The sequence below is a fragment of the Trueperella bialowiezensis genome (assembly GCF_900637955.1).
GTDB lineage: Bacteria > Actinomycetota > Actinomycetes > Actinomycetales > Actinomycetaceae > Trueperella > Trueperella bialowiezensis.
This window is the reverse complement of record NZ_LR134476.1, coordinates 115,343-173,013: the sequence shown is the minus strand read 5'-3', so window position 1 is coordinate 173,013 and position 57,671 is coordinate 115,343. Positions and strand designations below refer to the sequence as shown.

The 57,671-nt window shown below is 59.0% G+C and carries 50 protein-coding genes and 1 riboswitch (2 of these 51 running past the window's edge); of the genes, 44 read left to right on the top strand and 6 right to left on the bottom strand.

Translation table 11 applies throughout. The features are described from left to right. From EL234_RS00800 to EL234_RS00750, 11 genes are all read left to right on the top strand, one after another. A protein-coding gene (locus EL234_RS00800; RefSeq protein WP_126415685.1) for a PrsW family intramembrane metalloprotease crosses the window boundary here: on the top strand, positions 1 to 62 show its 3' portion. 1,087 nt of this gene lie to the left of the window's left edge; only the last 62 of its 1,149 coding nucleotides appear in the window; its start codon lies off the left edge, out of view; its stop codon occupies positions 60 to 62. Between the two features lie 41 nt (positions 63 to 103). After that, complete coding sequence (locus EL234_RS00795; protein ID WP_126415684.1) at positions 104 to 643, top strand: NUDIX hydrolase; 540 nt, start codon at positions 104 to 106, stop codon at positions 641 to 643. A 38-nt stretch (positions 644 to 681) separates the two neighbouring features. After that, positions 682 to 1,443 (top strand): YebC/PmpR family DNA-binding transcriptional regulator, encoded by a 762-nt coding sequence (locus tag EL234_RS00790; protein WP_126415683.1) that lies wholly within the window; start codon positions 682 to 684, stop codon positions 1,441 to 1,443. After that, positions 1,443 to 2,075: a crossover junction endodeoxyribonuclease RuvC gene (ruvC, locus tag EL234_RS00785; protein WP_126415682.1), complete on the top strand. Its 633-nt coding sequence runs from the start codon at positions 1,443 to 1,445 to the stop codon at positions 2,073 to 2,075. The genes EL234_RS00790 and ruvC overlap by 1 nt, the downstream gene beginning before the upstream one ends. An 83-nt stretch (positions 2,076 to 2,158) precedes the next feature. After that, entirely contained in the window at positions 2,159 to 2,746 is a 588-nt protein-coding gene (gene ruvA, locus EL234_RS00780) for a Holliday junction branch migration protein RuvA (RefSeq protein ID WP_126415681.1), read from the top strand. A gap of 2 nt (positions 2,747 to 2,748) precedes the next feature. Next, positions 2,749 to 3,759 carry a Holliday junction branch migration DNA helicase RuvB gene (gene ruvB / locus EL234_RS00775; protein ID WP_126415680.1) on the top strand — a complete coding sequence of 337 codons (1,011 nt, stop codon included), beginning with the start codon at positions 2,749 to 2,751 and terminating at the stop codon, positions 3,757 to 3,759. Positions 3,760 to 3,848: 89 nt separating this feature from the next. Beyond that, entirely contained in the window at positions 3,849 to 4,220 is a 372-nt protein-coding gene (locus EL234_RS00770) for a preprotein translocase subunit YajC (RefSeq protein ID WP_164712261.1), read from the top strand. A gap of 26 nt (positions 4,221 to 4,246) precedes the next feature. Continuing rightward, positions 4,247 to 6,160: a protein translocase subunit SecD gene (gene secD / locus EL234_RS00765; RefSeq protein ID WP_241969028.1), complete on the top strand. Its 1,914-nt coding sequence runs from the start codon at positions 4,247 to 4,249 to the stop codon at positions 6,158 to 6,160. Beyond that, positions 6,160 to 7,263 (top strand): protein translocase subunit SecF, encoded by a 1,104-nt coding sequence (gene secF, locus EL234_RS00760; protein WP_126415678.1) that lies wholly within the window; start codon positions 6,160 to 6,162, stop codon positions 7,261 to 7,263. Before secD ends, secF begins: the two co-directional genes overlap by 1 nt. Next, positions 7,260 to 7,814, top strand: coding sequence for an adenine phosphoribosyltransferase (locus tag EL234_RS00755; protein WP_126415677.1), 555 nt, complete (start codon positions 7,260 to 7,262; stop codon positions 7,812 to 7,814). Before secF ends, EL234_RS00755 begins: the two co-directional genes overlap by 4 nt. Positions 7,815 to 7,860: 46 nt before the next feature. Then, the gene (locus EL234_RS00750) at positions 7,861 to 10,164 is read left to right on the top strand and encodes a RelA/SpoT family protein (RefSeq protein ID WP_241969026.1); all 2,304 of its coding nucleotides are present in this window, start codon (positions 7,861 to 7,863) and stop codon (positions 10,162 to 10,164) included. Here the strand turns inward: EL234_RS00750 and EL234_RS00745 are convergent. Together EL234_RS00745 and EL234_RS00740 are read right to left on the bottom strand one after the other, a co-directional pair. Continuing rightward, a complete protein-coding gene (locus EL234_RS00745) occupies positions 10,112 to 10,615 on the bottom strand; it encodes a hypothetical protein (protein ID WP_126415676.1) in 504 nt (167 codons plus the stop codon). The genes EL234_RS00750 and EL234_RS00745 overlap by 53 nt on opposite strands. A gap of 73 nt (positions 10,616 to 10,688) precedes the next feature. After that, entirely contained in the window at positions 10,689 to 12,071 is a 1,383-nt protein-coding gene (locus EL234_RS00740; RefSeq protein WP_126415675.1) for a DUF349 domain-containing protein, read from the bottom strand. A gap of 167 nt (positions 12,072 to 12,238) precedes the next feature. On the opposite strand from EL234_RS00740, the gene EL234_RS00735 reads away from it, so the two are divergent. Genes EL234_RS00735 through EL234_RS00720 form a run of 4 tightly spaced genes read left to right on the top strand, consistent with a single transcriptional unit; the run spans position 12,239 to position 17,648 of the window. Continuing rightward, positions 12,239 to 12,964, top strand: a complete 726-nt coding sequence (locus tag EL234_RS00735) for an MBL fold metallo-hydrolase (RefSeq protein ID WP_126417194.1) — start codon at positions 12,239 to 12,241, stop codon at positions 12,962 to 12,964. Positions 12,965 to 13,019: 55 nt separating this feature from the next. After that, a complete protein-coding gene (hisS, locus tag EL234_RS00730) occupies positions 13,020 to 14,345 on the top strand; it encodes a histidine--tRNA ligase (protein WP_126415674.1) in 1,326 nt (441 codons plus the stop codon). Continuing rightward, the gene (locus EL234_RS00725) at positions 14,338 to 16,077 is read left to right on the top strand and encodes a dynamin family protein (protein ID WP_164712259.1); all 1,740 of its coding nucleotides are present in this window, start codon (positions 14,338 to 14,340) and stop codon (positions 16,075 to 16,077) included. Before hisS ends, EL234_RS00725 begins: the two co-directional genes overlap by 8 nt. Further along, positions 16,074 to 17,648, top strand: coding sequence for a GTPase (locus EL234_RS00720; RefSeq protein WP_126415672.1), 1,575 nt, complete (start codon positions 16,074 to 16,076; stop codon positions 17,646 to 17,648). The genes EL234_RS00725 and EL234_RS00720 overlap by 4 nt, the downstream gene beginning before the upstream one ends. Positions 17,649 to 17,672: 24 nt before the next feature. Here EL234_RS00720 and EL234_RS00715 read toward each other — a convergent pair whose 3' ends face one another. Both EL234_RS00715 and EL234_RS00710 read right to left on the bottom strand, forming a co-directional pair. After that, positions 17,673 to 19,445, bottom strand: coding sequence for a DEAD/DEAH box helicase (locus EL234_RS00715; RefSeq protein WP_126415671.1), 1,773 nt, complete (start codon positions 19,443 to 19,445; stop codon positions 17,673 to 17,675). 110 nt (positions 19,446 to 19,555) lie between these two features. Continuing rightward, positions 19,556 to 20,956: an MFS transporter gene (locus tag EL234_RS00710; protein WP_126415670.1), complete on the bottom strand. Its 1,401-nt coding sequence runs from the start codon at positions 20,954 to 20,956 to the stop codon at positions 19,556 to 19,558. A gap of 154 nt (positions 20,957 to 21,110) precedes the next feature. On the opposite strand from EL234_RS00710, the gene aspS reads away from it, so the two are divergent. Genes aspS through EL234_RS00695 form a run of 3 tightly spaced genes read left to right on the top strand, consistent with a single transcriptional unit; the run spans position 21,111 to position 24,838 of the window. Continuing rightward, on the top strand, positions 21,111 to 22,913 hold the full coding sequence (gene aspS / locus EL234_RS00705) for an aspartate--tRNA ligase (RefSeq protein ID WP_197718446.1): 1,803 nt from the start codon (positions 21,111 to 21,113) through the stop codon (positions 22,911 to 22,913). Beyond that, the gene (locus EL234_RS00700; RefSeq protein ID WP_126415669.1) at positions 22,914 to 23,672 is read left to right on the top strand and encodes a GNAT family N-acetyltransferase; all 759 of its coding nucleotides are present in this window, start codon (positions 22,914 to 22,916) and stop codon (positions 23,670 to 23,672) included. Beyond that, positions 23,669 to 24,838, top strand: coding sequence for a hypothetical protein (locus EL234_RS00695; protein ID WP_126415668.1), 1,170 nt, complete (start codon positions 23,669 to 23,671; stop codon positions 24,836 to 24,838). The genes EL234_RS00700 and EL234_RS00695 overlap by 4 nt, the downstream gene beginning before the upstream one ends. Here EL234_RS00695 and EL234_RS00690 read toward each other — a convergent pair. Continuing rightward, positions 24,835 to 27,192 (bottom strand): MMPL family transporter, encoded by a 2,358-nt coding sequence (locus EL234_RS00690; protein ID WP_126415667.1) that lies wholly within the window; start codon positions 27,190 to 27,192, stop codon positions 24,835 to 24,837. The genes EL234_RS00695 and EL234_RS00690 overlap by 4 nt on opposite strands. A 150-nt stretch (positions 27,193 to 27,342) precedes the next feature. On the opposite strand from EL234_RS00690, the gene EL234_RS00685 reads away from it, so the two are divergent. From EL234_RS00685 to mihF, 16 genes are all read left to right on the top strand, one after another. After that, positions 27,343 to 28,677, top strand: a complete 1,335-nt coding sequence (locus EL234_RS00685) for a replication-associated recombination protein A (protein WP_126415666.1) — start codon at positions 27,343 to 27,345, stop codon at positions 28,675 to 28,677. A gap of 132 nt (positions 28,678 to 28,809) precedes the next feature. Continuing rightward, positions 28,810 to 29,430, top strand: a complete 621-nt coding sequence (rpsD, locus tag EL234_RS00680; RefSeq protein ID WP_126415665.1) for a 30S ribosomal protein S4 — start codon at positions 28,810 to 28,812, stop codon at positions 29,428 to 29,430. Between the two features lie 66 nt (positions 29,431 to 29,496). Continuing rightward, positions 29,497 to 29,928 (top strand): DUF948 domain-containing protein, encoded by a 432-nt coding sequence (locus EL234_RS00675; protein WP_126415664.1) that lies wholly within the window; start codon positions 29,497 to 29,499, stop codon positions 29,926 to 29,928. Positions 29,929 to 29,968: 40 nt separating this feature from the next. Beyond that, a complete protein-coding gene (alaS, locus tag EL234_RS00670; protein ID WP_126415663.1) occupies positions 29,969 to 32,635 on the top strand; it encodes an alanine--tRNA ligase in 2,667 nt (888 codons plus the stop codon). Then, complete coding sequence (gene ruvX, locus EL234_RS00665; protein WP_126415662.1) at positions 32,632 to 33,120, top strand: Holliday junction resolvase RuvX; 489 nt, start codon at positions 32,632 to 32,634, stop codon at positions 33,118 to 33,120. Before alaS ends, ruvX begins: the two co-directional genes overlap by 4 nt. Position 33,121: 1 nt before the next feature. Beyond that, on the top strand, positions 33,122 to 34,270 hold the full coding sequence (gene mltG, locus EL234_RS00660) for an endolytic transglycosylase MltG (protein WP_164712257.1): 1,149 nt from the start codon (positions 33,122 to 33,124) through the stop codon (positions 34,268 to 34,270). Between the two features lie 77 nt (positions 34,271 to 34,347). Continuing rightward, positions 34,348 to 34,974, top strand: a complete 627-nt coding sequence (locus EL234_RS00655; protein WP_126415660.1) for a hypothetical protein — start codon at positions 34,348 to 34,350, stop codon at positions 34,972 to 34,974. A 50-nt stretch (positions 34,975 to 35,024) separates the two neighbouring features. After that, the gene (locus EL234_RS00650; protein WP_126415659.1) at positions 35,025 to 35,588 is read left to right on the top strand and encodes a hypothetical protein; all 564 of its coding nucleotides are present in this window, start codon (positions 35,025 to 35,027) and stop codon (positions 35,586 to 35,588) included. A 37-nt stretch (positions 35,589 to 35,625) separates the two neighbouring features. Further along, a complete protein-coding gene (gene aroC / locus EL234_RS00645) occupies positions 35,626 to 36,840 on the top strand; it encodes a chorismate synthase (protein ID WP_126415658.1) in 1,215 nt (404 codons plus the stop codon). Continuing rightward, complete coding sequence (gene aroB / locus EL234_RS00640; protein ID WP_126415657.1) at positions 36,841 to 38,406, top strand: 3-dehydroquinate synthase; 1,566 nt, start codon at positions 36,841 to 36,843, stop codon at positions 38,404 to 38,406. Beyond that, positions 38,403 to 38,948 (top strand): shikimate kinase, encoded by a 546-nt coding sequence (locus EL234_RS00635; RefSeq protein WP_126415656.1) that lies wholly within the window; start codon positions 38,403 to 38,405, stop codon positions 38,946 to 38,948. Before aroB ends, EL234_RS00635 begins: the two co-directional genes overlap by 4 nt. A gap of 124 nt (positions 38,949 to 39,072) precedes the next feature. Then, positions 39,073 to 40,908, top strand: a complete 1,836-nt coding sequence (locus EL234_RS00630) for a heavy metal translocating P-type ATPase (protein WP_197718445.1) — start codon at positions 39,073 to 39,075, stop codon at positions 40,906 to 40,908. Positions 40,909 to 41,001: 93 nt separating this feature from the next. Beyond that, the gene (gene efp, locus EL234_RS00625) at positions 41,002 to 41,559 is read left to right on the top strand and encodes an elongation factor P (protein WP_126415654.1); all 558 of its coding nucleotides are present in this window, start codon (positions 41,002 to 41,004) and stop codon (positions 41,557 to 41,559) included. Beyond that, positions 41,559 to 42,074 (top strand): transcription antitermination protein NusB, encoded by a 516-nt coding sequence (locus EL234_RS00620; RefSeq protein WP_126415653.1) that lies wholly within the window; start codon positions 41,559 to 41,561, stop codon positions 42,072 to 42,074. The genes efp and EL234_RS00620 overlap by 1 nt, the downstream gene beginning before the upstream one ends. Before the next feature lie 8 nt (positions 42,075 to 42,082). Continuing rightward, a complete protein-coding gene (carB, locus tag EL234_RS00615) occupies positions 42,083 to 45,352 on the top strand; it encodes a carbamoyl-phosphate synthase large subunit (RefSeq protein WP_126415652.1) in 3,270 nt (1,089 codons plus the stop codon). Positions 45,353 to 45,526: 174 nt separating this feature from the next. After that, the gene (mihF, locus tag EL234_RS00610) at positions 45,527 to 45,838 is read left to right on the top strand and encodes an integration host factor, actinobacterial type (RefSeq protein ID WP_126415651.1); all 312 of its coding nucleotides are present in this window, start codon (positions 45,527 to 45,529) and stop codon (positions 45,836 to 45,838) included. 66 nt (positions 45,839 to 45,904) lie between these two features. Here mihF and EL234_RS00605 read toward each other — a convergent pair whose 3' ends face one another. Beyond that, positions 45,905 to 47,647 (bottom strand): hypothetical protein, encoded by a 1,743-nt coding sequence (locus EL234_RS00605; RefSeq protein ID WP_126415650.1) that lies wholly within the window; start codon positions 47,645 to 47,647, stop codon positions 45,905 to 45,907. 210 nt (positions 47,648 to 47,857) lie between these two features. Between EL234_RS00605 and gmk the strand changes: the two genes are divergently transcribed. From gmk to EL234_RS00555, 10 genes are all read left to right on the top strand, one after another. Continuing rightward, on the top strand, positions 47,858 to 48,412 hold the full coding sequence (gene gmk, locus EL234_RS00600) for a guanylate kinase (protein WP_126415649.1): 555 nt from the start codon (positions 47,858 to 47,860) through the stop codon (positions 48,410 to 48,412). Positions 48,413 to 48,480: 68 nt separating this feature from the next. Further along, positions 48,481 to 48,747: a DNA-directed RNA polymerase subunit omega gene (gene rpoZ / locus EL234_RS00595; protein ID WP_126415648.1), complete on the top strand. Its 267-nt coding sequence runs from the start codon at positions 48,481 to 48,483 to the stop codon at positions 48,745 to 48,747. After that, positions 48,737 to 49,954, top strand: coding sequence for a bifunctional phosphopantothenoylcysteine decarboxylase/phosphopantothenate--cysteine ligase CoaBC (gene coaBC, locus EL234_RS00590; RefSeq protein ID WP_126415647.1), 1,218 nt, complete (start codon positions 48,737 to 48,739; stop codon positions 49,952 to 49,954). Before rpoZ ends, coaBC begins: the two co-directional genes overlap by 11 nt. After that, positions 49,951 to 51,138: a methionine adenosyltransferase gene (metK, locus tag EL234_RS00585; protein ID WP_126415646.1), complete on the top strand. Its 1,188-nt coding sequence runs from the start codon at positions 49,951 to 49,953 to the stop codon at positions 51,136 to 51,138. Before coaBC ends, metK begins: the two co-directional genes overlap by 4 nt. A 30-nt stretch (positions 51,139 to 51,168) precedes the next feature. After that, complete coding sequence (locus tag EL234_RS00580; RefSeq protein ID WP_126415645.1) at positions 51,169 to 53,247, top strand: primosomal protein N' family DNA-binding protein; 2,079 nt, start codon at positions 51,169 to 51,171, stop codon at positions 53,245 to 53,247. 33 nt (positions 53,248 to 53,280) lie between these two features. After that, positions 53,281 to 54,210 carry a methionyl-tRNA formyltransferase gene (fmt, locus tag EL234_RS00575; protein ID WP_126415644.1) on the top strand — a complete coding sequence of 310 codons (930 nt, stop codon included), beginning with the start codon at positions 53,281 to 53,283 and terminating at the stop codon, positions 54,208 to 54,210. Beyond that, positions 54,203 to 55,615, top strand: a complete 1,413-nt coding sequence (locus EL234_RS00570; protein ID WP_126415643.1) for an RsmB/NOP family class I SAM-dependent RNA methyltransferase — start codon at positions 54,203 to 54,205, stop codon at positions 55,613 to 55,615. The genes fmt and EL234_RS00570 overlap by 8 nt, the downstream gene beginning before the upstream one ends. A 15-nt stretch (positions 55,616 to 55,630) precedes the next feature. Beyond that, positions 55,631 to 56,290, top strand: a complete 660-nt coding sequence (gene rpe, locus EL234_RS00565; RefSeq protein WP_126415642.1) for a ribulose-phosphate 3-epimerase — start codon at positions 55,631 to 55,633, stop codon at positions 56,288 to 56,290. A 64-nt stretch (positions 56,291 to 56,354) separates the two neighbouring features. Further along, positions 56,355 to 56,476, top strand: a riboswitch (FMN riboswitch). A gap of 54 nt (positions 56,477 to 56,530) precedes the next feature. Then, complete coding sequence (locus EL234_RS00560) at positions 56,531 to 57,298, top strand: ABC transporter permease (protein WP_126415641.1); 768 nt, start codon at positions 56,531 to 56,533, stop codon at positions 57,296 to 57,298. Continuing rightward, positions 57,295 to 57,671: the start of an ABC transporter substrate-binding protein gene (locus EL234_RS00555; protein ID WP_126415640.1), read on the top strand. It continues 637 nt past the right edge of the window; only the first 377 of its 1,014 coding nucleotides appear in the window; it begins with the start codon at positions 57,295 to 57,297; its stop codon lies beyond the right edge, outside the window. Before EL234_RS00560 ends, EL234_RS00555 begins: the two co-directional genes overlap by 4 nt.

The window sequence follows — 57,671 nt, the reverse complement described above, 5'->3', positions numbered from 1 at the left end:
CTGATGCGAACGACAAGCTTGCGCACCTTCAGTCGATTCGTTCTCGTTTTGCGCTCGTCTAGCCCGCGCCCAGATCGAGGCGCTCAACACAGAAAGACGTGCAATGGAACACGAATGGCCTCTTGACGCGGATGGTTTTCCGCACCGCCAGGCTGGCCGCTGCGTGGTGTTCAATCCGGCTGGTCAGCTGTTGTTGATTCTTGGTCACGACGTCGACGATCCGGACTATCGCTGGTGGTTCACTCCCGGTGGCGGGCTCGACGACGGGGAAAGCGCGCGAGAGGGAGCAGCTCGTGAGCTACGCGAAGAAACCGGGCTCGCCGTCGCACCCGCACGCCTGGTTGGCCCGGTACTTGATCGGCGTTCAACGTTCCGTTTTCTTCGCAAAACACGTAAGCAAGACGAACTATATTTCATTGTGCACGTGGACGACGCCGAACAGGCAGTTATCGATTCGCGTGCGGAAGCTAAGCTCACGGCGCAGGAACAGTCCCTCTTGGATGAGTTCCGCTGGTGGGATCTAGGCGAATTGGCTGCTGTCGCACATGCGGGTGAACTGGTGTTTCCCGTCGGCCTGGCGGCCATGGCAACCGTATGGCGCGATGGCTGGGACGGCACGGTTATCACGCGCGTCGAAGAATAGCGGTAGAATGACCCCCAGACCATTCGAAGGGAGATTTAGTGGCCGGACATTCTAAGTGGGCAACCACCAAGCACAAGAAAGCAGCCAACGATGCCAAGCGCGGCAAGCTGTTCGCACGCCTCGTCAAGAACATTGAGGTGGCGGCTCGTACTGGAGGTGGAGATCCCGATGGAAACCCCACGCTTTATGACGCCATTCAAAAGGCGAAGAAGCTCTCCGTTCCTAACGACAACATCAACCGGGCAGTCAAGCGTGGCAGCGGTGAGGACGGCGGAGGCGTCGATTACGAATCGATCATGTACGAAGGCTACGGCCCGGGCGGCGTTGCGATCCTCATGGAAGCGCTGACCGATAATCGCAACCGGGCCGCAACGGACGTGCGCGTGGGGTTGACCCGCAACGGCGGCACGCTCGCCGAGCCGGGATCCGTGGCCTACATGTTCGCGCGCAAGGGCGTGGTTGAAGTAGACGCCGAGGGCAATGAAGAAGACGATCTGCTCATGGCTGTTCTCGACGCCGGCGCAGAAGAGATTAACGACGAGGGCGAGGTCTTCGAAATCATCAGCGAGCCGAACGACGTCGTCGAGGTTCGTAAAGCCCTGCAAAGTGCGGGCGTGGATTACAATTCCGCCGAAGTTCAGTTCGTGCCGTCCGTCAAGGTTCAAGTGGATGCACCTACTGCACGCAAAGTGCTCGCGCTCATCGACGCGCTGGAAGATGTGGACGACATTCAGAACGTCTACACGAATCTTGATATCAGCGATGAGGTGCAAGCCGAGCTGGAGGCCGACGACTCCTAGTGCGCATCATGGGAGTCGATCCCGGGCTGACGAGGTGCGGGATTGGGATAGTCGAGGCTAGCAACGGCCGCCGGGTGCAGATGGTGGCCGTCGATGTCGCGCGAACCAAACCTGAAATGGCCCCGCACTATCGGCTGCTCCTTATTTCTGAGGCGATTGAAGAAGCGATTGCCCGGCACCAACCTGACGTGCTCGCGGTGGAACGCGTGTTTGCGCAAGAAAACGTGCGTTCTGTGACTGGTACCGCCCAGGTTGCCGGGATTGTCATGCTTGCAGCTGCCAAAGCCGGTTTACCGCTGGGTATGCATACGCCCTCGGAAGTCAAAGCGGCCGTCACCGGCAACGGGCGGGCAGAGAAAAACCAAGTCCAGCTCATGGTGCAACGCATTTTGCGGCTTGATGCTCCGCCGCGCCCGAAAGACGCCGCGGACGCTCTTGCGATTGCGATCTGCCACGCGTGGCGCGGTGGAGCCTTGCACATGGACAGTGTGGATCGGGCTCAGCACGGGGGAGCAGGTATGCTACCGCGGGCCGAGGGCGCGGATTTGACTCCCGCGCAACGAATCTGGGCCGGAGCCGAGCGGATTTCTCGCCGTCATGGGGCAGTCGAGCCGAAAGAACGCCAGAGTTGATTCGTCGGTAAGCCCGGGCGCGCCTTATGACAGCCCGCGCCAACCTTCGATAAGATCAAACGGGTGTTCGAAACGGAGGAATAATGATCGCATCTTTACGCGGGCAAGTCCTGCGCATCACCACGTCAAGCGCGGTCATCGAAGCTGGCGGGGTTGGGTACGTTTTCCTTGCGGCACCGGACACGCTCGCCAGTTTGCGAGTAGGCGAAGAAGGCTTCGTTTACGTGACGATGGTTGTCTCCCGCGAGGGGGAGCCCACGCTTTTCGGTTTTGGTGACGACGACGCGCGGGCAATCTTCGAAGTACTGAAAACCGTGACGGGTATTGGTCCGCGTTCGGCCCTGCAAATCTTATCGGCTCTCCCGCCAAATGATTTGCGGCATGCGATTGCGAGCAAGAACGAGGCGGCGCTCGTGAAAGTACCCGGAATTGGAAAGAAAACTGCGCAACGGATGGTGTTGGAACTGGACGGCAAACTCGGTGAGCCGAGCGGCGCTCCGGTCGCAACCGAATCTGCATCGGATAGCGAGGTCGTAGCGGCACTGGTCAACATGGGGTGGAAAGAACACGATGCAGCCACCGCACTGGGCGCCGCACGCCAGCAGATACCCGATGGTGGTGTGGCTGACCTGTTGCGAGCCGCGTTGCAGATTCTTGGGCAACGGAGGTAGGCGTGAGCGAATACACCAGTAGTGAAGCCTCGGAGATCGAACGGGCACAGGAGGCTGCACTTCGGCCGAAGATGCTCAGCGAGTTCGTCGGGCAAGAGGTCGTACGCGATCAGCTGTCGTTGGTGCTCGAGGCCGCTGTCGCGCGCCAGCGGCCTGCCGATCACGTGCTCCTTGCCGGCCCACCGGGCCTTGGGAAAACAACACTCGCGATGATTATCGCCGCCGAAGTTAATGGCGCGCTGAGGCTCACGTCCGGTCCGGCGATTCAACACGCTGGTGATCTTGCTGCCATTCTCTCATCTGTTCATGAAGGCGACGTGCTTTTTATTGACGAGATTCACCGCTTAGCCCGTACTGCTGAAGAAATGCTCTATCTGGCAATGGAGGATTTCCGGGTTGACGTCATGGTGGGTAAGGGGCCTGGTGCCACCTCGATTCCGCTTCCACTGCCACCGTTTACTGTGGTGGGAGCAACCACGCGTGCCGGGTTACTGCCCGCTCCGCTACGTGATCGTTTCGGGTTTACCGCTCACCTTGACTTTTATAGCGTGGAAGAGCTCGCACTCATCGTTGAACGTAACGCCATCAAACTTGATGCCGAGCTGACCACAGAGGCAGCGCACGAAATCGCTTCGCGTGCCCGGGGCACGCCGCGTATCGCGAACCGGCTTTTGCGGCGTGTCCAGGACTGGGCTCAAGTTCGTGGCAGCGGCGTCCTTGATTTGGAGGCCGCTCAGGCCGCGCTTGACGTCTTCGAGGTCGATGCTAAAGGCCTTGATCGTCTCGACCGCTCAGTATTGGAAGCACTGTGCAAACGGTTTAACGGAGGCCCGGTGGGGCTCACCACGCTCGCAGTGTCCGTGGGTGAAGAGCCGGAGACTGTGGAGACTGTTGCGGAGCCGTATCTCGTCCGGGAAGGCTTTATCGTCCGCACACCTAGGGGTCGAATGGCTACCGACGCCGCCTGGAAGCATCTTGGACTCACACCTCCGGACGCCACGCTCTTTTCGTGACTGGCTCCACGATCTGTTTTCTTTAGTACGAGCGGCTTTGTGAGTAGACTCGCTTCGTTAAGCGAAAAATGAAAGGAAGGCGGCCGAACATGGAATTCATCATCCTCCCCGTCGCCCTAGTGTTGTTGTTTTGGCTCATGAGCCGTAGCACACGCAAGATGCAACAGCAGCAGATTGAGCAGCGTAACGAGGCGCTCGTCGTGGGTAATAACGTGGTGACGCAGGCTGGTTTTCTTGGCCGGATCGTTGATATTGATGGCGACGCCGTCACGTTGGAATCGCCGTCGGGAGACGAATCGGTGTGGTTGCGTAGCTCGATCGTGACGAAGATGGATATTCCGCTCGGCGAGTCGGAGTATGTTGACGGCGATACCGACGAGGGGGAGGAACCCGAATCGGACGAGCTGACGAACGAGTCGCCGTTTATTGAGGATAAAGAAACCCCCACAGAAAACAAGTAGCGCCCAGCGCGTTGAAGGAATTTATCGTGTCACAATCGATTCACGACGGCGACAGTCAGCCCCGGCCCATTCGGCGGCTCATCGTCGTCGCTCTTATGCTTGCCGCGTTGATCGGCTCACTCGTGGTTGGAACCATGACGACGGGCAAGTCGCGGTTCACCCCTGATCTGGCACTTGATCTTGAAGGCGGTACGCAGATTATTCTCACTCCGGTCACCACTGATGGTTCGGAAGTGACGAGCCAAGATATTCGCGAGGCAATCAACATTATTCGCCAGCGTGTTGACGCCACCGGCGTGGCAGAAGCTGAAATTACGGCTCAGGGCGGCTCGAACATTATCGTCTCGTTGCCGGGGCAGCCCAGCCAGGAGACGCTTGACCTCGTGCGTACCTCAGCCGTGTTGAGGATGAGGCCCTCGCTTACGATTCTCGATCCGGGGCCGCTGACTGCCGACTCCGTGGTGAAAGCTCTCGGCGATAAAGCGCAGGGCATGGATCCGGCGCAGATGAACGATGAGGATCTCGACAAGGCTATTCGCCAGCTTGCTGATGTGAACGGCGACGGCGAGCTGGCCACAGAGCCCGCGCAAGAGCCCGCGAATCCTTCCGATCCGGCGTGGATCACGGAGCAGCTCATGTACGAGGCCTACAAGCTTGATTGCACGGTTCCCGATACCCGTTCGGCAGCCCAGACTGATAATCCGAATACGGCGATTGTGGCTTGCGATCCGGAAAGCCAAACCAAGCATCTGCTTGGCCCTGCCGAACTGGACGGCACGAATCTGGACACCGCATCGTCAGGCCCGGATGTCAACAGTCAGGGCGTGGCCACCGGCGGATGGGCTGTCAACATGTCCTTCGATGATGAGGGCGGCAAGATTTTTGCTGACGTGACCGCCAGGCTTTCCGGGCTGCAGTATCCGCAAAACGCTTTCGCTGCCGTGCTTGACGGTAAAGTAATTTCGTTTGCCACGGTTAGCTCGGTCATTCCTGGTGGGGAAGCGAAGATCTCCGGTAGTTTTAACGCGAAAGAAGCAGCTAATCTGGCGAACCAACTCAAGTTTGGTTCACTGCCGCTACAGTTCGAAGTACAGTCTGAAGAACAGATTTCAGCAACGCTCGGCTCGGAACAGCTCGTGTCCGGTCTTATCGCTGGCTTGGTCGGCATGTTGCTCATTGTGGGGTACATGATCTGGCAGTATCACGCGTTAGGTGTCATTGCTATCGGATCGATTCTGCTGTCAACCGGAATGTCATATCTGATCATTTCGTTGCTGTCGTGGACGATGGGATACCGCCTGTCGATGGCTGGCGTGCTCGGCATTATCATCTCGATTGGTGTGACCGCCGATTCGTTTATTGTCTACTTCGAGCGTATTCGTGATGAGATTCGTGACGGGCGCACCATCCCCGCAGCGGTTCGCCATGGCTGGGACCGCGCCAAGCGGACGATTATTATTTCCGACGTCGTCAACCTTGTGGCCGCCGTCGTGCTTTACCTGCTGACTGTGGGATCGGTGCGAGGATTTGCGTTCACGCTCGGAATCACGACAGTGCTCGATCTGTTCGTCGTCACGATGTTCACCTACCCGCTCATGACGCTCATTGCCAAGACAGAGTTCTTCGGAAAGGGCAAACGAGGCTCGGGCATGGATCCCATCAAACTGGAGGCCTTGCCACGCTACCGAGGCCGCGGCGTGGCCAGCCGATCGACTCCGAAGAGGTCTGCGGCAAAGAAACGTTCACTCGTGACCTCCGACGGCGTGGAACTGCACGACTACGAATTACCAGACGCACGCTTTACCGACGCCGGGGCGCCAGGTTTCCGGCAGTCGAGGCGCGAAGAAGAACTCGGTTCAGGAGAATCCCTTGCGAAAAGACGAGCTCGGGAACGCAGACAGGCGCGCAAAGCACAGGCTGCGGAAGGGGATGAGGCGTAATGTCGATGTACTCGATCGGTAACGATCTTTACACGGGCAAGCGTTCGTTCAATATTGTTGGCCGGCGCAAACTGTGGTTTTCGGTCGCCATCGTTTTCGTATTGGTGTCGATTTCTGCGTTCATCATTCGTGAACCCAATCTTGGTATCGAGTTCCGCGGAGGATCGCAGTTCACGGTGTCTGGAACTCAGATTAAGGATCACGGTCCGGCATACGACGCCGTCGCGGAAGTATCCGCCTCCGTGCCGCGAGTGTCGAATGTCGGCCAAGAAGCCGTACGCGTGCAGACCGAGGAACTGAGCGATCAAGACACGCAGGCTGTGCGTTCGGCACTTGCGGAGGCCTACCAGGTACCGGACAGCGAAGTCACGTCGACCTTTATTGGTCCGTCATGGGGGCAAGATATCCTGGCCCAAGCGCTACGCGCCATGGTGATCTTCATGGTTGCGATCTCTGTTGTACTCATGGCGTACTTTAGGTCGTGGACGATCGCCGTGGGCGCTATCGGCGCACTTCTTCACGATTTCATTGTGACTCTCGGTGTTTACTGGATCCTTGGCCTCGAAGTGACTCCGGCGACTATCATCGGTCTGCTGACGATCATGGGTTATTCGCTGTACGACACGGTGGTTGTGTTCGATAAGGTGCGCGAAAATACCGTGGAACTTACGTCGCAGCATGAGCGTACGTATGCTGAGGAAGCCAACCTCGCGATTAACCAGACGCTTATTCGCTCGATCAACACGTCCGTCACAGGTTTGCTGCCCGTGATTGCCGTGCTGGTCATCGGCGTATGGATCCTTGGTGCTGACACGCTGCGCGATCTTTCCCTTGTCATGTTCGTTGGCATGTTGCTATCGGCCATCTCCTCAATCTTCGTGGCAGCTCCTTTGGCTGTGTCGCTGGCTGAGCGTGATGAGAAGATCAAAGAGCACACCGAGGAAGTTCTCTCGCGCCGTGCCGCCCTCACTGGGAGCGATAGTGATACGGAAACCACCGCGGCTAAAGATTCCGATAGCATAGCGGTGGAGCTCGTCGCTGGCAGCCATCAGGGTCAGCGTGCGCAACCCAAACGGAAAAAGAAGAAGAGGAAAAATCGTTGAGCAATGACGCCATCTTCCCCCAAGATACGGTTGATCTCGTTAAATCACATGTTCGAGAGGTCAACGACTTCCCTGCACGCGGAGTGCTATTTCGGGATATCACCCCGCTGATTGCGGATGGGCCCGCGTTTTCTTCGCTCATTGAGATTCTGGCAGACCGGTATCGCGGCACATGTGACGCGGTGGCCGGTCTGGAATCACGCGGTTTCATCCTTGGCGCACCGCTCGCCCACGAACTCGGCGTCGGAATGTTAACGGTTCGTAAGGCTGGGCGTTTGCCAGGCCCCGTCGTCGGTGTGGATTACGATCTGGAATACGGTTCTGCGCGTATGGAGCTCCAACCGTTCACGGTTGAGGACGGGATGCGCGTTCTCGTGATCGACGACGTGCTTGCCACCGGTGGTACCGCCGGTGCGGCGTTTCAGCTGATTGAGCAAGCTGGGGGCATTCCGGCGGCGTTGTGCATTTTGCTTGAACTTAAAGATCTTGGCGGCAGAGAGTACCTTGCACAGCGTTACGACTATCCGGTGGAATCGGTTATTTCTTATTAAGTACGCCGTAACATGATTGTGGGTAGCCGTAGCGTATAATCCATACATGGATACAACCTCGCATGCCGATCCGGAGCCGCGCATTCGTTCGCGGCTGTCATGGCTTGGGCGCAGGAATGATATCCCACCACTGTTAGAGCCGCTCATGCGGGCGATTGGCGATCGTAAGGTAGATAAGGCGCGGATCGTTCGCGCATATGAAATTGCTGAGCGCTACCACAAGGGGCAGATGCGCAAATCTGGCGAGCCCTATATTACGCACCCCGTCGCCGTCGCTACTATTTTGGCGGAACTCACTGTTGACGACGACACGCTTGTAGCAGCTCTTCTTCACGACACGGTTGAAGATACCGACTACTCGCTGAAACAGCTGACGAAAGACTTCGGGGAAACCGTTGCGCTGCTCGTCGACGGCGTCACGAAGCTTGACAAGGTGGAATACGGCGAGGCGGCACAGGCTGAAACAGTGCGCAAAATGGTCATCGCCATGGCCAAAGATATCCGGGTGCTTCTCATTAAACTTTGCGATCGCTTGCACAACGCGCGCACGTGGAAATACGTCGAGCCGGGGTCGGCACGGCGGAAGGCCCGGGAGACCTTAGAGATCTATGCGCCGCTCGCACACCGGCTCGGCATGAACTCGATTAAGTGGGAGCTTGAGGATCGTTCGTTTAACCAGCTGTATCCAGCAGTGTATTCCGAGATCGAACGCATGGTTCAAGACCGGGCACCCGAACGCGAACGCTATATCGCCCAGATGAAGGTCGAACTGGAACGCGAACTTGCGAAGGCGAAGATTAAGTGCACGATCTCAGGGCGGCCGAAGCACTACTATTCGATCTACCAGAAAATGATTTTGCGCGGCCGTGATTTCGAGGATATCTACGATCTCATCGGTGTGCGCGTGTTAGTGGACGAGGTCCAGGATTGCTATACGGCACTTGGTATCGCCAATTCGCTCTATGTTCCAGTGCAGGGGCGGATCAAAGACTACATTGCATCCCCGAAGTTCAATCTCTACCAGTCGATCCACACAACTGTGCTCGGCCCGGGATCGAAAACAGTAGAGATTCAGATTCGCACGTATGACATGCACAAACGCGCCGAGTTTGGCGTGGCCGCCCACTGGCGTTATAAAGAGAATCCGAATGCGGCAAAACCCGACGAGGCCGCTCAGGCAGACACGCAGCTTGAATGGCTACGGCAATTAGTTGATTGGCAACGTGAGACTGCCGATCCGAAAGAGTTTCTTGACTCGCTACGCTACGAGATGTCAGGATCGCAGGTCTACGTGTTTACGCCCATGGGTGAGGTCATGGAACTGCCCTCGGGATCGACTCCGGTTGATTTTGCGTATGCCGTTCACACCGAGGTCGGCCATCGTACGGTGGGAGCGAAGGTTAATGACAAGCTGGTCACTCTTGATCACAGGCTTGAATCTGGTGACACGGTAGAAATCATCACCACGAAGGCCGAAGACGCCGGGCCGTCTCAAGGCTGGCAGGAATTCGTGGTCACGGGCCGTGCAAAGTCCAAGATCAGAACGTGGTTTACGAAGTCTCGCCGGGAAGAAGCGATCGAACAGGGCAAGGAGAAGCTTGCTAAAGCGATCAGGCGGAGAAACGAGCCGGTTCAGCGGCTCATGTCGCATGAGACGTTAAAGGCTGTTGCCCAAGATCTGTCACGTTCGGATGTTTCTGAATTATATGCCGCGATCGGCGAGGGCACGATTTCGGCGGAAACAGTGGTGCGCCGGCTTATTTCGTCCCAGGGCGGGCGTGCCGGGGTTGAGGAGACGATGGCGGAAGCCGTCACTCCCACACGGATTCAACATCAGCAGGTGGGTGCCACGTCGTCGGCTGTTGTCGTCTCTGACATGGAACAGACGGACGTTTTGGTGAAGCTCGCCAAGTGTTGTACGCCGGTTCCTCCTGATGAGATCGTCGGTTTCGTCACCCGCGGTAACGGGATTTCTGTGCATCGGGCTGATTGCCGAAATATGCGTTCGTTGCGCCGGGAGCCCGAACGGTTTATCGATATCGCTTGGGCTGACGACGCCGGCGGAAACGTCTTCCTCGTACAGATTCAGATCGAGGCGTTGGATCGTAAGGGCTTGTTGGCTGATATTACGAGGGCGCTTGCAGAACATGACATCAACATGCTGACCGGGTCGATGAACACGTCGAATGAGCGGGTTGCCCGCTTGAACTTCACGTTCGAGATGGCAGATCCACACCACTTGCAACAGGTGCTGCGTGAGATCCGCAAGATCGAAGGAGTGTATGACGCCTACCGGCTCACGGGTTCTGAGCCGGCGGAATCTGAGCGAAATTCGCAGGCAGCTGGTTAAGTATCGAGCGGGCTCGTAAGATTCCGGCAAGGGATAGTGCGTGGGCGCGCTCCTTAATTTTCTCTAGGCGTGCGCCCGCTCGTATGAGCACGCCCATGTAACCAATCCCGCTTTCGGGGTCTTTGATGAGGAGATCGAGGGCGGTTCGTTCCAGGCTTGTCAGCTGTTGCCCGCCGATCGTGACGACGTCGACCGGATCGGCCTTTTTCATCACGTCCACTGTGTTGGCGAGCCGGACGCTCGTGAGCCCCGTGTGAATCCAGAGTGCGGCTTCTGCCCGCACGATTTTATCCCTGTGGCGCATTGCGATAATTCCGCCGCGCATGGTGGAGGAGTGGCACAGGTCAACACCGACTAAACCGATTCCGCCAATTTCGACCATGAGCCGCTCATGGAGCAGAGCGTGCCCGGCGTTGCGCTCGGTGATGGTTGCGGGTTGGTGGACGTTCATGACCCCTAGTCGATCACGAACCGAGGTCGACCAGGCTGGTTATCCACAACGGCGGCGGATGTCCACAACAGCGTTAGTCAGCTTGTACTGCAGCCAGCCACGCCTTGCGAGCTTCAAGAGCTTCTTCGAACTCTTTGACCTTCTTCTCATCGCCTGCGGCACGAGCCTCGGCAATCTGGCCGTCAAGTTCATCGATGAGCTTTTGCAACTGGGCAGCCATGCCAGCAGAGCGCTCTTCCTTATCCGGATCCGATTGACGCCACTGCTCCGACTCAACGTTGCGGATTTCATCTTCGATCTCGCGTAGGCGCCCTTCCGTACGCTGGACGTCAGCACGCGGAACACGCCCAATGGCATCCCAACGTTCACCGATGGAACGGATTTGGGTTTTGGCATACTCGAGGTCCGTGACGGGAACAAGCTTTTCGGCCTCTTCAAGCAGGGCAAGCTTCAGATCTCGATTCGCTGCGAATTCTTCATCAACCTTCGAGTTGAACGCGTTGCGAGCCTCATAGAAGTGATTTTGCGCGGCGGAAAAGCGTGCCCACAGCGCGTCATCTTCTTTGCGGGTGGTGCGCCCGGAACGTTTCCACTCGTTCATCAACTCACGGAACTGACCAGAGGTTGCACCCCAGTCGGTCGAATCCTTGATTTCTTCTGCGCGAGCAATGAGCTGCTCTTTGACTTCCACGATCTTCTTGCGTTCGGCGTCGCGCCGGGCAAAGAACTGGCGACGATGGCGATCAAAAGTGGTACGAGCAGAGGAAAAGCGCTTCCACAGCGCGTCCTCGACCGGACGGTCGATACGGGTGGAGTGCCGCTGGGCGTACTTCCACTGGTCGAGAAGATCAATTAATTCTTGGCGCGAGTTCTTCCAATGCGTGTGCTGAGGATCTTGCGCGGCGATAGCTTCCGCAGCTTCCACGATAGCGGTGCGCTCTTCGAGAGCTAGCCGCTTAGCCTCTTCACGCTCCGCTTTGACTTCTTCTCGGCGCTTTTCAGCCGTGCCCTCGAGCGCTTCGACTCGGCGGCGTAGCGCATCCACATCACCAACAACGGCAGGTTCCACCAACTGCTCGTTGAGAGTCTTTAACGACGTGGTGATCTCGTGCGGAGAAATATAAGACACGCGCGCTTCGAGCAGACTCACCTGATTTTCGAGGTCCAAATAGCGGCGCACATAAAGACCAAGAGCATCCTTTTCATCGCCGTCCACAGCATATTGACCCACGATGCGCTCTGACTCATTACCCGATGCTCGCAACCACACGTTGCCGTCGTCGTCCACGCGCCCCCATTTGGCGGCTTCTGCCGCGGCGGCGTCGTCAATATCAGGCAAGGGCGCTGCGACGCGTGGAGCTGCCTGTTTGGGAGTCGGAGGCACGGCAGGCTGCGGTGTGGGCTGTGCCTGCTCTGTGGCGTCGGCGTTCTGGGGCTGATTGGTGGACTCGGTCATGAGTTTTCTCCTCAATAGACGGGGTTGGCCGGTGGCCACACCGTGCGCGTAACAATCGGTAGTCTACGTGGTTAGCATAACAATTTTCTTCTTATCCGGAATTTCATCCACGAAAACCGCCAAGTCGGCCCACGCCCACGTGAAGAAGATCAGGTAGCGTGGTAGACATGATCTTCTTGCGCAACTGTCAGACCTACTTAGAAGCACACACGTACATTATTGCCGACGACGAGGCGAAGGAAGCGCTCGTCGTCGATCCCGGTGCCGGCTCGCACGCCTGGGTGCCTACTGCGTTGGAATCTCGCGGTCTCACCTTGGGTGCGGTTCTCCACACCCATGGGCACGCCGATCACGTGTGGGATTCCGCCGTCGTCGCAGGTGATGCGCCCGTATACATTGCCGCACCTGACATGTATCGGATGGACAATCCTGTTGGCATGGCTCCCAACGATCCAACGCGCGATCTCGTGCTCTCACGCCTCGGATTCCAGCCTTGGACCAAACCAAAAAACTTGCACGAGATTCCTGCCGCTATGCTTACTGGTCCGTATGAGATCGTGGCCGGAATTAATATCCGTGGCATTCCAGCTCCTGGTCACACGGAAGGATCCACCGTGTTTCTCCTCGAAGGCGATCCGACGCCGGATAAAGAAGGCGCAATGATGTCTACGGGTAGGAAAGAACACATCATGCTCAGCGGCGATGTCCTGTTTAATAACGGGGTGGGACGCACCGATTTGGCTGGCGGTGATTCAGAAAAAATGGCCGCCACGCTACGCCTGCTCGTACAAATCATCAAACCTGAAACGTACGTGTTCCCGGGCCATGGCCCGGGAACCACCATGTTCAACGAGGTGCGCCACAACCTCTTCTTGCATCAGGCGATGAGCTAGCGCGTATAGGCGTGCCAATTCGGCGCAAGCACGCTAAAGGTGAAAGAATAGGCGCATGGCACGAATTTCACCTTTATCTGGCTTTCCTGAATGGCTCCCTGCTGGTCGTATGGTCGAACAGCACGTGATCGACACGCTACGCGACACCTTCGAGCTGCACGGTTTTTCGGGTATCGAAACACGCGCGGTCGAGCCTGTGGAAAGACTTTTGGCGAAAGGTGAAACGTCGAAGGAGATCTACCTGCTGCGCCGACTGCAGGATAAGAGTGGATCGGATTCAGACCTTGGCCTTCACTTCGACCTGACTGTTCCGCTCGCACGTTACGTGCTGGAAAATTCTGGGCACTTGATGTTCCCATTCCGCCGCTACCAGATTCAAAAGGTCTGGCGTGGTGAGCGCCCGCAAGATGGCCGTTTCCGCGAGTTCTTGCAGGCGGATGTCGACGTGGTGGGGCAAGACACCCTTGCGTTCCACCACGAGGTTGAACTGCCGCTTGTCATGGTGGACGCGCTGGGCAAACTGCCGATTCCGCGCGTGCGTATCAAGGCATCCAACCGTAAGGTGGCCCAGGGCTTTTATGAGGCGATCGGTATCGAGGATGTCGATGAGACGTTGCGCATCATGGATAAACTCGACAAGGTTGGGCCGAAAGCAATCACCGAGATGCTGGCTGACGGCGTTGGGGCGACTGGCGAACAAGCACGGCTTGCGCTCGAGCTGGCGAATATTTCTGGCGACGACGCCGAGGTAGCTGATCGTGTCTTGGCGCTCGGCTATCGATCCGATCTGCTAGACGAAGGTCTTAGCGAGCTGGTTGCGCTTGTTGAAGGTGCCAATGAGCTCATACCGGGATTCTTGAGTGCAGACCTGCGGATTGCTCGCGGGCTCGACTATTACACGGGCTCGGTGTATGAATCGGTTTTTGAAGGGCACGAGGATCTCGGATCGGTGTGCTCGGGTGGGCGTTACGATTCGCTTGTGTCTGATGGTAAGAAGACGTATCCGGGTGTCGGGCTGTCGATCGGCGTGTCGCGCATTATTGCGCGTGTGCTCGGGCAGGGCATGTTGACGCCGTCGCGTAGTGTTCCAACTGCTGTGCTCGTAGCGGTTAATGACGAGGGCGAACGCCGGCATGCAGAGCGTATTGCGCTCAAGCTTCGCGGCCGTGGTATCCCCACGGAAGTGTCACCAAATTCGGCGAAGTTCGGTAAGCAGATCAGGTACGCAGATCGGCGCGGTATCCCGTTTGTGTGGTTTTCTGCCGACGATGGCGAACAGGTGAAAGACATCCGTTCGGGAGACCAGGAGGCCGCGGATCCGGATACGTGGATGCCACCGGCGGAAGATGTGCGCGTGGAAATTCGAGGTAGCGATGAATGACGAGATCGCCGGCCCGAAATCTCAGGTGGCGCCCATATTGCGGCCGTTTCGCGACGCGCTTGACGCGCTGAGCTTTCCGCTGCCGCTGGGCTCGCAAGGTGAAGGTGAGCTGATTCGTCAGGATATTTTGAACCAGCTCTCGGATTACGTCATTCCGCGTTACGACAGCCTTGAAGCACCTTTGCTCGCAGTGTTTGGCGGTTCCACGGGATCTGGGAAGTCGACGCTCGTCAACTCAATTCTTGGCGAGAACGTATCGCAGGCCTCGGCGCTGCGTCCAATTACTCGCCGGCCGATTTTGGTGCATCATCCCGACGACGCACACTGGTTTACGGGCCAGCGGATCTTCCCTCATTTGGCTCGGGTCACCTCGCACAGGGAAGAAACCGGCGAGGACATCGAGACGTCGAATGAGTTAGAACTGCGTTCCTCGGATCGAGTCCCGCGCGGGCTGGCGCTGTTAGATTCACCGGACATCGATTCTGTTGTGGCAGAAAACAGGCAGTTGGCGGCTCAGTTTTTGGCCGCGGCTGACCTGTGGGTGTTTGTGACGACCGCGGCGCGCTATGCGGATGCGATTCCGTGGGCGATGCTTGACGACGCGGCGCAGCGAAACGTCGTCGTCGCAATGATTTTGAACCGTGTGCCGGCGGGGACGGGCGCGCTCATCCGCCCAGACTTGGATCGTATGTTAGCCGAGCGGGGTTTGGAACACGCTCCGCTGTTCATGCTCTCCGAGCAGGAGCTTGACGACGACGGCCACGTAACCAGCGCCGATGTCGAGCCAATTAGGGGGTGGCTTGAGGGCTTGGCCGAGGATGCAGCAGTGCGCGCGTCGGTTGCTCGGCAGACGCTTGGCGGAACGGTTGACGTACTGTTGGCAGACAGCGAGGGGGCCTTGTCGGCCTACGACGAGCAGATTGCTGCTGTTGACGCGCTGCGCTGGGATGTGACGACGGCGTTCGATTCGGCATTGGACAGCATTTCGCGTGCGGTCAGCGATGGCACGATGTTACGCGGCGAAGTACTTTCGCGTTGGCAAGACGTCGTTGGTACCGGCGAGTGGGCACGCAAGCTAGAACAGGGCGTGTCAACTCTGCGCGATAAGATCACCGGATTCTTCCGGCCCCAAGTTGACACCGCGCACGTGGACGAAGCTCTTGAAGATAGCTTGTACAGTCTGATTGTGAGTGAAGCTGACCAGGCCAACGCTGCGGTCGCTCACGCGTGGAGCCGAGGCATCGGTGGCGAACTGGCACAACAGGCCCGCAGCCGAATTTCCGATAGCGAGCAGCGCAGTGAGGCAGCCGCGCAGCTGGTACGGGACTGGCAGTCAGACCTGATTGCGATGATCCGTGCCGAAGGCGATAGCAAGCGGATGACAGCCCGGGCACTCGCTTTTGGCGTGAACGCCGTGGGAACTGCGCTGATCATTGTGGTGTTTGCATCGACGGGCGGGCTTGTCGGTGGTGAGATCGCGGTGGCAGGAGGCACAGCTGTGCTCGCTCAGCGAGTACTGGAAGCGGTCTTTGGCGTCGACGCCGTACGCAAGATGGCCGCGAGCGCACGCGAGAACCTGGCACGGCGAGTCAAAGACTTTTTGAGCGCGGATGCTGACGCGTGGCAGGCAGCGTTAGATGATGTGGGGATTAGCCGCCGGGCCCGGGAAGATTTCGCGGTCGCGCTGATGGCGTTGCGGCGTGCGAAGGATGCGGATAGGAGGGCCCGGTGAAACTTACTGAAGCGATAGGAACGCTGCATACCACGATCGAGATCGGTGAGGAACGCCTGCCTGATCTCGTGTCCCAAGCCAAGCCGGTTCTTGACAAGGCGGTTGCGCGCAGGTCAATGGCCTCCGACGTGACGATCGTTGCCCTTGCGGGGGCGACGGGCGCTGGTAAGTCGTCGTTGCTTAATGCGTTGGTTGGCCGCGAGATTGCTCGCGTGAGTCCCATCCGGCCTACGACATCTGATCCGATTGCGGTCACGAACACGAACGATTCCGACGTGTTGGATTGGCTTGATATTGCGCAGCGCCACGAGGTGGAGTTGCGGACATCAGCTCCCATGGTGCTCGTTGATCTGCCGGATATCGATTCCACGAGCTTTGCGCATCGGGATACGGCGCGGCGGCTGACGTCGATTGTTGACGTGGTCGTGTGGGTGCTGGATCCGCAAAAGTACGCTGACGCCGTCGTACACGAAGATTATTTAGCAGGATTGGCCGAGCATGCTGAGACGACGATCGTGGTACTCAACCAGGCCGATCGCCTTGATGACGAGACGCGCACTAGCGTTCTTGCGGACGCTCAACGGCTTATCTCAGAGGACGGCCTAGATGTTGAGGTCATGCCGACGTCGGCGATCACCGGGATGGGTCTGGCCCGCCTCTGGGGAATTATTGATGGTATCGCGACGGAAAAGTCAGCAGCTGCCAAGCGGCTATCGGCTGATATTCGTACGGTAGGTCGACAGATCGTCGGCGGGATTCATGCTGCAGGCGGCAAACAACCCGATCAGGCACAGGAACCCGATTTTGCGCCCGTCTCGGCTGCGTTGGCGAGCGCCGGTGGGTCCGGCGTCGTGGCTGATGCAGCCGCAACATCGTATGAGAGGCGAGCACACCAGGCTACGGGCTGGCCGGTCACACGTTGGCTAGCTGGGCGCAAAGTGGATCCGCTCAAGAGGCTACGTCTTGCCGGCGGCGAAGGTGCGAGCCAAACGAGAGTTACCGGAGTACGCGACGCCGTCGCGCCAGCGCTCATCACGGCAGCACGAGGCAAGTTGCGCACCTATGTTGACCAGTCCACGCAGCATTTGCCGAAGGAATGGGCACTTGACGCGCGGGGTGCCGCCAGCCAGAAAGCTGACCTTTTCCTTGGCCGGGTGGACCAGATTATTGCGGATGTCGACGTCGAAGCTAGGCGCCGGCCGGCGTGGTGGGTGCTGTTCAACGCGGTGCAGTGGTTGGCGCTCATCATCGCTATCGCTGGTGGTTTGTGGCTTGCCTTGCTCGGCCTCGCCGATGTTTTACACCTGCAGATTGGGCCTCCGCCCAGCGTGGGAATCTTTTCCGTACCATCCCTCATGCTGATTGGCGGACTTGTGGCCGGCTGGCTGGTGGCACTGTGCGGGCGAGCCTTAGCGAAGCGGGGTGCGCGGCGCACCGGCGAACGAGTGAACAAAAGGCTACGCGACGCGATCGACACGGCAGCTCGCGAAGACCTGCTTGCCGACATCGCCACCGAACGGGCAGATTATCAGCGTTTCTACGAGCTCGCATCAAGCCTGATCAGCAGCTAGTCAGCAGGCTTGATGCACGGTCATCTAGCGCCAATGCCGGGGCTTGCGGCCCTTGTCAAAACGTGCTTTGCGCGCCCGGCGCTCGTCGCCGAATTTACGGTCGGCACGGTATTTACGGACGGCGCGTTCGTCTGATCGGCGCGGGCCAGTATCGCGGGAAATGTTGAGCGTCCGCCCGGAGACGCGTGCCCGTGCAATACGCTTCTGGGTGCGCGAGTCGATTTCACGGTCGATTTCTACGAGAGAGAACGTGGGATAGATGTCGATGCGTCCAAGCTGCGATCCAGACAGGCCGCCCTCGTTCGTCAGCGCGCCGACGATCGCACCGGGGGAGACGCCGTCGCGCTTGCCAACTTCGACGCGGTACATCGTGCCATCTTGATCAAACGTGCGCGGCTTACCGCCGGTACGTTTGCCTCGCCGCTCGTCACGGCGCGGGCGGTCGTCGTCGAATGAGACCGTCAGATGTTCGGGCTCATCATCCGGGCTTGGTCCCGGATCGCGCACGCCAAGTGCCAACAACGAGGCAATGAGGTCTTCGGGCGAGATCGGGCTATCTGAGGCGAGTTGCTCGGTGCGAAATTCTTCGATGATCTCGCGGTACACAGATAGCCTTCCAGCTGCGTGACGTTCTTTCGCAGATTCCACAAGGCGTCGAGCCCGTAAACCGGACACCTCAGCGGGGGTCGGCAAGCTGACCTCGGTGAGTGTGGCACCAGTGATCTTTTCGATGCGGCGCAGCCGGGAGCGTTCTTTCGGTGTGACGAACGTGAGCGACGTACCTTCACGGCCGGCTCGGCCCGTGCGGCCGATTCGATGCACGTATGTTTCGGCTTCGCGCGGCACGTCGAAATTGACGACGAGGCCGATGCGTTCCACGTCGAGCCCGCGGGCTGCGACGTCGGTAGCCACAAGCACGTCAAGGGTACCGCCACGTAGACGCTCGACGAGTTTCTCTCGGTCGCGCTGCTGCACGTCACCGGACAGGGTGGCGGCCTGCACGCCGCGGGTGTTGAGCTCGATAGCGAGTTCTTCTGCGGTGGCACGGGTGCGCACGAACACGATGGCCGCGTCCGCATCCGTTGTAGCGAGCACGCGGGCGAGTGCACCGATCTTATGGCGGGAGGGAACGACGGCGTAGGTCTGCGTAATCGTGTCGATCGTCGAGGCTGGGGGAGTGACCGTGATTTCTAACGGATCGTTCATGTGGTTTTGCGCGACTGCGCGGATCTGTTTGGGCATGGTGGCCGAAAACAGGGCAGTGACGCGCTCATTGGGCAGATCCGCAGCGATCTTTTCGACGTCTTCAGCAAATCCCATACGGAGCATCTCATCGGCCTCGTCGAGCACGAAGTAGCGCACGCCGTCGAGCTGTAAAGCCCCGCGGTCGATGAGATCCATGATCCGGCCGGGCGTGCCGACGACGACCTGGGCGCCGTCGCGAATCTTGCCGATTTGCGGACCGTAAGGAGCACCGCCGTAGACGGCGACAACTCGTAGCCCCGTGGTCGAGGCTGCGAATTCGTCAATGGCGTCGGCTCCCTGTACCGCAAGTTCGCGCGTGGGTGCCAAGACGAGTGCCTGCACCTGTTCCAATTCTGGGTCGACTCGGGTGAGCATGGGGAGGGCAAACGCGGCGGTCTTACCCGTTCCGGTTTGGGCGACGCCAACGACGTCGCGCCCGTCCAACAGTGGCGGAATGGCCTGCTCTTGGATCGGGGTAGGCGTTTCGTAGCCCATCTTTGTAATGGCGGACAGAATGTTTTTGGGCAAATTGAGCCCAGCAAAAGTTGTCATAGTACCTGCAGTGTGTGACGGCGTGAGCCGCGATAGTAGAGCCCGCGCGCCGCTTAACACATCACAACACAAACGGCATGGGCCAGGCGCTCGGTGCGCCGCCGTTTAGTCTACGCGTCTAAACCACCGTTTGTGAGCGAAGCTGGGGTGACATCGCGCACCCGCTTGGAGACCGCAAGGCCAATAGCGATGATCACACACACCCCCGAAATGACGATCGCGAACGCATGATGACCAAGTGGGAGAGCTATCGAATAGACGACTCCCGCCCAGGCGACCAGCAGTGCTGAACCCATCGTGTCGGACAGCGACAGCGCAGACGACGTCATGCCATGCTGCTGCGGAGGTGTGATACCAAGTGCGTGGACAGCGAGCGCGGGATAAATGAGCCCGACGCCAAGCCCCGCGATGAGCCAGCCAAGAAGGACAAGCAGCGGGTTGATCTGTTCGAAAGCAGACACAATGGTCAACGCGGTACCTGCAAGCTGCCCGCCAATACCAAGGATCGGAATAAGTGCTCGGTGTTGCGGATTGGTGAGCTTGCCCTGTATCCACGATCCCAGCGCCCACGTGATCGACCCGCTCGTCATGACGAGGCCTGCCTGTGTGGGCGACCAACCGTGAACTTCTTTCAAAATGAGAGGCAAGAAAATTTCGACAGCCACATATGAGCCGTTGAGGATTCCGCGCAACAAAACGGTGGCCGGAAGTCCAGGCTGGCCGGTGAGCGTGCCGCGCGGTAGCAGAGGGCGAACACAGAGGAACGCGGCGGCGGTCAGCACAACTACGGCTGCAACAACCGCGATATTCGCATCCTCGCCGCGCACGCCCGATAACACCTGGATGCCGGCTACGGCGACCCCGGTCAGAGCACCAAACACAATGACACGCCGGTGCCTGCCAAACGGGCGCCGCGCGTGCAGCGCCGGAAACTTTCGGAACTGGGTAATCATTGCCGGCATAATGAGCGTGATGAGCAGTGGAACCGTGCCGAACACAAAACGCCAGTTGACATGCTCAACAAAGAAGCCAGCAACAAACGGACCGATGAGCGAGGGGACTACCCACGCGGCTGAGAACCATGCGAACAGTCGAGGTTGGCGTTCAGGGGCAACATAGTTACCCACGAATACGTAGAGCGGTACGATCATCAGCCCGCCGCCAAGGCCTTGGATGGCACGCCCGATGACGACGATCTCAATATTCGGAGCAAAGGTTGCGATGGTCAGCCCAGTGACGAACAGACCAATACCCGTGTACAGCGACGGCTTGGGCCCTTTGGAATCGCACCATGGGCCGGCGATCGCCGTCGTCATCAATTGCGTTGCTAGCGCGACGCCCGCAGCAAGCGCATACAGGTGGCGGCCATCCAAAATGTCGACGACGAAGGGCATCGCCGTGGTCACAGCAATCGTTTCGAACGCCACCAAGCTGATCAGCGTTACGGAAAGGATCGTGAGCCACTGCTCGAGGTTGCGACTAATGCGTTGTTTCTTCTGCCGACTTTTCATCACGGCAGAATACTACGATGTTGGGCACGCAACTGCGCAACAGTGTGACCTTTTAGCTAGTGCGGCGTAAAGTTGGGTGAGTGCTAGGCGCCCGTCTCGCGCACTGGTACCGCCCGCTCGTCTCGCGGGTGAACGAATAGGAAAGAAGGTCGACGTGCTTCGCACCCGTATGGCAGGCTCCCTGCGCAAAGAAGATATTGGTTCCACGGTTACCCTGACTGGTTGGGTTGATCGGCGCCGCGATCATGGAGGTATTGCTTTCATTGATTTGCGTGATGCTTCGGGAATCGCACAGGTGACGATCCGTGAGGAGGTGGCACACGAACTGCGTAGCGAGTTCGTCATCAAGGTCACCGGCACGGTCAACGAACGTCCGGAGGGCAATGCGAATCCGTCGATCCCCACGGGTGATATTGAAGTCGAGGCTGCCGACGTCGAGGTGCTCAATCCGGCTGCTGCGCTACCGTTCCAAGTCTCAGATCATGCTGAAGATTCGGGTTCGGTTAACGAAGAGGTGCGCCTGAAGTATCGCTACCTTGATCTACGCCGTTCTTTTCAGCAGAACGCGCTGCGCCTGCGCGCGAAAGTGAACCAGGCGGCTCGCCGCGTGCTCGATGCGCATGACTTTGTGGAGATCGAAACTCCCACGTTGACACGGTCGACGCCGGAGGGCGCGCGCGATTTCATCGTGCCTGCTCGGTTGGCTCCCGGGTCGTGGTATGCCCTGCCTCAGTCGCCGCAGCTTTTTAAGCAGCTACTCATGGTGGGTGGCATGGAGCGCTACTACCAGATTGCGCGCTGCTACCGTGACGAGGACTTCCGCGCGGATCGCCAGCCCGAGTTCACGCAGCTCGATGTTGAGATGTCGTTCGTTGAGCAAGACGACGTGATCGCGGTTGCCGAAGACGTGCTCAAGGAGATTTGGCAGCTCATCGGCTACGAGATCGACACCCCGATTCCGCATATTTCTTATAAGGATGCGATGGAGCGCTTTGGCTCGGATAAGCCGGATATGCGCTTTGGCCAAGAACTTATCAACCTTACAGAGTACTTTAAGGACACGCCGTTCCGCGTGTTCCAAAACGAGTACGTTGGCGCCGTTGTTATGCCGGGCGGAGCTTCTCAGCCACGCCGCGCTTTCGACAAGTGGCAGGAATGGGCGAAGGCACGCGGCGCAAAGGGGCTTGCGTACGTGACGATTGCCGACGACGGCGCGCTGGGCGGCCCGGTCGCAAAGAATATTTCCGACGCCGAACGCGACGGACTCGCCGCGGCCACGGGCGCTCAGCCTGGAGACGCGATTTTCTTCGCCGCAGGCAAGCCGGCCGCCTCGCGCGAGCTTCTCGGTGCGGCACGCCTTGAGATCGGCAAGCGCTGCGGCCTCATTGATGAGGACGCCTGGTCATTCGTCTGGGTGGTCGACGCACCACTGTTCAAGCCCACGGCTGAGGCTGAGCAGGAGGGCGACGTCGCCGTCGGCGCTGGTAAGTGGACGGCCGTCCACCACGCGTTCACCTCACCGAAGCCCGAATGGATCGATTCCTTCGACGAGGATCCAGCAAACGCGCTGGCCTCCGCTTACGACATCGTGTGCAACGGAAACGAGATCGGCGGAGGCTCGATCCGTATCCACCGTAGTGACGTCCAGCAGCGCGTCTTCAACGTCATGGGAATCGACGACGAGACGGCACAGACCCAGTTTGGATTCCTGCTCGAAGCGTTCAAGTATGGTGCGCCCCCGCACGGCGGAATTGCTTTCGGCTGGGATCGCATCGTCTCGCTGCTCGTCAAGGCCAAGTCGATTCGTGACGTCATCGCCTTCCCGAAGATCGGTAACGGCTGGGATCCGCTGACCGATGCGCCCGCTCCGATTACGGCGCAGCAGCGCAAGGAAGCAGGTGTGGACGCCAAGCCGAAGAAGAAGGGCGAGGCAGCAGACGAATCTGAGGGCAAGTAGGTGCTTGGAGCTCAGTCCGCGTTTTGGCGCCTGTCAGCGTGGAGCCACCAGCTGGCAGGCACGCGAATCGAGCAGATCGACGATCCCGATCTGGGATTGGTGCTCGTTGATAGTGACCGCGGGCGGGTACTCGTTGCCTACGGTGAACCTGCCCGCGGTATTGATGCCCTCCGCAACGTGATGGACCGCGGAGTGCGCCCTGATCGGACGATGATCAATCGCGAACTCTACGGCGCACTCGATGCGCCGTTGCGTGATCATTTTGGGCCGAATTGGGGCTACGCGTGGGATTACTTTTGGGCTGATGAGCCGCTCGACCCCGTGCCGGGATCCGAGCGAGTTGAATTGCTACGCGCGGCAAGCCCGCAATTCGCCGCGGTCGCAGGTGACGTACGCCGGGCTCTTGAGCAAGCCAACCCGATCACCGACGCGCTCGAGCGATTCGATGAGCTGGACTGGTTCGTCATGCGCGCACCCACCGGGGATATTGCGATCGTCTTGGGCGCCACGCAAGAAAAAGAGTGCATGAGCCTTGAGGGCCTGGGCACCGTGCCCGAGTATCGCGGCCAAGGATACGGGGGAGCGACCATGGTGGGAGCCGTCAACATGTCGCTCGAGCTCACGGGATACGTCCGCTTCGGTGTGTGGTCGTGGAATGAGGGCGCGATGCGGCTTTATCGCAGGCTCGGCATCCATCATGACGGCAAACTCATCAGCGGTCGGCGCGAACCCTTCGATGAGGCGCGGTATTTGCAATGAACACCTCTCGGCTGGGTTGGCTGGCCACCCTGATAGGTGGTCTGGTCGTTGTGTCGGGATGCTCGTCTGGGCCGAGCACCGAGTGGAGCGTGCCGCTCGAGCTCGGGGAGGCCTACGAAGCCACAAACGTGCTGTCGATCAGCGAGGCCGGGGGCGCCGTCGTCGTACCAGTGGGCAATGTTGTCTACGGTTTCGATCCTGAACGCAGTGCGGGTGACTGGTCGGTTACTCTCGGTGTCCCAGTGTCAGCATGCGAGAGTGCGGGAGCCTCCGTACTGTGTCACACGGGCACACATAGCGGCGTCGTATTTGACAGCGCCGGACACCCGACCGAGGTCACCGGCGTCGGCGTTGAATTTAGTTCGCCTCATGCCCTATATGTGACCCAGGCATATCCGGACCGCGTGGAACTCATCGCGGCTGATCCGCAAGCTACACCCGAGCAGCTCACCAACGGTGAGACGGTTGCCGTCTATGACGGTCGCAACGCTACGTTGCCGGACGGCACACCAATATCGCGTAACGACGACGGACGCTATCCCGATGCGATTCAAACGCTTGTGGATGACGGCGTGCTCACACTGGATTCGCCGTGGCTCAACCCGCCCGCAATTGCACAGATCACTGAACCGCTCGCAGATGGCTTCGTGCGTATCGACGCCGGCGAGCTGACCGTCACCAAGGTCACGCCATCAACCGTCACGATTTTTGACGCGGCCGGCGAGCAGGTGGACAAAATAGAAGTGCCGGCGTCAATGCACCTGTCAGTCAATCCAGCGTGGACAACCGCCGAGATGACCGATATTGCCCGCCAAGCCGCAGCCGTGACCGCCGATCACGCTCTCATTTTCCAGACCGGTGAGATCCTCGGGTTTTCACGCATTCTGACAGATTCTGTCGCGCCCGCCTATGCCAGTGTCGAAGGTTTCGCCGTCGATAACGGAAACACGTTGAGCTTCGCCCCGATCTCTCCGGAATCGCAGGGTCTATGGGTGGTCGACTACCCCTACGTGTCAGTGTTCGGCACAGGCCAAGACGGGGCAGTTGCGGCCACGTTCGATGTTGTCAGTGGTAACAAGCTCGTCGACGACGCCAAATGCCAGTGGACGAACGGTAACACCTACTGTTTTAGCGCTGACAGGCTCGATAAAATCTCCGAGTTCTAGTGGATGATCTTAAACTTTTCGTAGATCCTCTTCAGCGGCTTAGGCGCCCACCAATTCCACTTGCCAAGCAGTGTCATTGTTGACGGCACGAGCAGCATACGAACGAGCGTGGCGTCGATAGCGACAATCAGTGCGAGTGCCACGCCAACCTGCTTGATGGCCAGCATGTCGCCGAACACGAAGCCGATGAAGACGGCAATGATGATCGCAGCTGCCGACGTAATGATTCGCCCGGAGCGTTGCAGACCCTTCTCGACTGCCGTGTCGTTGTCTTCTCCGGCGTCCCAGTATTCTTTGATGCGTGCGAGCAAGAAGACCTCGTAGTCCATGGCAAGCCCGAATCCGAAGGCGACCGCGGCGGCCACGACGAACGTTTCCAGGCCGTTCGTTTGCGGTAGGCCAAAGAGGCCATTCTCGAACACGAATACTGTAGCTCCCATGCCTGCAACCAGAGAAAACATGTTAATGAGCAAGGCCTTGAGCGGCGCCATGATCGAGCCCGTCATGAGGAAGAGCAAGATAAGCACTGCCAGCACGACGATCACCGCAGCTGCCGGAGCGCCGTCGATCACGGATTGATTGAAGTCGGACTGCAACGCGGCAGCACCGCCCACATACATGGGATAGCCCGGATCGTGATCGCGGATCGTGTGAACCACGTCTGTGACCTCGTCACCCACCTGATCCTCGGCCGTGACATAGAAATCAATCTTGGTTTCGCCGTCGTTGATAGCTTCCGGCTGGCTCACCCATTCAACGCCCTCGAGGCCGCCCACGTAACTCACCAGATCAGCCGTCTGTTCGGGTTCGACCTCGGCAACAATAGTTCCCGACGGCGTCGCAAAAGCGGGATAATCTTGCATCTGCTCGTAAGCCGCAGCGGCGTCGGAGTCTGCGGGTACGTACTCGACGAAGTTTTGCCGCATGTTGAGGTCCCGGATCGGCACAGCCATAAGCAGCAGCACCGCGCCCACCACGATAAGAATCGGGATCGGACGAGCATGTACCCACTTGGCCAGCTTAGAAAACACGCCTTCATCGGAGGCTGAATCGCCGACCTTTTCCACGAGCTTGCCGAAACCTTTCCTTCGTGAGAGCCAGGATGGTACGACGAGCCTGTGCCCGGCAAGCTTGATCAACGCGGGTACGAGCGTTACTGCGGTGGCAACCGCTAGCACGGTGACGATGACGCCACCTAGTCCGATCATCTTGAGCATCGGCGCTTCCATAATGAGCAGCCCGGCAATAGAGAAGGCGATGGTGAGCGCTGAGAATGACACGGTGCGCCCGGCGGTGGCAACCGTGGTGGCGACGGCGTCGTCAACCAGCGTTCCCACATCGGAAGGCAGCTTAGTGCCGTCGGTGGGGAGCTTGCGCTTGTCGAGTTCGTTCGCCACTTCTTCGCGGTAGCGGGAGACGATGAGCAAGCCGTAGTCAATCGACAGCGCCAGCCCGATGATGGAAATGATGTTCAAAATAAACGTGTCAACGTTCGTGACAAACGTGAGAGCCCACAGCAACCCCGTGCCGATAGCGATTGATGTGAGCGCTCCGATGAGGGGGAGCCCCGCGGCAAGGAGACCTCCAAAGACGATGACCAGGAGGAACAGCGCAATGGGCAGGCCGATCGCTTCGCCACGAATCAGGTCGGTTTTCACCAAGTCTAAAATGAGATCCCTGAACACGGTGGTCGAGGAGACATTCGCCTGCGCATCGGGGCTGATCTGTTGGATGTCCGCTTCGAAGTCGTCAGCTGCCGCCAGAATGTGCTCGGTAGCTCCGGTGTCCTCACCGCTCACGTTCACAGCGATGACGAACCCGTTGCCCGAACGAAACGCGTCGGCAGGATTATCGGCACCGGCCAGTTCTGCCTGAGCAGCCTCGCGGGCTTGGGCTTCGATCTGCTCGATCGCTCCGGCACGCATCTGTTCGGGCATCTGACTCAGCTCGGCCTGGTTGGCTTCCAGTGCTTGTTCGACGGCGGTGCTGATCGCCTGTTCGGCTGCCGCGGCAACTTCGGCGTCAATTGCTAGGGGATCGACCACCTCGCTGACCGCCGGGATGGCTTCGAGACGTTCGCGAAGAGCGCCCACCTCTTCCTCAACAGCATCCGATGTCACTCCAGACACGACGATCACTGCCGAATCCGGCGAAGATTCCGTGCTCGTCTTCTCAAGCACCGTGTCTGATTCGGAGCCGGGCACCATCGATTCAGAAGAATGCATGCGCGTGAAAAGGTTCCCTTCTCCGAATCCCCACACGGTGGCACTTCCTCCAAGCACAAGCAGAATTACCCAGCCCACCACGAAGAGCTTTGGCCTGCGTGCGATTGCATGACCGAGCCAATCAAACATCAATGTTTCCTTTCCCCTTCCCTTCCATTATGCCGTGGATCACCGGCAAAATTGGCTGGAGTGCGCGGATCATGGCTGATTTTCGCTCGCCAGCGGAATCTGGGCGGCATACGGTAGTCTCGTGAAGAGAAAAGATGAGATGGGGAGGCTATGGATCTATTCGATCAAGCCAGCGTCGATGAGCACGGTATTCCGATCGATACGAGTGCGCCGTTAGCTGTTCGGATGCGTCCGCGTACCATCGACGAAGTGGTCGGCCAGCAGCACCTGTTAGGGCCAGGTCAACCACTTCGCCGACTCATCGAACCGGGGGCGAGCGGTGCGCCGTCGTCGGTATTCCTGTGGGGACCGCCCGGTATTGGTAAAACCACGCTTGCTTATCTGGTAGCGCGGCAAGGTGAGCGCAGGTTCGTGGAGCTCTCCGTGGTGTCTGCTGGTGTTAAAGAACTCCGCGCGGTGATTGACGAGGCGAAGGGCCACCTCGTTACCTACGGTCAGGAAACCGTGCTTTTTATTGACGAGGTTCATCGCTTTTCAAAAACTCAGCAAGATGCCCTGCTACCCGCCGTCGAAAATGGGTGGGTGATTTTGATAGCGGCGACCACGGAAAACCCGTCGTTTTCTGTTATTTCCCCGCTGCTGTCACGATCGTTACTTCTCACGCTGCACCCGTTGGCTGATAGTGACGTCGAGACTCTCGTACGCCGGGCTCTCGAGGACGAGCGCGGCTACGGAGGTAAGGTCAGTGCCGACGACGACGCCGTCGCCGAAATCGTGCGGCTGGCCGGCAATGATGGACGCCGCTCTCTAACGATTCTTGAAGCAGCAGTGACCGGCGATACGTTGACACTCGACGACGTCGAAGCGGCTGTCGACGTCTACGCCGTACGCTATGATCGCGACGGCGATCAGCACTACGATGTCATTTCGGCGTTCATTAAATCGATCCGTGGCTCGGATGTGGACGCGGCCATGCACTACTTGGCACGCATGCTAGAAGCGGGGGAGGACCCGCGTTTTATTGCCCGCCGCCTGATGATCAGCGCGGCCGAAGACATCGGAATGGCGGATCCGTCCGCACTTCAGACGGCTACGGCAGCCGCACAGTCAGTGGCGCTCGTTGGCATGCCTGAAGCGCGCATTATCCTTGCCGAAGCGGTGGTTCACCTGGCCACCGCACCAAAATCAAACAGGGCATATCTGGCCATTAACAAGGCGATTGCGGACGTGCGAGCAGGAAAGATCGGAGCAGTGCCCGTGCACTTGCGCGACACCTCGGTCAAAGCATCCAAAATTGCTGCCGAGCAGACCGGCAAAAACACTGAGTACACGTATCCGTTCGACGACGAGTCCGGGGTGGTCCGCCAACAATACATGCCCGATGAGCTTGCGGGAACCATCTACTATGAGCCGCTAGACCGGGGATACGAGGCCAATATCACGTCCCGTTTGGCGCGCATCAGGCAGATTCTTCACGGCAAATAGTGCTAACCTAGTGCGGTTGCTTCGTCGAAGTAACGCACCTGCAAAGGTGTCACGTCCCTGGGATCTTAGCCGTTTGTGTTGGTCCCGCGCACAACCACGTGCGTGCCATGAGTCGACAGGAGATAAAGTATCGTGGCAAATAATCGTTCCCGTAAGTCGGTGCGCCAGTCGCGCGCCCTCGGTATTCCGCTCACCCCGAAGGCAGAGCGCCTCATGCAGCGCCGCCCGTACCGTCCAGGTGAGCACGGCCGTGCCCGTGTCAAGGAATCTGATTACTCGATTCGTCTGAAGGAAAAGCAGCGGCTACGCGCCCAGTACGGCATCCGTGAGGCCCAGTTGCGCAAGATCTGGAATGAAGCGCGCAAGATGGAAGGCCTGGCAGGTGAGAACCTGATCGAGCTGCTCGAGATGCGCCTTGACGCCCTTGTTCTGCGTGCCGGGTTTGCTCGCACGATCGCTCAGGCCCGTCAGGTTGTTGTGCACCGTCACGTGATGGTTGACGGCAAGATTGTTGACCGTCCGTCCTTCCGCGTCAAGCCGGGGCAGGTTCTCCAGATCAAGCCGCGTTCGCAGACCTCCCCGCAGTTCATGGTGGCTGCGCAGGGCCAGCATGCAGACGTGCTGCCGGCTGTTCCGGAATACCTGAACGTTGAGCTGACGAAGCTGCGCGCGGAGCTTGTGCGCCGCCCGAAGCGTGCTGAAGTTCCGATCACGTGCGAAGAGCAGCTCGTGGTCGAGCACTACTCGCGTTAATCGCTTATTGGGGAGCGCGCCGCGGCCGAGCCGGGGCGCGCTGCCATATCCGGGTAAGATGGCTGCATGGCTGATATTACGCTAGGGCAAATCGCAGGGCTTATTGCCGCTGTGGGATTTCTTGTGCTCGTTTATTTTTCGATCCAGCCGCTCCGTAAGCTTTCTGGAGTGCTGGATCGGCTAGCTGAATCGTTACGCGAATTGACCGAGCATACGCTCCCAGCGATTGATGAGGCAGCAAAAACGGTCGCTGAAGCTAATGTGCAGGTGAAGAAGCTGGATGCGATCACGGATGCTGCCACCCGTACGTCGGAAGATATTTCAGCTATGACGACGCTCGTCACCTCCACAGTGGGCGCTCCATTCTTGGCTGCACGCCGAGGAGCAAGCCGCCTGCGGGATGCCTTTTCCGGGGCCAAAGACTCACCCGGTCACCACACACCTCCGGAAACCTCATCGTCTGATGGCAAAGTTTCCGGTGATCAACACAAGTCATAGACTTGAGGCGAATACGCCTAAGCATTAGTACAGGAGCAAGATGCGCACCTCAGAGATTCGTCAGCGTTGGCTCGATTACTTCCGCAAGCACGATCACGTGATTGCGGAGTCCGTGCCGCTCGTTTCGCCGGATCCGTCGATTCTTTTCACGATTGCCGGCATGGTCCCGTTCATTCCCTACATTGTGGGAACAGAGGAAGCACCATTCCCGCGAGCCGCATCGGTCCAAAAGTGCATTCGTACGAACGACATCGATAACGTTGGGCGTACCACCCGCCATGGCACGTTCTTCCAGATGTGCGGTAATTTTTCATTCGGCGACTACTTCAAGGAAGGCGCTATTGATTTGGCCTTCGGCCTGCTGACCAGCTCGGTCGACGACGGCGGGTACGGCCTGGAAAAAGAACGATTGTGGGTGACGATCTGGGAAGAAGACGACGTTGCCTACAATCATCTTGTCGACAAGATCGGGCTTGATCCGGCGCGAATCGTCAAGCTCACCAGGGAAGAGAACTTTTGGTCGACCGGCCAGCCGGGCCCTGCAGGCCCGTGTGCTGAAATCCATTACGACCGCGGGCCAGAATATGGTCCGGAAGCAGTGGGCGGCAACGTCGATCCGGGCGGTGACCGCTACCTGGAGATCTGGAACCTCGTATTCGACGAGTTCTTGCGCGGTGAAGGTCAGGGTCAAGATTACCCGCTAATTGGCAGGCTCGATCAGACGGCAATCGATACGGGCGCTGGTCTCGAACGTATTGCTTACCTGCTCCAGGGTAAAGACAACATGTATGAGATCGACGAGGTTTTCCCCGTCATCGCCGCCACCGAAAAGCTGACGGGCAAAAAGTATGGCGCAGATGAGGAAGACGACGTTCGGATGCGTATCATCGCCGATCACGTGCGTTCCTCGCTCATGCTTATCAACGACGGCGTTCGCCCAGGTAACGATGGGCGCGGTTACGTTTTGCGCCGGCTTATTCGGCGGGCTGTGCGCTCGGTACGTTTGCTAGGTTACGACGGCGTCGCACTCCCGGAGCTTTTACCGGTGTCGATGAATGCGATGAAAGAGTCGTATCCCGAGGTTGAGCATAATTTCGACATGATTTCGAAGGTTGCCTACACGGAGGAGCAAGCTTTCCGGCGCACGCTCGAATCGGGCACAGCTATCTTCGATATTGCTGTGAAGAAGTCGAAGAAGGAAGGCAGTGAACTTCCCGGTGATACGGCGTTCACGCTTCACGATACCTACGGTTTCCCTATCGATCTCACGTTGGAGATGGCCCATGAAGCCGGAGTCGAGGTTGATGAGGCCGGATTCCGTCGCCTCATGCAGGAACAGAAGGATCGCGCCCGCGCGGATGCTCTAGCAAAGAAGACTGGGCACGTGGACGCTTCGACCTACCATCAGATTGAAGCAAACACCGGGGGTGCTACCCACTTCCTCGGGTACACAGACTATTCTGCCGACGGCAAGGTTGTGGCACTTTTGCAAGACGGCCAGCCGGTGCCGGCTGCGGAAGCTCCCGCGAACGTGGAGGTTGTGCTTGATCAGACCCCGTTCTGGGCTGAACAGGGCGGCCAGCTGGCCGACCACGGCACGATTTCCGTTGCAGGCGGCGGAATGATCGAAGTCGACGACGTACAGATGCCGATCAAGGGCCTGTTCGTGCACCGTGCGCGCCTGACTGAAGGCTCGGTCGCAGTGGGGGACTCGGTCTTTTCTCAGATTGATGTGGATCGCCGCGAACAGATTGCGCGTGCTCACACGTCCACGCACATGGTGCACCAGGTGATCCGTGAAACTCTGGGCGATCAAGCAACTCAGGCCGGCTCAGAGAATTCGCCGTCGGCACTCCGGTTCGACTTCCGCCACGGCGAGCAAGTAGCAGATGATGTTATGCGCGACATGGAAACGGAGATCAACTCGAAGCTACGCGATAACCTAGAAGTCACCGACGAGGTGATGAGCCTCGATGAGGCAAAGAAGATGGGCGCCATGGCCCTCTTCGGTGAGAAGTACGGTAACGAAGTCCGCGTGGTGTCGATCGGCGGGCCGTGGAGCCGAGAGCTGTGCGCTGGTACCCACGTAGCTTCCACCGGTGAGATCGGGCTTATCACGCTGCTGAGCGAATCCTCGATCGGTTCGGGAGTGCGCCGCGTTGAGGCACTCGTCGGCAAGGGAGCATACACGGCCGGGCAGAAGGAACGAGCCTTGGTTAACCAGCTGACGGGCCGGCTGCGCGTACGCCCCGAAGAGCTACCCGAGCATATTGACGGCCTGCTTGCCAAGATTAAGAGCGCCGAAAAGGAGCTTGCGGCCATGCGTGCCGAAAAGCTGACGGCCAGCCTTGGATCGCTCGTAGAGGGGCGCAAGGATATCAATGGTATCGCCGTTATCGCTCACGATTTCGGTACGGACGCCGATGCCAACGAGGCGCGCCAGATGGCCACCCAGCTTCGCGAACGTCTAGGCACGCAACCCGGCGTCGTCGCGGTCACTGCGATTGCGAAGGGGCGTCCGTCCGTCGTCGTCGCCACAAACGAAGGTGCTCGCGAACGCGGCATTAAAGCTGGAGCCTTGGTCACCCTCGCAGCGAAGGTACTTGGCGGCGGAGGCGGCGGCAAGGACGACATGGCACAGGGCGGCGGCTCGGATGCAAGCAAGACGCGCGAAGCCCTCGACCAGATCGTGGCGCAGATCGGATAAGTGTGCGTAACGGTATTCGTATTGGGGTAGACGTGGGTAAGGCCCGAGTTGGCGTTGCACGGAGCGACGCTGCCGGGATCCTCGCCACCCCATACGAGACGATGCCGGCGGGTCATCGGGCGCTCAACGGCGTCGCTAAACTTGTACGCGACACGTCCGCTTTGGAAGTCATTGTTGGATTGCCGTTAAACATGGACGGTTCTGAAGGTGCGGCAGCGAAAGACGCCCGCCGATGGGCGCAGCGGCTTGCACGGAAAATTCTTCCGGTTCCCGTGCGCGTCGTAGACGAACGGCTCAGTACGGTCCAAGCACACCGGCAATTACGCGAAGCAGGATTAAAAGAGATCTCGCATAAAAGAGTCATTGATCAGGCCGCAGCAGTTATCATTTTAGAACAGGCACTCGAGCTAGAGCGTACATCTGGCGAAGCTCCCGGCGAGGTCATCAGCCTCAATGCCGGTGGTGAGCCGGTTGTGGAGGAATAGCGTGAGCGAACTATTTGACGAATTACCCGATAGCAAAAAGCGCACCGAGAAGAACGTGGGCGCCCGTCGAGTTGACCAGCGAAAGAAACTCAGGCGCACGTCCCTCGTACTATTTCTCGCCGTTTTTCTCATCGTCTGTTCGGCGATGGTCGCCTGGCCGCACGTGCGCGATCTGCTCAACCTCAACGGGTCCGTAGCAGAAGACTATGCAGGTGAAGGCACAGAACCCGTCGTCGTCATGATTCCGGAGAATTCGACGGGCGCAGATATCGGAGCAATACTCGTCGGTAGCGACGTCGTCGCGTCCCAGGAAGCGTTCATTAAGGCTTACAACGCCGATCGGCGAGCGTCGTCCATCCAAGCGGGAAGCTATGCACTAAAACGGCAGATGTCGGCCTCGGCGGCACTGGCTGCGATGCTCGATCCCAGTAGTCGAGCAGAAGTATCCGTGACTATTCCAGAGGGTTTTACAACGCAACAGGTCGCCGCACGCCTCGTTAACGTCATGGGATATGACGCGGCCGACGTGGACGCCCTGTTGGCTGACCCAGCATCCTTGGGACTACCTGCCCAGGCAGGTGGAAACGTGGAGGGCTGGATCGCTCCGCTTACCTACCAATTCACACCGGACACCACCGCTGAACAGGCACTGTCCACGATGGTGGGCCACCGCGTATCGGAAATGAAAGAAACTGGCATCCCCGAAGATCAGTGGCAACGCACGATCACGGTTGCCTCGATCGTCGAACGCGAAGTGAATTGGCCGGAGTACTATGGCCAGGTTGCCCGGGTGATCGAAAATCGTATCGCTGACACGAGTGAAGTCGGCGGACGCCTGCAAATGGACTCAACCGTGCTGTACGCCGTCGGAAAGACTGGCGGAGTTCCCACCAAGGCGGAACTGGAAACCGATAGTCCTTACAACACGTACCTGAATCCGGGTCTGCCACCAGGGCCGATCTCGAATCCGAGTCTCGACGTGATTAAGGCATCGCATAACCCGCCGGCAGGAGACTGGCTCTACTTCGTCACCGTCAACTTTGATACCGGAGAAACAAAATTCTCGAACAACTTGCAACAGCACAACGTGTATGTTGAGCAGCTTCGTGAATGGATTGCTGCCAATCCGCAAGAAGGGCAGGACGGTTGACCTTCGGGGTTGTTGGCTTAGATCCGGCACCGTTCCGGATCGGCGGCCAGGTGGACGCCCGGAATAACACTGGCGACTTGACACGCTTTGTCAACGAGTTTGCGGAATATACCGGTTTTGCTTGTCCGCCGAGTTCGGATCCCGCGTTGCGAGCGGCGTGCGATTTCGTTGACGGAATTGCCGGACGGACCGGAGTGCTCGACACGATTCTTTTCCAACCAACCGGCGCGTCTCAATTAGTTGTTGGTTTTGCAGCGTTGCCCGGTGCGTTGGGACGAGCGATGACGGACGTGCTAGGTGTTCATTCAGGACGCGCACGTCCAAGGTCGAGCGTTCTCATCGCTGGTGGAGGCGAATTGGCCGCGTGTGCGATAGCGGCCGCAGTGCAACACGGCTACTCCCACATCACGGTTGCGTCTGACCAACCAGGATTAGCAATGAGCGCCGCGCACAGAATGGGTGTTGATATCGACGTCGTCAAACTGAGCCGGCTACACCGCCCTGCGGTTGATCTGCTTATCAATACGATCGAAGAACCGATTGACGCTGAGCCTGCGGCAGTGTGCGATATGACCGGCGCGTGGGAAGGGTGTGGCGAGCCGTACGTGTGTGCAGCTGACATTACCGCTCATCAGCGTCAAGACCAGATCCGCGTGCTCACCGGCAAAAATCCACAGCTGGAACACGTGCGTGCAGCGATATGACGCTGTGGAGAACCTAGCCTGCGTGGCTGGCAATTAGGTACCGTGAAACCATGTCATCACACCCGCTTCTTTACGGCGCCGCATCAAACTCGCGGGCAGCGTTTCTTGCTTTCATAGTTGCGGGTACGACGTTCGCCGTGGCCGCTATTCCTGCACCGGACACCGCGAGTGGCTGGTTGGCAGCCGCATTAGCGGGCCTATTTTATGCCCCGCTTGCGATTAACGCACTCATTGATGTGCATGCACACGTGCTGCTGAAGAACTGGACTCACCTAGCCGGTGCGGTGTGCTTCGGTGCACTATGGATCGGGCCTTATCCCTTGCGCTCAATAGCGGCCGCGATCGCATTCGCCATCTTTTTCGTGCCCGTGGCAAAACTATCACGTGGCAACTTGCTCGGTATGGGAGACGCCCGGCTCCTCGTGGTGCTTGCAGGGTGGAACGGGCTGTGGTCTGAACAAGGACCGCTCACAATGGTGGCCGTAGCTTTCGGAGCACACACCCTGTTTGTGTTGGGCAAATCCTTGTTCGCCAAAGTGACCTTGCACAGCCGCCATCCGCTTGGCCCATGGCTGGTCGGTGGATCATGGTTGGCGTGGGCGCTCGTGGCGTGAATTCCCACGTGTGCAAAAGAACTGGCACAATAAAGGCATGATTCGGTGGAGTACAGCAGGGGAATCCCACGGCCAGGCACTTATCGCCCTTTTTGAAGGTATGCCAGCGGGAGTTGCCGTGACGAGCAAGGACATCGCCCATGCCCTATGGCGGAGGCGTTTGGGCTACGGGCGCGGCTCACGGCAAAAGTTTGAACAAGACGAGCTGACAATCCTGTCAGGTATACGCCACGGCCGTACCTTGGGTTCTCCCATTGCGGTACAGATTGGAAATTCTGAATGGCCCAAGTGGGAAGTGGTCATGAGCGCTGATCCTGTGCCGCCCGAAGCTCTGCTCATCGACGCCGGTACCGGAGACGAACGTGAGGTCTCGCGCAACAAACCTCTCACACGGCCACGCCCCGGGCATGCGGATTTGGTTGGCATGAACAAATACGGTTTTGATTCGGCTCGCGAAGTCCTCGAACGGGCATCCGCGCGCGAAACCGCTGCCCGAGTGGCGCTCGGCGAGCTTGCGAAACAGCTGCTCAGGCAAGCCGCGGGTGTCGAGGTCGTTTCCCATGTTGTGGGGATGGGAAGCGTCAGAGCGCCAGAAGATCTATCTTTGCCCAGGCCCGCAGACGCGGACGCACTCGATGATAGCGACGTACGCCAACTTGATCGCGAGCTTGCCGCACGTTTTCGCGCCGAGGTTGACGAGGCGAAAGCCGATGCGGACACGCTGGGCGGCGTCGTCGAAGTAGTGGCGTGGAATGTGCCGCAGGGCCTGGGGACGTACGTGCGCGGGCAGGATCGTATCGATGCCCGCCTTGCAGGTGCGCTCATGTCCATTCAGGCCGTCAAGGGTGTGGAGATCGGCGATGGCTTTGAGACGGCGCGGCGTCGTGGTTCTCGTGCACACGATGAGATCTATCGTGAATCAGGAACTATTTCGCGTTCTACAAACCGAGCCGGCGGTATCGAGGGTGGGATGACGAACGGCGAACCCGTCGTCGCCCGGGTGGCCTACAAACCTATTTCCACCGTGCCGCGCGCGCTTTCTACAATCGACACGGATACGGGTGAGCCCGCGACGGCGCTCCACCAACGCTCCGACACGACCGCCGTCGTGCCCGGGGCCGTCATCGCCGAGGCGATGGTGGCGCTCGTCCTCGCGCAGGCGCTCGTGGAGAAGTTCGGCGGCGATTCCCTGGCCGAGATCCGGCGCAACATCGACTCGTGGTGGAGCCACATTCCAGAGGTGCGCAGGTAGATGGCTCCTCGTGCAATATTTATTGGAATGCCCGGTGCCGGAAAGTCCACTGTTGGGCGGCGCGTGGCAAAAGAGCTGGGCGCCGAGTTTCGTGACTCGGATGAACTTATCGTCGAACGCACAGGGCGTAGCATCGACTCGCTTTTCGCGACCCTCGGTGAGAACGGTTTTCGTCAGATCGAAGCGGACGCTATTGCTTGGGCAATCCGGGAATTTGACGGCGTGCTCGCACTCGGCGGCGGGGCAGTGCTCCACCCCGGCACCCGTTCGTTGCTGGCTGACCAACAGGTTGTGCTCATCGAAGCCAGTGATGACGAGCTGGTCCGGCGGGTGACTCATTCACGTACGATACGACCGTTGCTTAAGAACGATCCGCGGGCGTCCATCAAGCGCTTACGCAGGCAACGATCAACGATTTATCACAGCGTGGCAAGCTACGTTGTCTTATCCGATGCGCGTCCAGTTGGCCGCGTTGTTGACGAGGTGGTGGAACATTTGACTGCACAGTTGGCGCGAATCACGGTTCGCGGTGATGTTGATTATGACGTGACGATTGGCAGTGATTTAGCGAGCGAAGTTGTTCGATTAGCTGCCACCCGCGCGGGAGCGCTCGTCGTGTTCACCGAACACGTGCGCACTTACGCGGATGCCATCATTACCGAGCTGAAAATTGCGGACGTGCCCGTACACCCGTTTGTCATCCCGCCCGGCGAAGAGAGCAAGACCGCCGAGGTTCTTATTGACGGATGGCGAGCAGCAGGCGACGCGGGCCTTGGGCGCGACGGCGTGGTGATCGCCGTCGGCGGGGGAGCGACGACTGACATGGCCGGCTTTCTCGCCGCTACCTGGTTACGCGGGGTACCCGTTATCCAGGTGCCCACCACGTTGCTTGCCATGGTGGACGCGGCTGTTGGTGGGAAGACGGGCATTAACTCCGACCACGGTAAGAATATGGTGGGCGCGTTTCATCCTCCGCTGGCAGTGTTCGCAGATGTGGGCACGCTCGCCACGCTTGATGAGGCTGAGATTCGTGCTGGTATGGGGGAGGTCGCCAAATGCGGCTTCATCGCTGATGACCAGATCACCCGGATCATCCGCGAATCTTCCGATCCGACCACGGGAAGTGATCTTTTCGAACTTATTTCACGTTCGGTCCAGGTCAAAGCGGACATCGTGTCGGCAGATCTGCGTGAGTCTGGCCAGCGCGAATTTTTGAACTACGGGCATACGCTCGCTCACGCGATTGAGCTCAGTTCGAACTATTCGATCAGGCATGGGGAAGCGGTTGCGATTGGGTGTGTGTTTGCGGCTGCGCTTTCGGTAGCTGCTGGAATTGGACCGGCCGGGCTCGCCGACCACCACCGGGAAATATTGCTCAAGCTGGGCCTACCTGTGTCCCATTCTGGAGTGAGCAGGCAGACCCTCCTTGACATCATGTACTCGGATAAGAAAGTTCGTTCAGGCCAGTTGAGATTCGTAGTCCTTTCCGAATTGGGTTCGCCGCAGATCCTGGTTGCACCGAGCGAGCAGCAACTTGACGCAGCCTTCACCGAGGTTGGTCTGTGAGCGCAATCATTTTGGTCGGTGCGTCCGGAACAGGGAAAAGTTCGATCGTGCGCGAACTGGGTAAGCGCGGATGGGTGGCTGGCGACGTCGACCACGTCGTAGCTAGCCAGGCCGGTATGAATGTGACCGACTATTACCTATCTATTGAACCGGGCACGCGGAATGCCACAATCCGTGAGGCGCTCAATGGCTTCTTCGACGACATTGCGTCCGAGCCTGCCGAACGTTGGGCGTTAGCGATTCCGTCAGAGGTTTTTAGCGGAAAGTATGACGCCGAATTTGCTGCGGAGCGTGACCGGTTAGGCAAGCTACCGGATGCGATTGTGGTGCACCTGAGGGCAGATCTGTCTACTCTGGTCACCCGCAACGGGCTCATCGGCCCCAGATCGGGCGCGATGATCATGCCGCGCAAAGAATTTCGCCAGATGTTGCACCAGCGCGAGCCCTCATACGCGGCAGTTGCCACACACGAGTGTGACACGACTACAATGACCCCCGAGCAGGCCGCTGATCATATCTTAAGCTTTACACAAAGCCGCTAAACTGCGGACTAAGGGTTTCCTTACCATATCACAGGAGAGCCTTACCTTCGTTGTTTTTGGATTGACTCCAAAATAACATGGAGGCATGCGGCAGATAAAGAAATTCTTCACTAGGTATCCACTCGTGGCACTCGTGGCTATCACGGCAGCCATCGGAATCATTCTCGAGGCCACTGGCAACAACGGCGCTGCCCGGGTGGTCGTGTCCGCTGTTGCGGGCTTCATTGCGATCTTGCAGTTTAAGGGCATGGTTGACACGCTGCGCGAGGGCAGCTTCGGAATTGACATCCTCGCGGTTACTGCGATTGCCTCGACGATTATCGTTGGTGAATACTGGGCGGCGCTCGTCGTGTGCCTCATGCTGACGGGCGGAGAGGGACTCGAGGACTATGCGGAAAACCGGGCCGGCGCCGAGCTCACCTCCCTTTTGGAGGGTGCGCCAACCGTTGCGTACCTGAAAACGCCTGAGGGAGTGAAGGAAATCGACGTCGACGCCGTCGAGATCGGCAACCGGCTTGTGGTGCGCCCACACGAAATCGTACCCGTTGACTGCCTGCTGGAATCGGACAGCGCGCTGCTGGACGAAAGCCAGCTGACCGGCGAGTCGCTACCCGTACAGCACACGCGCGGCGAAGCAATCATGTCGGGTGCTCTCAACGGCGCAGCAACCATCGAGGTCGTCGCGAAGGCGACTGCTGCCGATTCGCAGTACCAGCGAATCGTGTCGCTCGTGAACGAAGCTCGCGAATCGAAGGCTCCGTTCGTCCGCCTCGCAGATAGGGTTGCGGTGCCGTTCACGCTCATCGCATTCCTCATCGCGGGTGCTGCTTGGGCGCTTTCGGGAGATCCGATGCGTTTCGCACAGGTGCTTGTGGTCGCAACACCATGCCCGCTCATTATCGCCGCTCCGGTTGCGTTCATGGCCGGCATGTCGCGTGCCGCGCGCACTGGTCTTATTGTGAAGAATGCCGGCACGATTGAAAAGATTTCCAAGGTCAAAACTGTTGCCTTCGACAAGACGGGTACGTTGACCCGCGGCGAGCCACAGATTCAAGTGGTTGATTCGCACATGGACGAAGAAGTTTTGCTGCGCTATGCCGCGAGCGCGGAAATGTATTCTTCTCATCCGCTTGCCGAAGCGATTGTCGAGGCCGCGGGTCGCGATGTGCCCCACCCGGTTGACGCTCAGGAAATTCCGGCGCAGGGTGTACAGGCCACCGTGGATGGCAAGGTGGTTCGCGTGGGCAAGTACGGCTTCGTCACGGGCACTGGCGAGCCGGCTACTCACGTGGCAGAACCTGGACGTTCCTCGGTTTACGTGAGTATCGACGGCGAACTAGCCGGCAGAATCGAGATGAGTGATCCGATTCGCCCAGAAACCCCGACCGCCCTGGCGGCCGTCCGCGAGGCCGGAATTGCGAACACTGCAATGTTGACTGGCGATGCGGAAGAGACCGCGATAAGGGTGGCAGACGAGCTTGGTATCGACACGGTTCATGGCGGCCTGCTACCGGAAGATAAGGTGACTGCGATCCGTCAGTTGCAACCCGAACCTGTGATGATGGTGGGCGACGGCGTGAACGACGCTCCAGTGCTTGCAGCTTCGGATGTGGGCGTGGCCATGGGAGCCCGCGGTTCGGCGGCGGCAGTCGAATCTGCCGACGTCGTCATCATGCTCGACGACCTCACCCGCATCCCACGCTTGCTTCTTGCGTGCCAGCGCACGATGAGAATCGCATGGCAGGCGATCGCAATCGGCGTCGGCTTCTCCGTCGTGCTCATGCTCATCGGCGCGAGCGGAATCATGCCGGCATTCGTGGGCGCCTGGATGCAGGAACTCGTTGACCTCGTGTGTATCCTGTGGGCGTTGCTAGCGGCTCGTCCGTCTCGCGAAGAACTCGCGCTATCCGCCCAGTTCGACAAGTCTGCCGAACCGAAACGTGAGCTTGTGGGCGTGTAGCTAGTCATAGCGAATATCGAAAACGGCGCTTTCACGCTATCCTTATATGCGTGAAAGCGCCGCCGCACAGCGGCATGTGAAGATTGGATAACTGTGGCAACCACCAATGATCTGAAGAACGGTATGGTCCTCAAGCTGGACAACCAGCTGTGGCAGGTAGTCGAATTCCAGCACGTTAAGCCAGGTAAAGGCCCGGCTTTCGTACGCACCAAGCTACGTAACGTCCTCACCGGTAAGCACGTGGACAAGACGATGAACGCTGGCGTTAAGGTAGAAACAGCCACCGTGGACCGCCGTGACATGCAGTACTTGTACAACGACGGCGAAGATTTCGTGTTCATGGACATGCAGACCTACGAACAGCTTCCGGTCACCGCCGAGACAATGGGCGATGCGAAGAACTTCCTTCTGGAAAACGCGACCGCCACGATTGCGATGCACGATGGCCAGGTACTGTTCGTTGAACTTCCTGCCTCCGTGGTTCTGGAAATCACGTTTACCGAGCCTGGCCTCCAGGGTGACCGTTCGAACGCGGGCACGAAGCCTGCCACCCTTGAAACGGGATACGAAATCCAGGTGCCGCTGTTCGTTGACCAGGGCACCAAGGTCAAGGTTGATACCCGCACCGGCGAATATCTCGGCCGGGCCTGATGGCACGGCGCAACCCGGATCGAAAAGGGCGCTCACTTCAACGCCAGAAGGCACTCGATGTTCTCTACGAGGCCGATCTGCGTGAACGTGACGTGCACGCGCTATTAGAAGAGCGCAAGACTATTTCCACCAACATTGTTCCGATCGGTGATTATGGAATCACGATCGTGCAGACGTACGCGGATAACGCTCCCGACGTCGATTCGATGATCGAGGCGGCCTCTCCAGATTGGTCGCTTGCGCGAATGAGTACGGTGGATCGTAACCTGTTGCGACTCGGTGCCACAGAACTCATGTTCCTCGGAATTGATGTGCCCATCGTCGTCTCTGAGATCAAGGGACTGGCACGCGATCTATCGTCCGATTCGTCGGTTGGTTTCACCATGGGTGTGCTCAACCGCGTTGGTGAGATACGCGATGCAGAAACAGCTGGCCTTGGTACCGTTGTCACAGAAGTGCCGGTCACGCCGTCGCCTGAGGACGGCGACGAGAACGGAGACAATCACGATACCTAGGAGGCTGCGTGCCCAGAAGAACAGATATTGAGTCGATCCTCGTGATCGGTTCCGGCCCGATCGTCATTGGTCAGGCATGTGAATTTGATTATTCAGGTACGCAGGCGTGCCGGGTGTTGAAAGACGAAGGCTACCGAGTGGTTCTCGTCAACTCCAACCCGGCTACCATCATGACCGACCCCGGGCTGGCCGATGCCACGTATATCGAGCCGATTACTCCCGACGTTGTCGCCTCCATTATCGAGCGGGAACGCCCCGACGCCGTGCTTGCCACGCTCGGCGGGCAAACTGCTCTCAACACTGCGATGGCGCTTCATGACAACGGGACGTTCGCGAAGTTCGGCGTGGAATTTCTTGGTGCGGACGCGCAGGCCATTCGCAAGGGCGAGGATCGCGAGGCGTTCAAGAAGGTCGTCGAGGCATGCGGCGGAGAGTCTGCTAGGTCTCATATTGCGCATTCGTTGGACGAGTGTTTCGCGGCAGCTGAAGATTTGAGATATCCGCTGGTGGTGCGCCCGTCGTTCACGATGGGCGGGCTTGGCTCGGGCTTGGCATATAATCCCGAGCAGCTCGAACGTATCGTCGGCGGCGGTTTACACCATTCGCACACGGCCGAGGTCTTGATGGAAGAGTCGATCCTGGGTTGGAAAGAACTCGAATTCGAAGTGATTCGCGATAGCGACGACGTCGGGATCCTCGTCTGTTCAATCGAGAATGTGGACCCGGTTGGTGTGCACACGGGAGATTCGATCACGGTGGCCCCGGCGCTCACGCTGAGCGACGACGAGCTGGCGCGAGCACGCGAACTGTCGATGGCGATCGTCCGCGAGGTGGGGCTGGCTGCCGGTGGATGTAATATTCAGCTCGCGATCGAACCGGATACCGGGCGCATGGTCGTCATCGAAATGAATCCGCGGGTCTCGCGCTCGTCTGCGCTCGCATCGAAGGCCACAGGCGTTCCGATTGCGAAGATTACGACGAAGCTTGCGGTGGGTTACACGCTTGCCGAGATCACGAACGATGCGACGGGGGAGCCGCTCGCCTCTGGTGATCCGGAGATCGACTACGTCGTCGTCAAGGTGCCGCGCTTTACGTTCGAAAAGTTCCCGGCAGCTGATCCTACGCTGACGACGACGATGAAGTCCGTGGGCGAAGCCATGGCACTTGGCCGCAACTTTACTGAAGCCCTACAAAAGGCCATGCGTTCAATCGACAAGAAAGGCGCGACTTTCCACTGGCAGGGCACGCCGAATCTGACCGAGCTCATGGACAGCATTGGTACGCCAACGGAAAACCGACTCGTCCAGGTGCAACAAGCACTGCGTGCCGGAGCGAGCGTGGATGAGGTGTGCGCGGCAACGGACATCACTCCGCTATTTGTAGAAGCTATTGCCACGATCAATGAGGTGGCCGATGAGATTGCCACAGCACCCGCACTGAGCGTTGACGTACTGACGCGAGCGAAGAATCACGGCTTTTCCGATCAGCAAATTGCACAGCTAAGAGGCATCGGCGAGGCGACCGTGCGCGAAGTGCGCTGGGCCTACGGGCTCCACCCGGTTTATAAGAAGGTTGACACCTACGCAGGTGCCGAAGGCGCGGAGTCGAATTATTTCTACTCGTCGTATGCGGCACAGACTGAAGTAGCGCCACGTACCAGGCCCGCGGTCATTATTTTGGGATCCGGTCCGAACCGGATCGGTCAAGGTATCGAGTTCGACTATTCGTGTGTGCAGGCCACGTTCGCGCTTGCTGGCGACTACGACACCGTCATGATCAACTGCAATCCGGAAACGGTCTCAACAGACAGCGATATTTCGGATCGGCTTTACTTTGAACCACTCACGCTTGAAGACGTGCTCGAAGTTTACCGTGCCGAAGCTGCGGCGGGGCCGATTGCCGGAGTGATCGTCCAGCTCGGAGGGCAAACCCCGCTGTCGCCGGCGAAGGATTTGGAAGCGGCCGGCGTTCCCATCGTGGGTACCTCACCTGAGGCGATCGATCTGGCAGAAGATCGTGCCCTTTTCGGATCGGTCCTCGCTAAAGCCGGCTTACAAGCTCCAGAATATGGAACTGCAGTCAGCGATGCGCAAGCGATTGAGGTTGCTGAGTCCATCGGCTATCCGGTGCTTGTCCGACCATCGTACGTGCTGGGTGGCCGCGGTATGCAGATCGTCTTCTCCCGTGAAGAACTCCTTGACTATTTGGCACGGCAAGAATCAGATCATACCGACGCCGTACGCCAGTCCGCGCCGCTGTTAATTGACCGTTTCCTTGACGACGCAATCGAGATCGACGTCGATGCCCTGTTTGACGGCGAGGAACTTTTCCTCGGCGGGGTCATGCAACACATCGAAGAAGCCGGTATTCATTCGGGGGATTCCGCCTGCGTGTTACCGCCGCTGACGATGTCCCAAACAATGATCAACAAAATATGCGCTGCGACTGAGGCGATCGCCCGCGGCGTGGGCGTGGTAGGCCTGATCAACATTCAATTCGCGATCCGCTCAGGCACCCTCTACGTGATTGAAGCCAATCCGCGCGCGTCGCGTACCGTGCCGTTCGTCTCGAAAGCCACCGGAATCTCGCTTGCACCCGCGGCCACACGGATCATGATGGGCGAGAGTATCGCCGATCTCAAGGCATGCGGAGCACTTCCGGCGGACGACGCTCGGTTACTCGACCTGGACGGTCCGATCGCGGTCAAGGAAGCAGTGCTACCTTTCCAGCGTTTTGCGACCAACAGTGGCCAGGTTGTCGACAGCGTGCTTGGCCCGGAAATGCGCTCCACGGGAGAGGTCATGGGCATCGACACCACATTCCCGGTTGCCTTTGCTAAAGCGCAAGCTGGGGCGTATGGCGGCCTGCCGACGTCGGGAAGTGTCTTCCTGTCCGTGTCCGACGCCGACAAGGCCGGCATCATCTTCCCAGCGCAACAGCTGGTCGACATGGGGTTCACGGTGTTTGCGACGGCGGGAACGTGCCGAGTGCTTGCCCGCTACGGGATTGAGGCGACGCGCGTCGAGAAGATCGCGGACAGTCCCGAACACAACGTGGTGCACCTTATTGAATCCGGGAAGATCGACATGGTCGTCAATACGCCGAACAACAAGGGCAGCCGTGCGGATGGCTACGCTATTCGCGCTGCAACTGTTGCGGCGGACTTGCCGATTATGACGACGATCGCCGAATTTGGTGCCGCCGTTCAGGCGATAAAGGATCAACGCAAAAAGGATTTCAGCGTGCGGACGATCCAAGAGTATTACCGCGGAAAATAGTCAAACTTTGTTTGCGTAATGCCCTAGCGTGTCGGCAACGAGCAAAAAACAGGCCGCTGACCTGTGCAAACATTTAACAGTAAAATGACCTTTTCGAATTGGCGTTAAATTGCGGAACTTTGCGCCGATGAACGCTATATTTGCGGTAACAAAGTTCGTCTTGAGGAGAAGACCATGGCTTTACCAAATTTGACGCCCGAAGAGCGCAAGGCCGCACTCGAGAAGGCTGCTGTTGCTCGCAAGCAGCGAGCTGCTCTCAAAGAGGAATTGAAGGAGGGTCGTAAGAAGCTGTCAGAGGTTCTTGAGCTCGCGAAGAACGATCAGGTCGTTGCAAAAATGAAGGTGACCGCCCTGTTACAGGCGATGCCAGGTGTTGGCCCTGCCAAGACTGCCGCGATTATGGAGTCAGCGAAGATTTCGCCGTCGCGCCGTGTTGGCGGGCTCGGCAGGCACCAGGCACAAAAGCTCATCGATCTTTTCGGCTAAAGGTTGGAGATGAGGTAGCCACGCCAGAGCACAGGCGCCTGCGTGGCCATCCGCACCCTCGTGTGCCTACGTTGTCGATGTGTTCATTGCGGCCGACAACAGGGCGGCGTGTGCGGACGTCGCGTCGGACGATGCGTGGACACGCTCAATAGCCGACACGTAATAGTTACGGGTAGCCGTACTGATGAGCGCGTAGTCGTAGCCACTATTGGCCAGCGTGTTGGGGACGTCCACTGGGGCGCCAGCAAGTGGCACCCATTCCCTTTCGCCTTCAGAGCCGGCCAATATCCAACATGTGCATGGTTCGGCGCTGGTCGTGACAACCGTACCAACCGCCTGCCATTGATAGCCGAGCGCGGCATCGGCACTATTGCGCATCTGTGTGAGAAGTGCAGATATGTCTGTGCAGTGCTGTGCGATGACGCCACGAGAATAGGTGGGAATGGGTGTGGCCGGCCAAGGAGTCACGGATGTTCCGCTGCCATGTGTGCCATCACGGTCCTCGAGCAGGTCTGTGATTGCACGTTTCGGATCGGTCAGGTAGCTGATTGTGCCATCAGGCAGAACTAGGACGGTCTGGGTGACGGGCGTCGTTCCTGCGGTGACATTCGCCAGGCTCATGCCGATCGAAAACGCGGCATTCTTTGCCTCGTCACTGAACGACAGCTGAGTCACGGCGTGCTGGTCAAGAACGTAAAGATCCGGGCCGAAAATGTAGCTTCGAGCAGGATCAACGACCACGGCACCCGCGCGCCATTGTTCGCCGCGGGTTAGCCACAGCTCGCGTATCGCGATATCGCCCAATAATGCGAGCAGGCCCTCTGACTGCGAGGTTCGTTCGAGGCCGAGCAGTTCGTCGTCGAAAAGCTGGCGACCTACGTGCCACGGATTCGCCTGGGAGGCGACGGCAGGGAGTTCAAGGCCTGCGAGCTGGCACAGGCGAAGGAACATCGAGCGATAAGTTCCCGAGGTGATACCGTCGATAGCCGGTGGATGCTCGATGACGACGCTCTCACCACGCTCCGTGCGTAACACTAACAAGCCCTCAATCTCAGGTTCGGCCCAATCAGCAAACCATTCCTGAGCGATGTGCCGTAGCTCAGTTTTAACGCGGCCCTCGAGTACGTCTCGTTTCACGATGCCGGCGCGGGTGGCTAACGAAACAACCTCGCTATCGGCATCCACTGCGACGCTGATAGCTAGGTGACTATCTGGGCACACGTGAGCAACTGCGCGCAGTGCACGCTCGGCCAACGACTCGGTCAGCGCTTTGTTGCTAGAAGCTCGCGGGCGCAGCGCTCTAGGGTCGGCTGCGGGAGTTCCCCACCGGTCGCGGCGCGTCACCCGATGAAGCGTGCCACCAGAAGTATCTTGTCCGCGGTCTTCTGCGTAGACCACGTTTCCCATGCCGTCGCGGCGAATGTTGTGCGGGCGCGTGAACGACTCGGGAGCGGGATTAAGGAAACCTTGCTGAAATTCGGGGGCGTCGCAGGTGAATCTCGCTTGGCCGTTATCAAGATTCACGGTGACCGTGCTCCACGGCTGGACTCCAGCGCTCACGCGCGCGTGTTGCCAAGCAGCACAGATACCGCTGAACGCACCCGCCTCGGGTAAGAACACCGGCCCTGACGGATCATGTAGTTGCAGGTAATGACCTTGATCCGCGTCAGATTGCGTAACGTAAAGGGTGAGGGGAGCGGTCTCGGCGTGGGCGCGATGTCCGGCGTAGGCGGCCGGGTAGACGAGTCCAAGCAAGGCCGCGAGCGCGTGCCCGTGGCGAGTATCAATGGCAGCGATGCGTGAGTCCATAGCAACCTCCACGTCAAGCTTATCGACTACCCGGCCTCAAGGTGTATGCGACGCAATCTGAGAAATCTTTTTGCGCTATAGCCGGAGATCTTCGCGCATAAGGAAGATCTCCGGCTATAGCGTGATGAGTTTTCCGTTAGCGGCTTGATCTGCGAGGACATCGAGCAGTCTTCTTGGAAAAATTCGCACAATTCTGGCACTATTGAGGTCATGGCAAAAGCGTTCGTGCTCAGTGGACCAACCGCAGTGGGCAAGGGGACAGTCATTGGTGAGATTATGGCGACCCGCCCGGATATCTGGTTTTCGATTTCAGCAACAACACGGCCGCCCCGGCCGGGGGAGACCCACGGGGTGAACTACTATTTCGTGTCCGACGCAGAATTTGATGAGATGGTGCAATCCGGTGGCATGCTCGAATGGGCCGTCGTACATGGTCTGGCTAAATACGGCACGCCCCGCGCTCCGGTAGAGCAAGCCTTAGCAGAAGGCCGCACCGTGCTCCTTGAAGTTGATCTCGCAGGAGCCCGGCAAGTTCGAGAATCGATGCCGCAGGCGCAGCAGATTTTCCTTGCTCCGCCCTCGTGGGATGATCTTGTCCAGCGGCTACACGGCCGCGGTACTGAAAGCGAAGAAGAACAGCACCGCAGGCTACAGACCGCCAAAGTTGAACTTGCAGCAGAAGCGGAGTTTGACCACGTCGTCGTTAATTCCACAGTGGCGCAAGCCACCGCAGACCTGCTTAAAATTATCGACGAAGCCGACTAGACTAGATCGCTGATACTGTGCGTGATTCGATCAACCACGCGCGGCAAGACTTTCGTGGAGAGGCAGATATGTTCGGAACGACCCCTAATCCTGAGGGCATTACCTCACCGGCCATCGATGAGCTGTTGGACAAGGTGGATTCCAAGTACACGCTCGCCGTTTTCAGCGCGGCACGTGCCCGCCAGATTAACTCTTACCGTCAGGAAATGAAGTCTGGTGATCCGAACGTCACCAGCATTGGTCCGCTCGTTCCCGCAACACCTGAAGACAAGCCGCTGTCCATTGCGTTGCAGGAGATCGCTGAAGACAAGCTCACGATGAGCCTTGAAGACTAAACGTGTACTCGTAGGAGTTACCGGCGGGATTGCCGCCTATAAAGTGGCGGGTGTGGTGCGCGGCCTTCGTAAGGCTGGCATCGACGTCGTCGTGGTGCCGACCCCGAACTCCCTCGATTTCGTCGGAGCGACAACGTGGGAGGCGCTGTCAGGTAACCCGGTGCATGTTCACACCGCTGAAGGTGCAGACGAGGTAGTACATGTGCGCACAGGGCAAGAGGCCGACCTCGTGCTTATCGCTCCCGCCACGGCTAATACGATGGCGAAGATCGCCTCGGGAGTCGCCGATAACCTGCTCACGGCCTCCGTGCTCGTAGCGACCTGCCCGGTGCTCATGGCCCCGGCGATGCACACGGAAATGTGGAACAATCGCGCTACGCAAGCCAACGTGGCAACTCTTGCGGCCCGCGGCGTGGAGTTCATCGGCCCGGAATCTGGCAGGCTTACCGGCCAGGATTCAGGCATTGGGCGGATGAGCGAACCGGAAACTATCGTGCAGGCCGTGCTCGATCGCTTAGATGGCGAGGACGTGCAGGATCTTGCCGGTCTAAAGGTTGCTATCAGCGCGGGTGGAACGCGCGAGCCCATCGATCCGGTGCGGTTCATTGCGAATAGGTCGACGGGACGGATGGGTGTAGCGCTTGCGAACGAGGCGGTTCGCCGGGGTGCGAATGTTGTACTTATCGCTGCCAACATTGATGCTTCAGTCATGGCAGAGCTCGACCCGGCCGTACAGATCACGCCCGTGGGTTCGGCTCTCGACCTGCAAACCGCGATGATCGAGCAGGCCGAGCATGCTGATGTGCTGATTATGAGCGCTGCCGTCTCTGATTTCCGGGTGGATAACGCTTCAGATACGAAAATGAAACGCGACGGCGACCTCACCTTGCGGCTTATTGAGAACCCCGACATTTTGGCTGGGCTTGCACGGGAGAAGCGCCCAGGGCAGATCGTCGTCGGCTTTGCAGCTGAAACCGGTGATGGGGACGCCGACTACCTCGAACATGGCCGGCGTAAAGCTAGGCGTAAAGGCGCAGACTTGCTCGTCATCAACAAGGTGGGCGAGACCGCCGGTTTTGGTGCAGTCGATACGGCCGTGACCATCGTTGATCGCGACGGCGCTACGGTTGCCGAAGCCGCCGGTACAAAGGCCGACGCCGCGACTGCAATTTTTGATTCCATTGCAACCTATAGGAAGACCACGTGAGACTACAGCCCTTCACTTCAGAATCAGTGACCGAAGGCCACCCGGACAAGGTATGTGACCGTATTTCCGATTCGATTTTGGATGCGATCCTTACCCAGGATCCGGGTGCGCGCGTGGCGATAGAAACGCTTGTATCGACTGGCCTTGTACTTGTTGCTGGCGAAGTGACGACCACGGCCTACGTGGAGATACCGGAGATCATTCGGGCTGCTGTGCGCGATATTGGCTACACCTCGTCAGACATCGGTTTTGACGCCGATTCGTGCGGGGTCATGGTGTCAATCGGCCAGCAGTCGCCTGACATCGCCGGGGGAGTAGACGAATCCTATGAGGCGCGGACCGACGCTGGCACTGATCCCTACGATCTTCAAGGTGCTGGTGATCAGGGACTCATGTTCGGCTATGCCACGAACGAGACGCCCGAGCTCATGCCGCTTCCGATCCACCTGTCGCATCGACTTGCTGAACGGCTCGCTCAGGTTCGCAAAGAGGGGATCGTTCCCGGCCTGCGTCCCGACGGCAAAACTCAGGTGACCATTGACTACGGCGAGAACGGCCCGGCCGCCGTTAACACCGTCGTCGTCTCCACGCAGCATGACGACGACGTCACCCAGACTTGGTTGGAACGTGCGATTCGCGAACACGTTATCGATCCCGTACTTGCAGCGGAAACTGACCTGGATACCTCGGCAATGAAGGTGTACGTCAATCCGTCGGGCAGGTTCGTCATGGGAGGCCCGCAGGCCGATGCCGGCGTGACCGGACGCAAGATCATCGTTGACACGTATGGAGGAATGGCTCGTCACGGGGGCGGCGCGTTTTCGGGTAAGGATCCCTCAAAGGTGGATCGTTCGGCCTCGTATGCTGCCCGCTGGGTGGCCAAGAACGTGGTTGCGGCAGAGCTTGCCGATCGGTGCGAAGTGCAGATCGCGTACGCGATCGGGAAGGCGAAGCCGGTTTCGGTGCGGATTGACACGTTCGGAACCGAGAAGGTCGCGCTGGCGAGCATCGAGAAGGCTGTGGATAAAGTTTTCGATTTGCGGCCTGCCGCGATTATCGCCGAGCTTGATCTACTGCGTCCGATCTACGCTCAGACGGCCGCCTATGGCCATTTTGGCCGCGCACACGCCGATTTCACGTGGGAGAAGACGAACCGAGTCGAAGAGTTGCGAGCAAATCTCTAACGTGTCGGTAGCTCGTGATTGAATACAGTCATGAGCGATGGCGCGGGTCTGTTCGACCTTCCAGAATTTGGTCACCAGGAAGAGCTGCTCTCCCTGGATCCAGTTGCGCGCCAGTTTGATTCCACAGTCGAACTCCCAGTAGCTAGAGTTCTGCCGGATTTACCGCTGGCACACATGGATAGGCTTTTCGACTATGAGATTCCGGAGAAGTATGCGGACGTCAAGGTCGGTGCGCGGGTCCGGGTCGTGATTGGCTCGCGAGAGGTTGACGGCTTTATTGTGGAGCGGCGAGAAAGCACCACGATGCAGCGCCTGCGGCCAATTAAACGCGTGGTATCGAACATCGGGGTGCTGACTGCCGAGGTGCTGACATTGTGCAGAGAGATTGCACGGCGCCAGGCCTGCCCCGTGGCTTCGGCTATTCGACTCGCTATACCGCAACGGCATGCGCGAGCAGAAAAGGAGTTCCTCGAATTTCCACCGCCGGAGCAGGCTGATCTGCGTATTCCAGATTCTAGTGCGTGGGATCGCTACATCGGAGGCACCGAGTTCGTGTCCGAATTTCGGGCGGGCAGGCGCCCGTCAGCAATCGTCCAGCTGCGGGCTCGCGACCGCGCACGAGACCTGCTTCCGTACCTCATCGCGCAGGCGCGCACCGCCAACAAGAGCGCCCTTGTCGTCGTCCCCACTCCCGTCATGGCTCGCTCATTGGCCGCCGATATTGCGCAGTTGCTCGGCGAGCAGGTGGCGGTCATGATGTCCGACGACGATCACGCGAGCCGCTACCAAACTTTCCTCGGAGTTTTAACCGGCAGATCGAAAATAGTCGTGGGCACGAGGTCAGCCGCCTGGGCGCCGGCGCAGAATCTTGGTTTAGTAGCTTTGCTCGACGATCACCATTCGGCCCTGCGGGAGAAGCGTGCACCCTATGCGCATGCCCGTGAAGTGTTGGCGATCCGTGCCGCACAGTCAGAATGCAGCTTTGTCCAGTTCGGTTTTGGGCCGAGTCCGCAAGGTGCCCACATGGTCTTCCGCGGCCAGGCTCAGTGGATCACGCCCGCCCCGAGCCAGCACCGTAGTGGGGTGCCGCATATCCTGTCGGCAAACGATTTTCGAACAGAAGGCCTCGACCTGGCGCGGATGCCCTCGTCAGTCTTTTCGGTCACGCGAAGCGGGCTGGAACGCGGACCGGTGCTTTTTACCGTTCCGCGAGCGGGTTACATTCCGATGCTTGCGTGCCAGCAATGCCGCGAGATCGCCTCGTGTAGTGAGTGCGAGGGGCTCCTTGCCATACCGCAACCTGATGCGGCGCCTGCGTGTACGCGCTGCGCACAGGTATACCGCGATTACAGGTGCCAACACTGCGGCGATAGTCGGTTACGCGCGGTTCGAATCGGTTCCCAGCGCACTGCCCAAGAGATCGGGCGGGCATTTAAAGGAACGCCGATCCACATTGCCGGTGTGGCGCAAACGCGGGGCGAGATCGATGCGTCCGCACGGATCGTGGTGGCCACGCCAGGAACAGCACCGTATGTGCCGGGCGGCTACGCGGCGGGAATCGTGCTTGATTCCGGGTATTTGCTTCGTTCCACGAATCTCGAATCGGATGTCCAGTTCTTGCGGACGATCACTCATGTGGCAGCGCAGATACGGCCACGAGCCTCAGGCGGTACGTTGCTGATCGTCGGCGATGTCCCCACAGAGCTGATCAACGCCCTACACGCATGGGATATGGCGGGATGGGCCGAGCACACCCTCGCCGAGCGGCAGGTGATCGGTTTACCGCCTGCGGCCGTGTGGGTCGAAGTGAAAGGTGCGGCCGATTCTGTGCGCGATTACCTTGGTATCGTTCGCTCGGTTGCCCGCGAACGCGGTTATGAGCCTAACGAGCGTGACGTCGACGCCCTGTTGACTGGCGGCGCGCACGACGTGATTCCGGGCATGGCTGTTCTTGGGCCGAACAGGGATGGTAACGACGTCGTCGTCTACCTGAGATATGCGCAGGAAGAGCGCGTTGACAAGACTGCGATCATTTACGAGGCTCTACGAATCCTGGCCGCGCGCCATATGGCACCCGGGCTGCGCGTCGTCGTGGATCCGGCCATTTAGCAAATGTGCAGCGCTAGTTAATATGATGTAGCCGTGCGAATTATTTTTGCTGGAACCCCTGACACTGCTGTGCCGTCGCTGGACGCGCTTGTTGCCGACCATGACGTGCTCGGCGTTCTTACTCGCGTGCCCGCGCCCGTTGGGCGTAAGCGCGTGTTGACGAAGTCTGCGGTTCACCAACGCGCTGAGGAGCTCGGCCTGCCGGTCCTGACACCCACGACGTTGCGTGATGCGGACGTGCAGCGCCAAATCGCAAAGCTCGGCGCTGATGCCGTGGCCGTGGTCGCTTACGGGATGCTCGTGCCGCCGGAACTTCTTTCCGTGCCGCGTTACGGGTGGATTAACCTGCACTTTTCCCTGTTACCGCGGTGGCGGGGTGCTGCTCCGGTGCAGTACGCCATCGCAGCGGGGGATACCCGCACCGGCACGGCCGTGTTCCAGATTGAAGAAGGACTCGATACCGGGCCGGTGTACGACGTCGTGGAGCGAGAGATCGCGCCCACCGACACCGCTGGCGACCTGCTCGCCGAACTGGCGGTCAGTGGAGCACGCCAGCTCTCCGAGGTGCTCACGCGTATCGAACACGACGCGTTGACGCCGCAGCCCCAGGTTGGCGAAGCAACGCACGCTCCGCGTTTTTCCGCGAAAGACACCCACATTGATTGGCGCGAGGGCGCGCATGTTGTGTCGGCGCAGAGCCGCGGCTGGTGGCCGGCACCTGGTGCCTGGACGAAGCTGGGCGAGACGCGGGTCAAGCTCGGTCCGGTGCGCCCAACAGACACGACTGGTTTAGCACCGGGGCAGATTGACGCCGGCAAGCGGGTGCTCGTGGGCACGGGCACGACGGCGGTTGAGCTGGACCAGGTCGGCCCAGCTGGAAAGCAGTGGATGGCTGCCGCTGATTGGGCGCGTGGTGTGCAGACGAGCGACCCGCGTTTTGAGGTAGGAGGCTCCGATGCGTGAGCGGCCGAAGAATTGGCGGCCGGGCAGGCAACAATCGGATCCTGCACGTAGCGTTGTTTTCGAGGTCCTTATGGACGTGGAAGTCAACGGCGCGTATGCCAATATTGCCCTGCCGCGAGCGATCCGGGAGGCACGGCTTGGCAAACAGGACGCCGCCTATGCCACGAACCTCACCTACGGGACGTTACGAATGCAAGGGCGCTGGGACGCCATCTTGATGCACTGTATGGATCGGCAGAATATAGACGCCGAAGCGCGGGTGTTACTGCGCATGGGCGCTCATCAATTGCTGGACATGGGAACGCCGCCACACGCAGCAATTCATGAGACTGTCATGTTGGCGCGCAACAAAGTCGGCACGGGTGTGTCCGGTTTTGTGAACGCGGTTCTGCGGCGGGTATCTGAACGTTCCTTGAAGCAGTGGCAAGAGCAGCTGATTAGCGATCACGGCAAGGTCAACACGGTGGGATTTTTAGCTGCCTGGTTTTCGCACCCACAGTGGATCGTGCGAGCACTATCCGCCTCCCTGCGCGAGCATGGCCGCAGCCACAAAGATCTCATTTCAGTCTTACGCGCACACAACGAACCGGCTGAGGTCGCGCTCGTGGCTCGGGACATCCCCGTTCCCGAGCTCATGGCTGACATTTCACGGGGCAAGATGAGCTCACGCCCGGGCGAGCTCGTTGACACCGCAGTGCTTCTCGAGGGCGGGGATCCTGGCCGGATTTTCGCAGTACAAGACGGATACGCGGGCGTACAAGATGAAGGATCGCAACTGGTGGCGCGCACCTTTGCGGCCGCCGAAATTTCTGGCCCGGATTCCGCGTGGCTTGACATGTGCGCTGGTCCGGGAGGTAAAACAGCTACCCTTGCCGCGCTCAATCCGAGGGTCGATATTTTTGCGAACGAAATCCACGCACACAGGCTTGACCTCGTCCGCGATTCGGTTGCTCCGTGGGCCGATCAGGTACACCTGCGGTTAGGTGACGGGGTAGAGATCGGCATGGAAGAACCCGGGCGCTACGATCGGGTGCTCATCGATGCTCCCTGCACCGGCATTGGGGCGCTGCGCCGCCGGCCGGAAGCCCGGTGGAACAAAGAAGCAGGCGACGCACTCGACCTCGTGCGCACCCAGCTGTCGCTACTCGAATCCGGCTGGGAAGCACTCCGGCCCGGAGGAGTGCTCGGCTATGCCACGTGCTCGCCCTACTTGGCCGAGACGACGGACGTCATGGATACTTTTCTCGCGGGGCGCGCCGACGCCGTCGTACTTAATGCCAACGAGATAGCGAACGGGCAGTCACTGAAGAAGATCACGGGAACCGGCGACTATCTACAGCTGTGGCCGGACGAGCACAAGTCGGATGCGATGTTCCTTGCGCTCGTGCGCAAGGCGGAAGGCTAACGATAGGGTGGCGGTATGCGTATCAATCCCTCGATTTTGAACTGCGATTTTTCGAATCTGCGCGGCGAGCTGCATAAGATCCGCAACGCGGACTGGGCGCACGTGGACGTCATGGACAATCATTTTGTACCTAATCTGACGATGGGCGTGCCGATTGTAGAAGCCATTGTAAGTGCCTCGCAGATTCCGATTGACGCGCATCTCATGATCGAAGATCCGGATCGGTGGGCTCCGCAATATGCTGAGGCGGGCGCACAGTCGGTGACGTTCCACGCCGAAGCCGCGGCGGCACCACTGCGCCTTGCCCGCGAACTTCGCGCAATGGGTGTGCGTGCAGGAATCGGCCTGAAACCTGCTACGCCGATAGAACCTTTCCTCGATATTCTTGACGAGTTCGACATGATCCTCATTATGACTGTCGAGCCAGGATTTGGCGGCCAGTCGTTCATCCACTCGATGATGCCGAAGGTGCGCAGGGCGCGCGAGGCGATTGACCGCCACGGCCTAGACGTGTGGGTGCAAGTCGACGGCGGAGTATCGCGCGCAACCATCGAGATCGCCGCAGAAGCAGGAGCTGACACGTTCGTTGCCGGATCAGCTGTATACAACGCCGAGGACGCCTATGCGGAAGTCGAACACCTTCGCTCGATGGTCGCCGGGCACGCACACAACTAGGCACTGCCAGGCACGCACCGGCCTGCCAGTTCGTATCCGCACACGGAAGCACGTATAGTGGGCTGTGATGCTTCGGGGTCAGTGAAAGTCTGAACCGGCGGTGATAGTCCGCGACCCGGCCTCCGGCCGGCTGATGAGGCGAAATTCCTCAACCGACGGTTAAAGTCCGGATGGGAGAAGCGATCGGCGCGTGAGCGCCCTTTTCGCGTACAACACCCCGTTGTATCGGGGAGAACGCAGATGAAAACGACAGCGAAGTGGCTAGCCCCACTTGTGCTTGGCGTGCTCATTTTCGCTGCGTGGGTGTTCGCTACTGAATCTGGCATGGTGGGCAGCTGGGCGCTGCCGAGCCCTGGCCAGGTGTGGCACCGGCTCGTGGGTGGAATATCTGACGGCTATCTCCTTGATGCAACACGACAGACCGTGTGGGAAGCTACCCTTGGGTGTTTCTTTGCGGCCATCATCGGCGTGCCGGTGGGATTTGCTATCGCACATTCAAAATTGTTAGCCGCATCCCTGCAGCCGTATTTAGCGGCCTCGCAGGCGATTCCGGCGGTTGCGATAGCTCCTTTACTGGTGCTGTGGGTGGGATACGGGACGACGCCGATCGTGTGGTTGTGCACGATCATGGTGGTGTTCCCCATCATTATTAATACGAGCGTGGGCGTTCGCGGTATCGATCCAGATCTGATCGGGGCTGCGCGCCTCGATGGAGCCGGGCCGCTCACTCTCATGGCACGAATCGAATTGCCGTTGGCAGCACCGAATATTCTTGCTGGGCTGCGCAACGGGTTCACTCTTTCCATCACCGGGGCAGTGGTTGGCGAAATGGTGATCGGTGGGCAGACCGGGCTCGGAATCGTGCTCACCGGTGCGCAGGCACTCAATGACGTGGCTGGAATGTTTGCCGCGATCATCATTCTTGCGGTGATTGCCATCGCCATCTACATCGCAATCTATGCGTTGGAAACCCGCGCATATCACGCTGTATCGGAAAGGCAGCCATGAAGAAAATCATCGCAATGTTAGCCGCATTCGCACTAGCCCTCGGCCTTACGGCTTGTTCGGGAACGGATTCTCCAGATGCTCACGGCACGCAAGAATCTACCCCGCACATAACCCTGGGGTTGACGTACATTCCGGACGTCCAGTTCGCGCCGATCTACATGGCCAAGGAGCGCGGCTACTTCGACGAGGCCGGAGTGGACGTAACGATCCGTCACCACGGCCCGCAAGAATCCCTGTTTGGCGCGATTCAGGCGGGCGAAGAGGACGTCGTGTTCGCAGGCGGTGATGAGATGCTGCAAGCCAGATCCACGGGCGTGGATATCGTTAACTGGGCGACGATGTACCAGACCTATCCCGTGACACTCATCGTTAA

Bases quoted from the DNA above. Each gene is read 5' to 3' on its own strand.
- EL234_RS00745 (WP_126415676.1), bottom strand. From the start codon at position 10,615: ATGAACGTCCACCAACCCGCAACCATCACCGAGCGCAACGCCGGGCAC.
- EL234_RS00605 (WP_126415650.1), bottom strand. From the start codon at position 47,647: ATGGACTCACGCATCGCTGCCATTGATACTCGCCACGGGCACGCGCTC.
- EL234_RS00740 (WP_126415675.1), bottom strand. From the start codon at position 12,071: ATGACCGAGTCCACCAATCAGCCCCAGAACGCCGACGCCACAGAGCAG.
- hisS (WP_126415674.1), top strand. From the start codon at position 13,020: ATGGCACGAATTTCACCTTTATCTGGCTTTCCTGAATGGCTCCCTGCT.
- EL234_RS00715 (WP_126415671.1), bottom strand. From the start codon at position 19,445: ATGACAACTTTTGCTGGGCTCAATTTGCCCAAAAACATTCTGTCCGCC.
- EL234_RS00650 (WP_126415659.1), top strand. From the start codon at position 35,025: ATGTCATCACACCCGCTTCTTTACGGCGCCGCATCAAACTCGCGGGCA.
- EL234_RS00675 (WP_126415664.1), top strand. From the start codon at position 29,497: ATGGCTGATATTACGCTAGGGCAAATCGCAGGGCTTATTGCCGCTGTG.
- EL234_RS00795 (WP_126415684.1), top strand. From the start codon at position 104: ATGGAACACGAATGGCCTCTTGACGCGGATGGTTTTCCGCACCGCCAG.
- EL234_RS00750 (WP_241969026.1), top strand. From the start codon at position 7,861: ATGGATACAACCTCGCATGCCGATCCGGAGCCGCGCATTCGTTCGCGG.
- EL234_RS00710 (WP_126415670.1), bottom strand. From the start codon at position 20,956: ATGAAAAGTCGGCAGAAGAAACAACGCATTAGTCGCAACCTCGAGCAG.
- EL234_RS00560 (WP_126415641.1), top strand. From the start codon at position 56,531: ATGAAAACGACAGCGAAGTGGCTAGCCCCACTTGTGCTTGGCGTGCTC.
- gmk (WP_126415649.1), top strand. From the start codon at position 47,858: ATGGCAAAAGCGTTCGTGCTCAGTGGACCAACCGCAGTGGGCAAGGGG.
- EL234_RS00690 (WP_126415667.1), bottom strand. From the start codon at position 27,192: ATGTTTGATTGGCTCGGTCATGCAATCGCACGCAGGCCAAAGCTCTTC.
- aroC (WP_126415658.1), top strand. From the start codon at position 35,626: ATGATTCGGTGGAGTACAGCAGGGGAATCCCACGGCCAGGCACTTATC.
- aroB (WP_126415657.1), top strand. From the start codon at position 36,841: ATGGCTCCTCGTGCAATATTTATTGGAATGCCCGGTGCCGGAAAGTCC.
- rpe (WP_126415642.1), top strand. From the start codon at position 55,631: ATGCGTATCAATCCCTCGATTTTGAACTGCGATTTTTCGAATCTGCGC.
- EL234_RS00770 (WP_164712261.1), top strand. From the start codon at position 3,849: ATGGAATTCATCATCCTCCCCGTCGCCCTAGTGTTGTTGTTTTGGCTC.
- EL234_RS00695 (WP_126415668.1), top strand. From the start codon at position 23,669: ATGAACACCTCTCGGCTGGGTTGGCTGGCCACCCTGATAGGTGGTCTG.
- EL234_RS00725 (WP_164712259.1), top strand. From the start codon at position 14,338: ATGAATGACGAGATCGCCGGCCCGAAATCTCAGGTGGCGCCCATATTG.
- EL234_RS00620 (WP_126415653.1), top strand. From the start codon at position 41,559: ATGGCACGGCGCAACCCGGATCGAAAAGGGCGCTCACTTCAACGCCAG.
- ruvA (WP_126415681.1), top strand. From the start codon at position 2,159: ATGATCGCATCTTTACGCGGGCAAGTCCTGCGCATCACCACGTCAAGC.
- mihF (WP_126415651.1), top strand. From the start codon at position 45,527: ATGGCTTTACCAAATTTGACGCCCGAAGAGCGCAAGGCCGCACTCGAG.
- rpoZ (WP_126415648.1), top strand. From the start codon at position 48,481: ATGTTCGGAACGACCCCTAATCCTGAGGGCATTACCTCACCGGCCATC.
- alaS (WP_126415663.1), top strand. From the start codon at position 29,969: ATGCGCACCTCAGAGATTCGTCAGCGTTGGCTCGATTACTTCCGCAAG.
- EL234_RS00685 (WP_126415666.1), top strand. From the start codon at position 27,343: ATGGATCTATTCGATCAAGCCAGCGTCGATGAGCACGGTATTCCGATC.
- secF (WP_126415678.1), top strand. From the start codon at position 6,160: ATGTCGATGTACTCGATCGGTAACGATCTTTACACGGGCAAGCGTTCG.
- EL234_RS00735 (WP_126417194.1), top strand. From the start codon at position 12,239: ATGATCTTCTTGCGCAACTGTCAGACCTACTTAGAAGCACACACGTAC.
- EL234_RS00580 (WP_126415645.1), top strand. From the start codon at position 51,169: ATGAGCGATGGCGCGGGTCTGTTCGACCTTCCAGAATTTGGTCACCAG.
- EL234_RS00570 (WP_126415643.1), top strand. From the start codon at position 54,203: ATGCGTGAGCGGCCGAAGAATTGGCGGCCGGGCAGGCAACAATCGGAT.